Genomic DNA, 56,929 nt, shown 5'->3' on the forward strand with positions numbered 1-56,929 from the left:
ATTTACAGTTCTGAGCACGATGGCCTCGATCCCTTCTACCCAAGGGTTCGAGGCCATCATCGCGTCAAATCACCGCCCGCTCAGCCACCGCCACGCCACGACTTTTTCAGGTCGAAGTAGCTAATCGGCCTGATGTGATCACGTATGTACTCCACGCGGGCGGTGATCGCTGAATCGTGCGATTCTCGCCTCAACCGAAGCTCCCACAGCACGAACACCGGAACAACGAGTAGGACCACCGCGGCGGCGACCCAGCTGCCCGTCCGGTGCCAAGCCCACGCAGCAACCAAGGCCTCGACCGGCGTCAGCATTTGCCAAAGGTCTCTCCTCCCCGCGGCGCGTATCTGCTGCTCAGCGGACAGAAGCATGACGCGTTCTTCGACGTAGAAGGCGAGCATTCGTCGAGCCTCAGAGTCCCCCGGCAACTTCTCCAGCAGGTCGAGGTCGCGTGCGATGCCATCCCGGAGGTCTCGGCGGTCCTTGCGCGCCGCGAGGTAGGCGGCAGCGATCGTCGCGAGACCGGCGATCAGCGCCACGCTGAGAGGGACGACCCACTTCTCCATGGGGCAAGTATCTACGGTTGGGGCGCCAACCTTGGCTAAGCATGGCCGCAACACCTGACGGGGAGAATGCCTGCGCGCGCCCTCTGGGTCGTCGCCTCTGATGGGCATAATGTCTCCAGTACGTGCGTTAGACTGTAACGAGATCGGTGACATCCAGTTGGAAGTGCAGTACGAACACAAGAAGCTTAAGAAGCTGTGCACAGACGAGCGGGAAATGAAGAAGAAGCGCTCTGACATCGCGGGGAAGCTGCGGCTGCGGATCAAAGCGCTGGAGACAGCGAAGTCTGTTGGCGAGCTGTCCACTCACGACCCGCTGGGGGAATGGCACCAGCTCAGCGCTGACCGGGACGGTCAGTGGGCGGGAAAGCTCAGCGGCAACTACCGCCTTGTGATTCGTCCACACGACGCAACTGAGCCGTGGAACTCGGTGACCGTAACCGTGATCGAAATCGACGACTACCACTGAGAGGAGAAGCCATGACTGCGACCAACTACGCCGTTGCTCCAGGTGAATACCTGGAGGAGTGGATAAACGAGCACGGCTTGTCTCAGCAGCGCGTCGCCGAGCAGCTGGGGTGTAGCCGCAAGCAGGTCAACGAGATCGTCAACGGGCGCGCACCGATCACTAGCGATACCGCGGTTCGCTTGGAGCGCGTCGTCGGCATCCCGGCCGACTCATGGCTCCGCTACGAAGCCGCATATCGCGCTGACCTTGCACGGATCGCCGATGAAGAGAACCTAGCGGCGCACGCAGACGAGATCGATCCGGGCGCAGTGACCTACCTTCGAAGTTTGGGCGCGACTAAGGCGACACGGAAGTCACCTGGGTCTCTGGTATCGGATTTCCTGGCCTTCCACCGCTGCGGTACTTGGGATGCCTACATTCATCTGCATGAGACCGCATCCACGGGCGACTATGCGCTCGCCGCTCTGAAGGAGTCCGGCGACGCCAAGATCGACGCGACGGTGCTATCGACGTGGTTACGCGCAGCAGAGCTCGCCGAGCCGTTTGAACGTGGGCGGCGCTACGTCTACGACCCAGACCGGCTGAGAAAGGCGCTTCCACAGCTGCGAGCTCGAGCAGCCGAACCCGGCGCCACGATGCTTCGCGACATCGCGAACATGCTTGCCGATGTCGGAGTCGTCTTCATGGTGGTCGACCCGCCCAAGAAGTTCCCGCTGCATGGCATGACGCGTTGGATCGACAAGCGAGTACCTGTGATTCAACAGACCGGGCGGTGGGGCAAAGATGGCTTCGTCATCTGGGCGTTGTTTCACGAACTCGGCCACGTGCTGAACGACCCCCGCGGAGAGATGCATCTGGAGTACAAGACGGAGAAGAAACGCAACAGCGAAGCGGAGAAATCCGCCAACAAGTTCGCGATGGACGTCTTGTTCGGCGAGACCGGGATCAAGCCGTTCGAGGGACTGACGCGCGATCGCGACATCGAGACCGTTGCGAGACAGCTAGGTGTCTCGCCAGGTGTGGCCGTTCACCAGATGCACCGACGCAGACTGCTCGATTACCGGTTCGGGAACAAACTCTGTGTCGACCTCGCTGGAACCTTCACGGCATAGATAGCGGCTTGGTGCATCGTCACCCGGGACCACGCGGGAATTCGCCCGCAAACTTGGGATGATGCGGCTGTGACTGTTGTCCTCTCGGGCCACGGTTTTGGATACGAATGAATCCACCGAAAAGCACCACCAGCACCGACGCCAACGGGCTGCGGTGGAAGCAGACCCTCGACGGCAAAATCGAGCGGGTGCTATCCACCACCGCGGTGCCCGCACCCCGCACAGCTGACAGCGTGCAACCCTATTCGCAGATTCAGACCATTACCCCGGAGGAAGCCAAAGCCCATCGATTTGGTGGGCCAGACGTTCCCGATTTCGGCGACGAGGAGAGTGGCGATTCTGCTGAGACTGAAACGGCAGCAAGGAACATCGTCAACGACTGGACTCCCGTCAAACGCATCGGCGCCCCGATCGTCGAGCCGCACCACTCCGATCCGAAATTGCTGGCGATCGAAATCGGCTACGCTCCGGACGCGCCCCAACCTTGGTACCAGTACTTCAGGGACGGGCTCCGCGCAGCCGGCATCCGCTCGAACCAGAGTCATTCGCAGGGTCCGTACCAGTCCTCGACCTTCGAAGCTGCGAGATCTGCTCTGCCGCTCGTCATCGAGGGGTTCGATGCAGCCGTCAAGTCCGCGAACGAGCGATTCGAGACGGAGCACTTAGTACGGCTCCGTGAGCGTTTAGCCAAGCTGGATGCGGCGCTGGATGCTGCGAATGCACGGCAGGGCGAGCTCGATAATCTGGCCGAGCACTTCAGAGAACCCGGTCGGTTGCCATGGGATCAGCGCGACTTAACCCACCCGGGCGATGACGACAACCACGAGTAGCCCGTTTGAGGTGTTCGACCTGCGGGGAACTGGGTGTCGCGAGAAGATTTTCAACCGGTCCATCCCTCGCCAACCTCGCGGCTCTTGCCGCGAAACTACTACGCCGTTGTGAAGGTGTTTCCGAACTTCGTCCGTCGATAGCCGACGGATCTTACTGGCGCAGGGGTCGTATTCATTCGGAGTGAATACGCCTTCACGCTGGTCGGCATGTAGCGCCGGGCATTGCCCTGTTCGCTTCTCACCGATCCTGGACCAGCACGTGAGGTGCGTCCTTCATGCCTCCTGCGTTGGTCTGACCACGTCGCGGGGCTGTTGCTTTAGTGGGCCACCAGCTGGCTTCGCGTAGGAGTGTGGCGATGGCGGGCACGGTGAGGGTGCGCACGAGGAAGGTGTCGAGCAGCAGTCCGAAGCCGATGATGAGGCCGGCTTGGACCATGATGGCGACTGAGCCGACCATGAGGCCGAACATGCTGGCGGCGAATATAACCCCGGCGGAGGTGATGACGGCTCCGGTGTTTGCCACGGTGCGCAGGACGCCGACGCGGATGTTGGTCCCGGATTCTTCGCGGAGCCGTGAGACGAGCAGCATGTTGTAGTCGGCGCCGACGGCGACGAGGATGATGAACGCCAGCAGCGGTACGGGCCAGGCGATCTCTTGGCCCAGTACCCATTGGAAGACCACAACGCCGATGCCGAGCGAGGCGAGGTAGTTGAGCAGAACCGTGCCTAACAGGTAGATCGGTGCCAGGAGAGCGCGCAGTAGCAGGACCAGGATGACGCCGACGATAATCGTGGTGGCGATGGCCAATTGTGCGAAATCCGCCCACAGGAATCGTTGGATATCGGAGTTCACAGCGGGGAAGCCGGCGACGGACACGGTCGCGTCGGCGAGTGACGTGTTGGGTCGTGCGGTGTTGGCAATGTCGGTGATGTGGTTGGCGAGGTCCATGGCTTCGACGCTGTAGGGGTCGTTGCTGGTTTCGATCATGAAGCGCGCGGTCTTGCCGTCAGATGAGAGGAACTGTTTGGCGACGTCGGTGAACTGTCGGTTTTCGAATGCGTTGGCGGGCAGGTAGAACCCGCTTGAGGAGTCGGAGTCAGCCGCTGCGCGCGAAGAGTTCTGTAGTTGGGTGGCGATCTGGCTCATGCCGGACAGCATTTCGATGTTGCTGTCGGCGAGGGTGCGGACGCCGGTGGCGAGTGCTTGGGCGCCGGAGGCGAGCTGCCCGATTCCGTCCTGCAGTCGGCGGAGGTTGGTGGCCAGGTCGGCGGGGTTGCCGAGGGCTCCGAATGCCTTGTCCAGTGAGGCGACCGCGTTTTGGACATTCGCGAGGGTGCCACCGACGGTGGCGTTGGTGGCGGGGTCGTAGCGGTCGCCGAGGTCGGCGATCTGGTTGAAGAATCCGCTGTCGCGCAAGGTAACCAGGATCTTCACCTGGTCGCGGATTTGGGCGCATTGTGGGGTGGTGGCACACCACGGTGAGGTGTTGAGGGCGCCGACGAGCGGGTCGAGCAGTGTGATCGCGTTTTGCGCTTGGTCGGCCAGTGGTCGTAGTCCTGGGCCGGATTGGATGGCTTGATCGACGGCGGGGGCTGCGGCGGAAAGTTGCTGCAGTAGAGGGCGGAACTGGTTGACTTGGCTTCCCGCGGATTGGGCTTGGGTGAGGATGCCGGCCAGTGGCGTGAGGGCGGTGCGCACGGTGCTGTCGAGCTGGGCAAGGCCGTCGGCGAGTTGATCGGCGCCATTGGTGAGTTTGGTGAGGTCGTCTCTGCGTGAGTTGCCCTCGGCGACCGCGCCGGCCATTTTGTCGCCGATCTGGCCGTTCTGCCAGGCCAGCTCTGCTTGGTCGAGGCGCTCTCCGGTGGGGCGGGTGACTCCGGAAACTTTGGTGACGCCGGGGATCTGGGAGACGCGGGAGGCCATCTCGTCGAGATCGGCCAGTCCTTTCCCGGTCCGCATGTCGGTGGGGTTTTCCACGACGAGGAACTCGGTGATGACGACGTCTTTGCGGAAGTGGCGGTCGAGAAGTTGGTAGCCCTGGTTGCTGGCTGTGGTGTCTGGTTGTCCCTTGCGGTCGTCGTAGCTGATTTTGATGGTTGTGGCGGCTGCCGATAGGGCGAGCAGGATGACCAGGCTGACGATGAGTAGTGGCACGGGACGGCGGACCACGGCGACGGCGACGCTGTTCCAGTAGCGGCGGGTGCGATCGGGTTTGGGTTCACCGATGCCGCGTTTGGCGGCTAGCGACAGCACGGGTGGCAGCAGGGTGACGGTGGCCAGAAATCCGAACAGCACGGCGATGGCACATGCGGGGCCCAGGGCGGCGAAGACGCTGAGCCGCGCGAAGACCATGGCCAGGAACGCGAGTGCGACGGTGGCGGCGGAGGCGAGGATGACGCGCCCGATGCTGGCGGTGGCGTGGATGATGGCCTGATCGGCGGGTACTTCGGCGCGGCGCTGCTCGTGGTAACGGCTGATCAGAAATACCGTGTAGTCGGTTCCGGCGCCGAGCAGAATCGCCGTCATGAAGGCGACGGTGAACTGGGAGACCGGCATGCCCAACTCGCCGAGGACAGACAGCACACCGCGCCCGACTGCCAGGCTCAACCCGATTACCAGGAGCGGCAACAGCGCGGTGAAAACCGACCGGTAGACGATCAGCAGGATCAGCGCGATCATGCCTGCGGTAGCGATAGAGATCAGCAGCAGGTCGTGCTCGGCGGAGGCGATCATGTCGCTGAAGGTCGCCGGTGGTCCCGTCACTTGGACGGTCGTGGTCGAGCCGGCGAACACCTCCGCTGCGATGTCGCGCACTGCGTTCACGGATTCTGAGGCCGTGGGGTCTCCGAGGGTGCCGGTGACACCGACGGGCAGGTACCAGGCTTTGCGGTCGGCGCTGACTGCCTGGGCTTCGGTAATCGGATCGGACAGTAGGTCCTGCACCAGCAGGACGTGGTTGCCTTCGGCCTGCAACCGGCGCACGAGTTCGCTGTAGCCCTGCCGGGCAGTCGGAGTCAAGCCATTGGGGTCTTCCATGGCGACGAACACCACGGTTTTCGAGCCTTCTTCGCCGAAAGCGGCGCTCATGCGGTCAACCGTCTGCAAGGACGGCGCATCGCGAGGAATGAGGTCCACCGACTGTTGGCGCACCACGGTTTCCAGCTGGGGGAACAGCAGCGCAAGGACCACCGCGGCGCCTAGCCATGCCCCGATGACCAGCGCTTTGTGCCGGAGGGTGAATCGGGCTAGCGCTGCCAACCGTTCGCTGTACTCGCGGGTGTCGGCCGGGTCGGGGGAGGATCCGTTGGCCCGCCGGCCACGGCGCGTGGCCTGGCTTGGGGAATCTGCAGTGCCGTCGGCCACTGGACCTCCACTGGTAGCGAATCGTATCGATACTGTCGGTATCGCTACGCTACCGCATGTAGTGCAAGTTGGTGCGGCCGCTATTCAGTCGGGCCCCGGCCGCCGGTCACAGTCGGCAGAGGAATCGTCGAAACTCAGTTGGCTTCTATAGCCAGGCCGACGTTGTTCAGTCGACGACACTGGCCTTGGCTGCCGTTCAGGGTCTTGCTGTTGCTGGCCCAGGCGTTGGCATCGAGGCACGCACGGCCACATCGTGTAGCGGGCCGCGGGCCGCTACCTGTGGGGTCGGGCTTCGGTCGTGGCCGACTGGCCCGTGTTCTGCAGCAGCACGTAATTGCCGAGGCTGCCCAGGAAACCTGCGCAGTGCTGAACGAGTTCATCGGTGGTGAACTCCAGTTCTCCGTCGAGTCGGCGGCGCAAGACTTCGAATAGCCCTCCCACGCCCAAGGTCGAAGCCAAATGGGCAACCCCCACGGCGGAGTCGGCGATGTCGAGGTGGAGTCTGGCCTCGCGCAAGACGAGGTCGGTGAAACCGGCCATCAGTTCGCTGCGTAGCTCCCGGAGCAGCGGCTCGGTTGCAGATTCCACGAACAGGATCCGACCCAGCCGAGGGTCGTCGTCGATCATGCTGACCAGCCTGCGGATCGGCGCGTACGCCAGCACCTCCGGTGGCTCACCGGCATCGGGGATCGCGTCGACTATCACCTCCTGGAAGGTGGCATAGAGCTGCTGGTAGACAGCTCGCAGGAGTGCGTCTCGGCCGGAGAAGTGCTGGTAGAAGTAGCGTGACGTGACACCCGATTCAGCGCAGATGGCAGTCACAGTGGCGGCGGCAACGCCGCGCGTGCCGATCAACTCCGTTGCGGCCTCGATGAGACGGGTGCGCCGGTTCCGGTGACGCTCCTCGGCGGACATCCCGCTATACACCCGCGCCGAAACCACATGGATAGCTTGCCATCTAATTCTGACAAGGCTTAGAGTCAGATTGCCAGCGTGCCCTTGACGAACGGGAGAACAACATGAGCGACGATTCGTCCACACGGCCCACCACGCGGGTCGTCCCGAAGCCCCGCCGTGTTCGATTCGACATGCCTGCCGGGTCCAGACGGCAGCACTTCGTCGATGGCGACTTGGTGATGAGCCATTTTGTGTCCACCTTGTCGGCCACGTTCCCCGAAGGCGAAGACTTCTTCATCCGGTCAGTCCGCGAGTACTGGGAACACGTCAGCGACGCCGACCTCAGGGAGGCGGTCAAGGGATTCATTGCACAAGAGGCCACCCACCGACACCAGCATCGGCTGCTCAACGATCGGCTCCAAGCGATGGGCTATCCCACCGAGGGTATCGATCGGCATATCAAGAAGTTGGTTGGCCGACTCGAGAAGCGTTTTTCTCCCACGATGCGCCTGGCTGTGACGGCCGCCCTCGAGCACTACACGGCGACATTCGCCGAGATCATTCTCACCAGCGACGAAGCTCAAGAATTGATCGGCGACACCGAAGTGCGGCCTATTCTGCTCTGGCACGCACTGGAAGAGTGCGAGCACAAGGCCGTCGCTTTCGATGTGTACGAGACGGTCGGTGGAAGCGAACGCACCAGGGTCTGGGGGATGCGGATCGCCAGTCTCCTCTTGTTCAGCGAGTTGGTCATCCAGACCACCCGCTCTCTGGCCGGTGACCGTGCCGCCTACAACCCGGTGCGGTTGCTGCGCAGCCTTCGAGCCTTCCGTCATAACCCGCTATTCAGCTCAGCAGCAATTGAGCGCTTTCGTTCCTACACCCGCGCCGGATTTCATCCCGACGACTGGGACAGCGCAGAAATCCTCGAACGCTGGACCAAGGAACTCTTCGACGCCGATGGTGGCCAACAAGCGCGAAGTAACGTCTAGCTCGACCAGAGCCCGTCGCGGTCAGAGTCGGCCTTCAGCGAAGAACAATTCACGGGCTTCGCTCCGCGCGCAGTGAAGTCAAGCCCAGTTCTTGCTACTGGCCTCTCGCTGGTGCTCGATCACGTTGCGACCTACAGGAAGCTCCGGCCGAGGAACTCGGTGACGGCGGCGCCGAAGGCGTCGTTGTCGTCGCCGGCGATCATGTGTCCGGTGCCGAATACGTCGACGGTCTCGGCGTGGGGAACCAGTTGCTTGAACTCGTCGACGGTGGCTTGGGAGACCACGTCGGACAACAGGCCCCTTACGAGAAGTGTTGGGGCGCTGACCCGTCGGGCTCCGTCGATCAGCAGGTGGCTGATTGCGTCGAATTGCTCCGTTCCCGTGGTCGATTCGTCGCGGATGAAGTCGAAGTTGGAGTGAATGAATGCCGGGTCCCACCGCCAGATCCAGCGGCCGTCGTGACGCTGCCGCAGCACCTTGCGCAGGCCGTCGACGTTGGCCGGGCGCGAGCGATGGGGGTTGTACGCGGCGATCACCTCGGCGGCGTCGGAGAGGGTGCCAAAGCCATCGGGATGTGCGGCCATGAACGTCACCACGCGACGAGCGCCCTGGAATTCAAGCCGCGGGGTGACGTCGACCAGGACGACCGCCGCCCACGACGCCCCGGACGTCAACAGATGCGTGCCGAGCACGGTCATGCCCCCAAGGGATGCACCTACGACGGCAGGGGCGGTATCGGCGCTGAAGTGCTCACGCACGGTGAGGAGATCGGTCGCGAGTCGCTCGAGGTCGTACCTGCCGGCTGGGTCCCAGTCGCTGTCGCCGTGACCGCGGGTGTCGTAGGCGACGACTGTGTATCCGCATGCGTGGAGGCGACGCGCTGAAGCGCTCCACGCGTGCCGGTTCTGGCCGCCGCCGTGCAGGAGCAGCACGACGGGACGGGCGTCCCCGTGGTCGTAGCAGTCGGCGGCCAGGGTGATCCCGTCCTGGGTTCGGACCCGATGCTGCACGGCGGAGGTCATGACACCTCCCTGGCGAGATCGGAGTCCGCCCGAAGCGTGCGACCGGCTACAAGCACCTTCATTGTGCGTTGCCCGCGGCGTTCACGATCGTGACCGTGCCCTGGGCTACGCAGACGGCTTTGTCTCCGTTGCTGATGTCGATGCGCGCTACTCCACTGCGCTTGCCCAGTGACACGATGTCGGTGACGGCGACACACACCCCGCTGGACACGGGTCGCAGCAGGTTCAGCTTGAATTCGGTGGTGGCGACCCATGATCCGGCCGGAATGACGGGGTAGAACACGACTCCGAGACAGTGGTCGACCATCGCCGATAGACATCCGCCGTGCAGGGTACCGAAGGGTGTGAGCAGTTCGGCGCGGGTTTCCATCTCTGCCACCAGCCGACCGGCGGCGAGTTCGGTGTGCCGAAAGCTCAGGAACGTCGACAGTCCACCCGCCGTGTTCGCCGATCTGAGCAGCTGGTCGGCGATCTGCTCATCGAAGTGCGCGAATGTCACTGCCACCACCAAGCCCCTTTCTCCTGTCCGGTCATGGGTTCGATCACCGTTCGAGCCTGCGAATCGTTTGAGCATGTCGCCGAATGCGCCGAATCCGCCGACGTCGCCGTGCGCGGCGGAGGGCTCGACCTCGACGGCGATGGACCTGGCCGTCGCGGTGAAGCACACGACGCGTCGTCGAAAAGGGGCACGGGCTAGACCGGTGTGGTCCAAGTGATGGGCAGCGATGTGTAGCCGCGGATCGGCCCGGACCGCAGCCGCCGCGCCGATTCAAGATCGACCTCCCAGTCAGGCACCCTGTCCAACAACGCATCCAGAGCGATGCGGGCCTCCATCCGCGCCAGCGCCGCACCCAGACAGAAGTGAATGCCGCGACCGAAGGCGACCTGGTGCTCACTGGTGCGCTCGATGTCGAACACGTCCGGATCGGGGAAGGCACGCTCGTCGCGGTTGGCCGACCCGAACAACAGCAGCACCTTCTCACCTTGACGCATCGTCGTCTCGTGCAGGGTGACGTCGCAGGTCAGGGTTCGTGAAAGTCCCTGTGCAGGTGAGTCGTAACGCAGCAACTCCTCGACCGCAGGCCCCAACAGTGTTCGATCGGCGGCCAGGCGTCGGCGGGTTTGCCGATGCTGGGCCAGCACGACCGCGGAGTTCCCCAGCAGATTGGTGGTGGTCTCGTAGCCCGCGACGAGCAGCAGCGCGCAGAAGCCGAGGACTTCCTCGTCGGTCAGTCCGATCCCGTCGACTGTGGCGTTGGCCAACGCCGACATCAGGTCCTCGCGGGGGTTCTTGCGGCGGTCGGCGAGAAAGTCGGTGAAGTAGGCGTAGATCGCGGCGGCGGCGGTCAGTGCGTCGGTGGTTTGTCCGTGGTTGACGTCGACCTGGACCAGTTGGCTCGACCACACTCGGAACTGATCACGATCCGTGGCGGGAACGCCGAGCAGATCAGCGATCACCGCGGCAGGCAAGATCGCGGCGAAGTCGGTCACGAAGTCCGCTGACCCCGACCCCTCGTCGAGCCGCTCGAACAACTCCGCGGCCATCTGTGTGATGGCGCCCTGCAGCCCGGCCACCCGCCGGGGAGTGAACGCCCGGCTCACCAGGGCACGCAACTGGTCGTGGCGCGGAGGGTCCATCACGATCATCATCGGCAGGAACGAGCCGATGAAGTCCGATCCCGGCGGGGTGGGGAAGATGCCGTCCACCGAGGAGTACGTGCCGTGATCCAGTGCTGCGGCCTGGACGTCGGCGTGCCGGCTCAACACCCAGGTATGGGATTCCTCGGCGCGGTACACCGGAGCCGCGTCACGCAATAACCGATACGTCGGATAGGGGTCGTTGAGGATCGTGGCGTCGAACGGGTCGTAACGAATCTGCACCGAGACCACAAGACCTCCTACCATCAAAGTAACGACGGTTTAGACTGGCAGTCTAAACCGGCCGAACGGGACAGGTGGGGCAATGCGCAAGATTCCACGTCAGATCTCTGACCGGCTTCCCGCCGCGGCGGACTTGTTCGCCGAGAAGGGGCTCAACGACTCCAAGATCGAAGACGTCGCCGCGGTGACCGGTGTGCCGAAAGCGACGCTGTACTACTACTTCGCCGGCAAAGAGGACATCCTTGCCTTCCTGCTCGAAGACCTCCTCAAGGACATCTCCGATGCCGTGACCACGATCGTGAACACCGACGGCACCGGTGCCGAACGCCTCGAACTCGTCATCCGCGCACAACTGCGGGCAATGGCGCAGCGGCCAGCGGTATGCCGTGCACTCATCGGCGAACTGGGACGAGCGGCCCGCATGCCGGCCATCGCCGAGATGATCAATACCGCCTACCAACAACCCGTCGAAACTCTGCTCGTCGAAGGGGCCCGCGACGGATCCCTCGTCGCTCAGCCCGATGCACGATCGACGTCCATTGCGCTGTTCGGCGCGGTCACCATCAATGCACTCATGTACCTGGTCACCGGTAACCACCTCGACGAGACGGTGGTCGCCGGCACCCTCAGCGCCGTCATGTTCGACGGCCTGCGCCCGCGCACAGGAGACCAGTCATGAGCACCTACGGCCTGTCGGTTCTCGGCGCGGATTTGAAGTCACTGGCCCAGACCGCCCAGGCCGCCGATGCGGCCGGGTTCGACGCCGTATGGGCCTCGGTAGTTCTACTCCCGGTCCGGATCGATCTCCATGGCCGCGATGGCCAACAGCACACAGAACTGCCGGATCGGTTCCTCCATTCTCTACGCCGTCGGCCGAAGCCCCCTGGTGCTGGCCACCGAGGCACGCGATCTCGACGAACTCTCCAACCGACGACTGGTACTCGGCATCGGCAACGGCACCAAACGGATGATGAGCGACTGGCACGGCGTGCCCGACACCTCCGCACCCGCCCTGCGGATGGAAGAACTGGTGATGCTGCTGCGCCGGATATGGAACCTGCATGAAGGCCCGATCCATCACGAGGGCCGTTTCTACAGAATGAATCTCACCCCGACCGGCGACGTGGGACCCTCCAGCCGGCCGATCCCGATCGTCACTGCCGGTGTCCGGCCCCGGATGTGCGAGGCGGCCGGGCGGGTGGCCGACGGCCTGGCCGGACATCCCCTGTTCACCACCACCTACGTCGAGGAGATCGTCCGGCCCGCTATCGCCCGGGGTGCCGCGCACACCGGCCGCGACCCCAATGACGTGGAAATCATTTCCATGGTGATGTGCGCCATCCACGACGACGCCGAGGTTGCCAGGCGCGAACTGGCGCAGCAGATTGCGTTCTACTCCTCGGTCAAATCCTACGAGACGGTACTCGATGTGAACGGATTCGCCAGCGAAGGCCGAACCATCCGGGAAGCATTCGCCCAGCGCGATTTCCCGGCGATGTTCGCCGCGGTGTCCGACGAGATGATCGACACCATGGGCGTCGCCGGGACGGCACACGAAGTCCGTGAACAACTGAGACGCTACGACGGCGTCCTCGACCACATCATGCTGTATTCACCGTCGGTCGGCATCGCTGCGGAACGCGTGCAGCAAAACGTCGACAGCATCATCGGGGAATGCTCGCCCGCCTCGATGTCGCGAGGGCGGTCCGGTCCACGTTCAACCTGATCCACGCATTGCCGCCCACGTCGACCCGTCGCCGCGTCCGCGGCCGCATCAGTGGCTCTGCCGCGCCGACCCCGCCGATGATTGCGTGGCGCTGTTGACGATGTTGACGATGTTGGCGTCGTCGGTGTCGGGGAGGTCATGGCGGACCACGCGAACCCGTCCTTGAGGTAGGCAGGCCATGTAGCCGTGGCGCATGCCGTAGAGTTCCCACGCTGTCTGTTCAGTGTCGGGATCGACATCGATGCGATGTCCGCGCGAGAAGCTCAGGTGTAGTCCTCCATCGTCGCTAGAACAGGCCTGGGTGCACACTGCGCCGGCGAGGTTCAGCAGTGGGCGTTCGTGGGTCGCGATCCTGAGGGGGTCAATGCGCACCGCCTCGATGGGGTAGGTGTCGACGGCCGGAAGGGTCAATAGCAGGGGGCAGGAGATGACGATTTCGTTGTAGTCATCGAAATCCAGAACCAGGCCGCCATGCAGCGAGAGGCGTTGTACGACAAGGTTTTCGATCCATTGGGTGTACATGGCAGTCTCTTTTCGACGCATCGTTGAGCCGTATCCCCAAAGAGTACGCTAAGTAGCGCTGCGATACCAGTAGTATCGTTATCGGTTGGCGGTGGGCCGAGCGGCGTTGGTCACGACGCGCCTGGTGGCTCGGTCAATGCGGTCGCGGGTGTCGGCGGCTGTCGCGCGGTCGCCGCTGAAGGCCACGAGGTTGGCCAACCAGATGTCGGAGATGACCCCAGCGACGTGCAGATCGGCGGGGGTGGGTTCGCCGCCCCTGAGCGTGCGGGCTAGCAGGATCTGGATCTCATCGGCCGCGCGGTCGAGTTCCGCGGCGGCGCGGGTGTCTGCGACGGCGAAGGCCCGTGTCATGGCCGTCGTCAGCCATGGGTCGCGCTGCCAGCGGTCATGCAGATGTGCGGTGAGCCGTTCGAGCCGTTCCAGCGGTGTGCCCTCACCACCCGCCCAGTCGCCGGCCGAGTCGAGTCGACGGAACTCGCGCGTCAGCGCTGCTACCAGCAAGTGGGTTTTCGCCGGGAAATAGCGGTAAAGCGTGCCGACGGCGATGCCGACCCGCTCGGCAACCGTCCGCATCTGAACCGCCTCGTAACCACCCGCCGCGGCCACGGCCAAAGCTGCATCCAGAATCGTTTCCCGGCGCCGTGCGGAGGCGCGTGAACGCGACGCGTTAGCGGCCCGCTTCTCTGTAGCGACCGAGTTCGCTTCCGAAGGCAGGGTTTTCCCGCGGCTGCGCGCCTGAGGGAAAGTCATGACGGCCCCGGGTCCAGACCGCCGCGGCGCGAGAACTGCTCCAGAAGATCGCCGAAAGCGCTGACATCGCCGTGTGCGGCGAAGTGCTCAGGGCTGACGACAATGAACACTGCACTGGCGGTGAAGCGGGCGATCCCGCCCTCACCCGTGCCTGTCGCCGTGACATGCAGCGCCCGCCCTTCACGAGAGACGATGTGGGCAGTAATCCGGTGGGTCTGATGCAGCGGCACCGGCCGCAAATATTCGACCGTCAGGGTGCGGGTCACCGCCGGGGTGCCGGCGATCCACAACGTGAAGCCCAGGACGTCATCACAGGCGGCGGCCACTGCCCCGCCATGAGCCAGGCCCGGGGCCCCCATATGGCGCTCGTCGAACGTCACATCGGTGTACACCGCGTCGCCGCTGCGATGCACCACCAACCGCAGTCCGTGGGGGTTGTCCGGGCCGCAACCCATGCAGGTCGTGGTGTGCGAGGGTAGCCGCTCCGGCGGCAACACGCTTTCGGGCACCATCACCCTCCAATACGAGCGGTTTCGCTGCGCTACCGTTAGTACCACACTGCTAGACTGCAGTGACAGCATCGCGTGAAGATCGGCCGCCGAGGTGAAAGAGTGAGCGACAGCCAGTCAGTGCCAGTCCCTGACGACGACGTGGACCCTCGGCGCATCCGGTCACGCACCCGGCTGCTGGATGCTGCTGCAACGCTACTGAGCACCGGTGGGGTGGAAGCAGTCACTATCGATGCCGTCACCAAAGCATCCAAAGTGGCCCGAACCACGCTGTACCGCCACTTCCACAGTTCGTCGCATTTACTCGCAGCCACGTTCGAACGCCTACTTCCACAAGTGACCACTCCGGCACCGACCAGCGGACCCCTCCGTGAGCAGCTGATCGAACTGCTCAGCCGCCAAGCCGCCCTTTTCAACGACGCACCGCTGCATGTCACGACACTCGCGTGGCTCTCATTGGGGCCCACCGGCTCCAATAACGATGCTGATGACCGCCACACATCGGGCGCGTTACGGGCTCGAGTCGTTGACCAGTACCGTGAACCGTTTGACGCCATACTCACCAGCCCGAGAGCACAAGCCGAACTTGACGGCTTCGACCGGGAACTGGCGCTCTGCCAACTCGTCGGACCACTCGCCTTCGCCCGAATGACTGGGATTCGCACCATCACCCACAATGACTGCGCGAACATCGTCGATGACTTTCTCGCCGCACACCGCAAGACCGACAGCGACGCCAAAGAGTCGAAGATCTCAACCAAGCAGACGGGCCGCCCCGCGCGTCTAGCTCGGTAGGCACAACGAAATCACAACGTCCAGCCGGCTGGTATTCGGGCTCTTTTCGCCTTCTCGCAAATCGCGTCGGCGATGGCATCGAAGGGCCGTTCGGCGCCGTCATCGGCGAGGCCGTGTGCGCAGATTCCATGGGCATCCGCGTGACGATTCGTGCCGGCAAAGTGAGTGCACCACCCCAGTGTTCGGACCGCCGTTTCCCGCGTTGAGAACTCTTCCCCCTACGTCCGTGAGGTGTCTCGCAGGCAACTCCTCCCATCCGCGGTCTCGCACTGCTTGGGGCGCGGGGTGTCCGCGCCGAGGATCTTTACCCGAATATCGTCCGTCGTTGAATGATCGTGCTGGCCCCGGAGTGCAAGAGGTGTGTGCCTGTCTGGCCGTTGCCGCTTGGCCGTGCGTGAAGGCGGCAACACGCCCTCGGAAACGGCACGTCGGGATCACGTGCGGTTGAGTAGCCCTCGGGGAGCCTGTCGTTGGCTCGCTTTACTTTGGGCGAATATGGCTGTGGTGGTGGCCGCCGACAGGAGCGGGGTCCTATCGTTCGGCCGTGGATAGAAAAACGCGTACCGACAATGCCGACGCCGAACGGGAGTTGGCCAATATGGCCGATGGCGTGATCCTCACACGTGCACTGGCTGGCGTTGCCGAGGTGCAAGTGTGGAAGCTCGAGACTCTCTCGGCGGCTGGCGATGACATCGATGACCATGAGCGCGTTGAGGCTTCGGCGGAACTCACCATGTCTCTGTGCACGTACAGCAAGCAGGTGAAGCAGATGGTTGATTCCGGACAATCGTTGGCCGACATCGCCCACCTAACGGGCCTGGAAGTCGATGAGCTTCGGCTGGCTGTGTCGTACGCGCCTTGACCGGTGGCTACATAGGCCTCGGGGCTGTGCCTGTTGGCGAACGCACACGAATCTGGGTTGTAGGCGAATGTGGCTGTGGTGGTGGACTATTTCGTCCGTCGGTTCGTAGGTTGCAGGCATGGGAGCGAACGAGAAGCTGAAGGCCCGGTATCGGGCGGTCGAACTGCAGCGCAAGAAGAATGCTTCGCGGGCTCGGCGGGATCGCGCCAATGCGTCTGATGCCGAGTCGATCCGTGCAATGCTGCACAGAGTCGGTGCTGTTGATTCATGGGAGCGCAAGCGTTTTGACCAGGCGGCGGAGAACATCCGTGCTGATGCCGTAAAGCGCAGGGCCGGTCACTTTCGTGGTCTGCAGGCGCTGGTCGGGCAGATGCGTGGTCGTGGTCTGACCTTCGCGCAGATCGCTGAGCTTGTCGGTGTCGATGTCCGTGAGATTCAGGCACAGCTGCGCCGGGCCGGGGGCGAGGGTGGACATGATTCGGCAATCTCCCCGGCAGCACGTTCGAGAGCTGCTGATGTCGTACCCGAAGGCGCTGCAGTCAACGATGATCCGATCTGTGATGGTGTTGAAAGAAATGAGAGCGAGGGCGGTGCCTACGATCCGACTCGGTGTGTCCGCTGCGATGCGGTGATGCTCGATGAGGACGCCACTCCTAGACGTGGCCGACGCCGGCTGTATTGCTCGGATACGTGTCGTCGGGACGCATCGGCGGCCCGTATCGCCGCACAGCGATACGGGGCGCCGATTCGCGTGATCGAAGTCCCGAAAGCCGCTGCATCGCAGAAGCAATCTGCGGGAACACCCGAGCCGCACCGGCCCGTCGCACCGGTGGATGCCGCCAACAGGGTCCTGGACGATGGCGAGGCTTTACGCGGGTTGCTTACTCGCTTGGCAGAGCAGGCTCGGCTCAAGAAACTTGATCGTGCCACGCTGACGGCTGCCCGTGACCTGTCCAATGCCGTTCATCCGCGCCGTAGTTGGTGAGAAGTCAGCTGATTCGGCGAGGGCCATTTCTATTGGGACGTCGTGCGGCGGGACTGCGCCCGGTCATGCTCGCGACGGTACGGCCAGCGGTGTGCGTAACCGTCTGAGCGAGGTCATCGGCTAGGTACTCGATGCTGGCCTCCAACTCGTAAACGGCGTCCTTTCGTGCTTTGGTGATCATCGTTGATGCGTACTCATGATGAGGCAAGTACCCGTTCTGCCGGCCGAAATCGTCGATCATGACGTCGATGGCGTCGTCGAACCGGGTGGCCAATCGTTGGGCTTCGGTGTCGGCGCGTTCCTCGATGAACTCATCGCGCTCGTCCGGGGTCCAGGATGGCGGGAACCGCAGATGCGTCCGGTATAGGTCGCGGATCGCCGCATCAAGCCGGCCGGAGAATACGATCTCGGGCCAATCGCTGACCGCGGCAGTGGCCAAGTTCTCCAGGTCGTCATCAAGGCTCATCGCAGCTGCTCCCTCTCGGCTGCTCCTGATACTGCCTGCAGGCACCGACAGCTCGTCGAATCTGGACCGCGGGGTGCCGTTATGCGGAGAGGTCGTCGCGGCGCTCGTCGGCGCTAGAAGTGGTCGGGTTCTCTCGGGCGGGCGCTGCGGGGGGACTGGGCCGTAGCAGCGAGGGACGCGAGGGCTGCGAGGCTTGATGGGCAGCCACATCTTTGTGTGGTGGATAGATGGTCCACAGCAGGACGTTGCGGTGGTTGCGGGCTCCGTCGTTCTCGATCGCCCATCCCAGGTTTCGCAGCGCCGGCGCGTGTCTACGGAGCAGGCTTGTCACATCGCGGCCGTTCTTGGGCCATTCCTTGGGGCGTCGCCAGTGATCGCCTGTCGGGGTGAAGAGGGCGAGCAGGTCGACACCGGACTGTCCGCGCAGCGGTTCTAATATGTGGTGGCGCAGCTGTTCGATGAAGAGATCGCCGGACAAGCTGTCCTCCGCGAGCTGATCTGCGCGGGACATGTAGCGGCGTAAGCCATGAGTCGACAAAAGTTCGTCGACGGCCGCCAGCACGCGACCAAAGTCCGCCATGCGTGGCGCATCATCGACCACGATGGTTTCGAGGCGTTGATGAACGGTGGCGGCCAGGTTGAGGAGCCCGCTTAAAATGCCTGGTAGAGCCGTGCGCCACTGTTGTCGCAGAGTGGCCTCAGACTGTCGCGTGTGGCGTTCGATGCGTCGCAGATCAACCATTGCCATGCGTTCGGCGAGGTCGGGACGTATTGCGCCGACGTCGATGCCGTTAACGATGATGCAGCGGCGGAACTTGATCACTGCGAGGTCCGAATCGGTGTAGAGCGCGCGTTTGACGTTGCCGTCGCCTGTCGCAGCTCGACACAGCGAGTCCGACAACCACGGTGGGATCGCGGACAAATTGTCCAGGGCCACTACCCAGGAACCGGAGGCAGCGGTCACCCACGAGTCGGCGTCGCGGGGCGCCTGGCGCACTTCAATAGAGGAGGGGTCGATGAGATCGACCAGCATGCGCGTCGTCGTGGTTTTGGCGCTGCCTTGCTCGGCGAACAGCGCCAACACAGGGTGCGGGACATCGCACTGGACGAGCGCAGCGATGAGCACTGCAAGCAACACGGGTTGGTCCTCGACGGCAACGTTAACGAAGTTCCATAGCTTGTTGACGTCACCGTTGGCGGGTGGGAGAGGCATCTCGGCGGTCAGCGCTGTCCGCAAGAACCGAACCGGACCTGAGTCGGCGACTGTCCATCGACCCTGGCCGATGCGGATGACCTTTCCGTCTTGTCGGCCGGTGTCGATGTAGCTCGTGCCGTGGTAGTCGGCGATGCGCAGGTGCAGTTTCTCCGGGGGCTGGTTGGCGGCCAAGCCTTCGAGGACCAGCGTGGCGTCGGTGAGGGCCTGGCCGCCGGCAACGGTCCCGGTGTCATTGAAGTACCGGGAGGCGAGCTCGGCGCGCAGGCCAGCTTTTCCTGCGCGCAGTAGTATCGCCAGATGGGGCCGGCTGCGTTCGGCGCCGAAGGGCTTGCCGTCTTCGGAAACTCCGAGGAGATAGCGTTCTTGGGCCATAGTGACCAGGCGTGCGGCGACGGATTTCTTGTCATTATCTGCGTTGCTGCTCATAGGCAATCAAGCCTGTGGTGCTTCCGCAGGCCGGCATGACGGGTTAGTCTCATGGGGAACTTCCGTTTTGGGTAATCGGGTGGTTCGAACGAAAGGCCTCGGCTAGACCCCGAGGTCTTTCTCATTCGTCGGCGTCACGCGGCGTCGCCGCCTCCGCGCCGGGTTGTGCTCTCCCGCTGGGAGATCCATCGCAGAACCTCATCGCGTCGATAAACGACCCGGCGGCCCAAGGTGAAGCTCGCTGGACCGATGTCCGAATGACGCCAGTACCTCAGCGTCCCAACCGGGACACCGGTCAGGTCCGAGACTTCCTTGGCTCCTAGCAATTCCATCAGATTCCTCCTGAATTACGGTTGGTTTGGCTGAGCCAACAGTGACTGCGGCTATGGCGCCGTGTCCACCACCACAGCCACATTGACCGAAAAGTATTTCCGGTCATGGTGCTTCGGATTGAGTTGGCCGAAGGTCGAAGAACGATGGATCGCAAAGCGGACGGATGACGCGGGTTACTGCGGTATGTTCGATTCGTGATCACCCGGAACGAGCGAGCGGGTATCGACGACCGCTGGCACAAGCGCGTCAAAGATCCGGACGGAACGATGCGCACCGAGAGATCCGCGGTGTACGGCAAGGTGTCGCGCTGGCGCGTCAGGTGGGTTGATGCCACCGGAGCCGAGCGCACCAAGAGCTTCCAGCGCAAGCCGGATGCACAGGCCTATCTGAACGGTCTCACTGCGGACGTTCAGCGCGGTGAGTATGTCGATCCCCGCAAGAGTGCCGAAACGTTCGGCACGGTCGCCGAGCAGTGGTTCACCACCAAACAGCATCGGAAGCCGAAAACCGTTGCAGGGTATCGCTCGTTGCTCGACACGGTGGTGTTGCCCAAGTGGGAAGACGTCCCGCTGAAACGGCTCGACTACGAGTCGTACTCGACCTGGCTGGGCGCTCTGTCTGTCGATGGTGGGCAACGAGGCGCGGGTCTGTCGGCAAGCCGGATCACCCAGGCGCACCAGCTCGTCGGCGCTGTCCTCAAATACGCGCAACGAACCGGCAAGGTCGCGAAGAACGTCGCTCTGGAGATAAAGCGGGATGAGGATCTTCCCGAACAAGCCGAGCGTGAGCGGCGGTATCTGAGTCATGCCGAGCTGTTGATGCTGGCCAAGGCTGCCGATCGGTTCGAGACGCTGACGCTGGTCCTCGGCTACTGCGGGCTGAGGTTCGGCGAAGCCGTAGCACTGAGGCGCCGGCATGTGGGTGACCGCGTGCTCACGGTGCGATCGTCCGCGACCGCGGTCACCGGTAAGGGCATCGTCGAGTCAACGACCAAGACGAAGCGGGATCGCCACGTGCCGGTACCCGAACCTGTGTGGAAGCGGCTTCACGCTGAATTGCCTACCGATCCGAATGCACTGGTGTTCCCGAGCCGCAAAGGCGGGTTCTTGCCGCTCGGCGAGTACCGGTGGGCGTTCGACAATGCGTGCGCCGAAGTCGGGATCGAGGGGCTGGTACCCCATGGCCTAAGGCACACCACGGCGTCGCTGGCGATCAGCGCAGGCGCTAACGTCAAGGTCGTGCAACGGCTACTTGGACACGCGACGGCGGCGATGACGCTCGACCGCTACGGTCACTTGCTCAACGATGATCTGAGCGGTGTCGCCGATGCGCTGGGCAAGGCCATCGACAGTACTGCGGTATCACTGCGGTACTCGGGACGTCAGAAAAAGGCCGAAACGGCCTGAAGTATGCTCTGAGCTGCAAAGCCCCCATAGCCCAATTGGCAGAGGCAGCGGACTTAAAATCCGCCAAGTGTGAGTTCGAGTCTCACTGGGGGCACACCATAGGTGCGCATCGCCTCGGGCCGCAGTTGCTTACCGGTCGGATAGGAAATCCTCCCCGTCGAGGGGCTAATTCTGGCCCAACGGCGATTACACGGACCCCGTGATCTCAGAAGAATTCCTCCCGTGAAGCGGCGCGACCGCGCCGCCAACTAACCACGAGGAGTAGAGAATGACAACACCCGCCGAACCGCGCGCGTCGCCCGAGCCATCGGCGCCGTTTGCATTGGCCTTTGTATTGCGCTCGCATCAGCCGCCGGCGCCAGCGCCGAGGAAAAGCAGACTGAGGCGGAAATCAAGGCTGGGTGCAAGGAAGCCGCTGGCCGGTACGAAACCAGTTCGGGCCCGAAGGGTCGGGTCTCGACGTGTTCGTACAAAACGATCGACGGTACGACCTGGATCGACGTGTACGTCGACGGCACTTACACAAACACCCTGAACGAAGCCAAGCCGGAAATTCCCACGCCGCCGCAAGTACCCAATTCGGACCTTGCACCGCCGCGGTTTGGTTAGTGGTGACCGGCGTCATTATCCCCGGAATTGCGTTACCGTATCCATTAGCTGTCGTACCGCCCACAAGACCAATTCCGGGCCGGAACCGTAATACCGCGCGGGTAACGGCGGAACTGCGTTACCGCTTCCATGTAGGTGCTGCATTGGCCGGTTGGTCCCCAGCGCGCCGGCTCGAGGCGTGCTGCCTAGGCACCCGAAGTGCGAAAACCATCCATCCTCGTGTGGCCGGGTGCAGCATCGCGTGCATGAGCGATGTGGATGTCTGTGTGGTGGGCGCGGGGTTCGCGGGACTGACTGCGGCGTTGCGACTGAAGCGGTCGGGACATTCCGTGGCGTTACTCGAGGCACGCGACCGGGTCGGTGGGCGCACGTTCACCGTCAGCGGTCCGGACGGTCTCTGGATCGATCGCGGCGGTGCGTGGATTGGACCCGGCCAGGACGCGATCCTTCGCTTGATGCGCGAATTCGACGTGCCCAGTTACAAGCAGTACGTCGACGGCAGGGCGATCATGGTCACAGGCGGCAAGCAGTACCGGTACAAGGGGACGATCCCGTTGACGATGAGTCCGTGGGTCGTCGCCAACATGGGTGCGGTCTTCGCGGAACTCGGCCACATGTCGAAATCGATTCCACTGGAAGCGCCGTGGACCGCGAAGAACGCCGACAAGTGGGACCGCATCACCCTCGCCGACTGGCTCGACCGTCACACCTTGTCCGAGCAGGCGCGGACGCTGCTCGAGGCGGCGATCGCGGGCTGCCACACGTCCGCGGGATCCGAGGTGTCGATGCTATTCGCGTTGTACCAGATGGCATCCGGCGGCGGCCCCGGTTTCCTGCTCGGCGTGGAGAACGGTGCTGAGGACGCCAGGCCCGTCGGCGGCATGGGTGCGATCTCTGGTCCGATGACGACCGAACTCGGTGATGCCGTGCACCTGAACCGGCCGGTGCGACGCATCGTCCAGGACGACGACGGCGTGACGGTGCACGCCAACGGCATCACGATACGAGCCCGCCGTGTGGTGGTCGCGGTCCCGATCGCGATTGCCGGCCAGATCCTGTACGAACCGATGCTTCCGGTCGACCGGTCGTTTCTGCACCAGCGGATGCCCAGCGGCGCGGTCATCAAGACCAACCTGGTCTACCGCACCCCGTTCTGGCGCGACGACGGACTCAGCGGCCAGTCGTTCGCGCCGGGTTCACCGGCCACGCTCACCATCGACGCCTCGACCGACCGGCCGCAACCCGGCGTGCTGTGCGTCATCGATGAGGGGCCGATGGCGCGGCGGCTGACGAAGCTGGGACCGGCCGACCGCCGCCGCGCCGTACTCGCGTCCGTCGCCGAGCGCCTCGGCGAAAAAGTCCGCACGCCAGTCGATTACGTGGAGCAGAACTGGACCGTCGAGCGCTACTCGGGTGGCGGGATGATGAGCCACGCGCCCACTGGTGTGCTCACCGAATTCGGTCCCGCGCTGCGGGAACCGTGCGGTCGCGTCCACTGGGCCGGCACCGAATCGTCAGCCGTGATGTGCGGATGGGTCGACGGCGCGGTGCGCTCAGGGGAGCGGGCTGCGGCGGAGGTGGTGGCGCAACTCGTGTAGGCGAACCCCGATCGCGCGTTTACCCGCCCGGACACGAGCGTCAGCGGAGTCGACCCTCAGCTGATGACGAGGGTGACGGTCGCGACCGCGCTGTCGACGATGCCGTCATTGACCTCGTAGGTGAAGGAATCCTGTCCGGTGAACCCCGTCTTCCTCCGCACCGAACCGGGATCGGTCTGTGCCACACCGGTGCGCGATGGAACTTTGCTCGTTACCATGCTGTGCGTGTGGGGGCGGTGCGCCAGTGGATGAGGAGTTCGGCCGCTATCGGCTGTCCGGGCTGATCGGCAAGGGCGGCATGGGCCAGGTCTATCGAGCCCACGACACCGAGATCGGCCGGGACGTCGCGATCAAGGTATTGCCCGCCGACCTCGTCGGGGAACCGGGCTATCGCGAACGCTTCCGCCGCGAGGCCTACACCGTCGCCCGTTTGAACGAGCCGCACATCATCCCGATCTACGACACCGGCGAGATCGACGGTCGGCTGTATCTGGTGATGCCGATCGTCGAGGGTGTCGACCTGCAGACCCTGCTCGCCCGCGATGAGGCGATGACCCCGGCCCTCGCGGTGAAGGTGATCGAACAGGTGGCCGCCGCGTTGGACGCCGCGCACGCCGCCGGACTGGTGCACCGTGACATCAAGCCGTCGAACGTGCTGATGACGTCCACCGAGTTCGCCTACCTGATCGATTTCGGAATTGCCCACGACACCAAGGAAACCCGGCTCACGCAGACCGGCTCCGTCATCGGCACCCTGGCCTACATGGCACCCGAGCGATTCACCACCGGCTCCGCCGACGCCCGCGCCGACGTCTACGCGCTCGCGTGCGTGCTTCACGAGTGCCTGACGGGGCAGTCGCCCTATCCGGGCAAGAGCATGGAGCAGGTGATGGCCGGGCACCTCACGATGGACCCGCCGCGCCCCGCGGCCCTCAAACCCGGTGTCCCGCCAGGCTTCGATCCGGTCATCGCCCGCGGTATGGCGAAAGACCCCGACCGGCGCTACCAGACCGCAACCGAACTGGCGGTCGCGGCACGGGTGGCGCTGAGCGCCAACGCCGGGCCCACCGCGACGACTCCGGCCCCCGCCGACCCGGCAGACGACGCGACATTCGTGATCGACCGCCCCGAACCCGAGACGGCGGTGATCGCGCCGCCGTCCCCGAAGCCTCCGGCGGACCGGCCGGCCGCCGCCGCGGTGTCGACGCCACGCGTCACCACCCCACAGCAGCCGGCAGCCCCACAGCAGCCGGCAGCCCCACAGCAGCCTGTAGCGCCACAGCAGCCGGCGGCCCCGCCGTCGCCGGCGATCCCGTTCGTCGTCGCCGCCGTGCTGGCCCTGGCCGCTGTCGCGGTCGCCCTCATCGGGCTCGGCGCTCCGCCGGTAGGTGGTGACCTGCCGCCCGGCGCGGTGACCGTCAACGGCATCGACCCGAGCCTCACCGGGGAGGTCAGTGTCGACCTGTCCAAACCGCTGTCTCTGGCTGTCGCCGCGCCGGGGGCGGGCGCGGTCACGTTGGCGCTCAACATCTTCGGTGTGCCGGTGGGACATCGCGAGGCGGCCCTGGCGCCAGGCCCGACGGGCGGCGTCGCCACCCTGCCCTCGCCCGTCAACCGGTTCGTGCTCGCCGGGCGAGTGCCCGCCGAGATCACCGTGCTGCGCGAGGGCGCCCCCGTGGGCACGTACCGCTTCACGCTCAACAGCACTCAGCCCGCCACCGTCACCGTGACCGCGCTCGTGACGCTGGTGCTCTTGCTGCTCGCCGCCGCCTACGTGGAATCGCACCTGCGGGTGCTGCGGCGCGGACGCGAGAGGCCCACGTCGATGGTCGCGGTGCCCGTGTTCTCCGCGGTGTTCGCCGTGGGCGTCGTCGTCGCCGCCTGGGTGCTGCTCGCCAAGCCACCGACCGTCACCACCCTTGCGGTGTCAGCGGGATTGGCCGCGGGGGCGGGTCTGGCCGCCGCCATCGGATCGAGCCGGGCCGGACGTCGCGCCCGCGCGCGACGTCCGGGACGACGCTAACCGCCCGTTTCGGGAATCAGGGTTGTACGGTCGCCCGTCTTATCGAGATCGGCGGTCGCCGCGACGACGGTGTCCTGCTCGTTCAGCGGGCCCGGCTCCGCGTCGTCGGGCTCCAACTCGTCGTCGGGCTCCAGGTCATCGTCGTCGTCGGAGTCGTCCTGCGTCGGCGAGAAGTAGCCGAGCGCGAAGAACACCGCGGCGGTGATGCCCGCGATCAACAACCACGTCCCGGTGCGAGGCACCCACCAGCGTGCAACCGATGCGGTGAACGCCAACACGAGTCCGACGCCGATGCCGGGGGACAGCAGTCGCAATGCTCGCCGGAACCGGTTCATCGAAGTCTTGTGTCGCGCAATGGCAATCGCGGCGTCGATGATCGCCAGCGTCGTGAGCACCAGCAGCGCCAGCCCCAGTACGCCGTAGACCGACAGCAACGAGCCGCGGACGTCGGCGACGGTGTCGACCACCGCAACCACATCGCGGTCGGGATTGCGGACGACCACCTCGGTGTCCATCAGCCCGGTCGCCTGGCTCTTGAGATCGGTGAGGTCGAGGTCGTACTGCACGCTGCTGGTGGCACCGGGAGCGACGGTGAGCTCGACTCCGGTGCTGTAGCTGAAGAACGTCAGCCCCAGCACCTTCCCGACCAGCTGCACCGAACCGATGTCGATCGGGGTCTGCCCGCCGTTGGTCACGTCGACCGTGACGTCGATACTCCTGTCGGGATACAGCGGAATCGGTTCGGCCGTCGCGGCGACGGCCACGTCGCGCCCGTCGACGGTCACCGTCGCCCTGATCGGTTGGTCCTCGGCGGCGGCTGCCGGTGCGCACACCAGCACGGCGGCGATGCCGGCGGCGACTGCGGCGAGCGTCCTACGTGGTGGTCGGTGCATGGTTTCTCCTGCCCACGGTCCAATGCGACGCGATCCGGTGGCCGTAGATCCAGGCCACCACCATCGTGAAGATCAGGATCACGGTGAGCGCCTGTGTGCCCGGCTCCGCGCTGCTGGTGAGGAGCACCTGCGGGGACGCCGGCACCGGCAGCGGCGGGGCCGCCGGAGGCTCGGGAATCATCGGCTGCTCGACCGGCGCGGGCGCGATCGGGACGGCTACGGGAACCGCTACCGGGACCGGCGGTTCGACGATCACGGGCACGTTGACGGGCTCGGGTGCGGGTGCGGGTTCGTACACGGGTGTCACCGGAATGACGACAGGCGGTGGCACGTCGGGAATCTCAGGTCTGCGCACGACCACGGTCTGCCCGGTGACGGTCGACTCCACCACCGGGATCTTGGATTGGGATCCGCCCGGCCCACCGCCGCCACCCTTGCCGTCTGAGTCGGGGTTTCTCGAACTCGGAAAGTTCGGCAGGCCGGGGAAGTTGGGCGTGATGTTGACGTCTCCGTCACCACCGCCGGGCGCTGGCTCGGCGTACGCGACCGTCGGGCCGGCGGCGGTCACCGCGCCGAGGCCGATCACCGCGACGACAAGAGCATCACGGGCAATATCAATCGGTGAACGCATCAGGACTCCCTCCCCAGAGCGACGAACCGTCCCGGAGGACGGACCTCGCGATCTTGATAGCTTGCTGTGAGTTTACGCCGCCTTGAGCGGAACCAAAATAGCCCTTGAGCTGCAGTTTCATGCGCATGGAATGCGTTCGTCCGGTGTTGCCGAAACGTCGCTCACGTAAATAGGCGGGCACACATCCGGCGCGGCACTGCACATTCGGCAAACGCATTCGACCCGTGCCGCTCCGGCCGGGCGGTCGGTGCCGGACGCTCAGCTCCCCGCTCATTCGCGCTCCTCGAAGGGCAGTAAGGCGTACATCGTCTTCTCGAAATTCGACACGACGGATGCGGCTACCGATCCCAAGGTCGACACCCGGACGCGAGCACTCGTCAGGGGGCAGAGCGCACCACGCTCGGCAACCGAAGTGCACGGCAACGGTACGTCTGTTCGACGGCGGGACTTTGGACCCTACTGTGGGCGCATCCTCGGTGATTGTCTTCTTGCTCCATACAGGTTTCGGCGTGTGATCGATGTGTCGACGCGGCGGAGCCGACTTCAAGTAGGGGGCAGTCGTGCTATCGAGACCGCGCTACCCGGGTTCAGGACTTGCACTCGGCTTCGCGTTCGCCGCCATCGTTTCCGCCGCGCCGGCCTCGGCGGATTGCACTAGCGCCGGTGCGGCGACAGTGTGTGCTCAAGGCAGTGTCCGGGGTGGTGGGCCGGACGCCCCCATCGCGGGGCCGGTTTATCCCTCCTATTGCGCAGACCCGTGGTACTGCGACGACGGCTGGGATATGGACGTGATCGTTGATCCGCGCCCGCCCAACATCGACATCGGCCGCCCCGGCCGCCCCGGCGGAGGCGGCGGGATAGGCCCACGCTGAGCGGTGCCACTGTTCGACAACCACTGTCAATCAAGGAGTCATCTCATGTTCTCTCGTAGCCTCATCGGAACCGCTGTCCTCGTCGGCGCAACGCTTGTCGGCACCGCGGCGACCGCTGCCGCTGATCCGCCGAATTGCACGGCCGCCGACCTCGCGGGCGTCATGTCGGGGGTGTCGGCGGGGACATCGGCCTATCTGTTCACCCACCCCGATGTGAACAACTTCTTCACCGGCCTCAAGGGGAAGAGCAGGGATCAGATGCGCGTGGACCTGGAGGCGTACATGGCGGCGAACCCGCAGGTGCGCGACGAGTTGAGGGCGGTCAGGCAGGCCGCCACCGATTTCCGTGAACGCTGTGATGCGCCCCTGCCCGAGGCACCGCTGGGTTGACGGCGCCGGGCGCGATCCCGCCGCAACCCACGGCCGTAGACTCCCCTCGTCGGCGCGAGAGGAGTCCGCCATGCCGCAACCGGAACGCTGCGAGCACGAGATCGACCCCGGTCCCGTGCAGATCCAGCCGCGCAAGGTGCACTTCGACTTCTCCGACAGCCCGCTGCACTGGATTCCGGGGCACCCGGTCGCATCGGCGATGATCGGAATCCTCAACGTGGTGCTGCCGGCCGCCGAGCGCTGGTTCGTCGCCACCTACAACGAGGCACTGCCGCTGGTCGACGATCCCAAACTCGCCGACGACATCCGCGGCTTCATCGGCCAGGAGGCCATCCACGCCGACGTCCACGAACGGGCGTTGCACGAGTTCATGGAGACCCGCGGCGTCGACCCGAAGCCGATGGTCGATCAGGTCGACTACATGTTCGCCCACGTGCTCGGACCGTCGCGGTCGACCAACCCGGAGCGCAGGCACAGCCAGCTGTGCAACCGGCTGTGGTTGATCGCCGCTCTCGAGCACTACACGGCGGTGCTCGGTGACTTCGCGCTGAACAGCACCTGGGACGAGTTCGGCGCCGACCCGACGTTCGTCGACGTCTTCCGGTGGCACGGCGCGGAGGAGGTCGAGCACCGGCACGTAGCGCACGACGTCGCCACCTACTTCGACAACAGCTACTGGAGTCGGATCGGCGCGATGCTGATCGCCGTGTGCCTTCTCGTCTTCGGGTTCCAGCGCTTCCTGTGGTACCTGATCAAGAACGATCCCGACGTCGACTTCGGCTGGCTGGGAATGCAGAAGCGCCGCTACGTGGACTCCAAGCTCGGGCTGCTGCCCACGTACCGAAAACTCGTCGGCACCAACACCCTCACCTACTTCCGGCCGTCGTTCACACCCGACAGCATGGGATCGACGGCGCAGGCCGTCGCGTACCTGGCGAGCTCGCCTGCCGCCAGGGCGGCCCATCTGTGATGGCGGTGTCCCCTCGGCGTTCCGGAGTGCCGCCCAGCGCGTCGGGCAGGACGCGCCACGACCCGCTGCTCGGCGCCGCACACGTTGCGCTCGCGGCCTTTTGGGGACTCACCGCCACCCTGCGCCGTCGCCGCCCCCGTCCCGGAGGCGACCGGACGCAGACGCTCGAGATCGCGGAACGTCGAGTCGTCGCCCGCGATCAGGACGTGGTTGCGCTCACCCTGGTGAACCCGCAGCGCGGGGAGTTGCCGCCGTGGTTTCCCGGTGCCCACATCGACGTTCACCTGCCGAGCGGTCGGGTCCGTCAATACTCGTTGAACGGCGATCCGCGGGTGCGCGACGCGTATCGCATTGCGGTGCGGCGCATCCCGACCGGAGGCGGCGGATCCACCGAGGTGCACGACGCGCTCGTGGTCGGCTCGACGGTCACCACCTCTGGACCCCGCAACGCGTTCCCGCTGTCCGTTCCCGGCTTCGGGTCCCCGGCCCGCCGGTTCCGGTTCCTCGCGGGCGGGATCGGGATCACGCCGATTCTGCCGATGCTGCACGAGGCGGAGCGCCTCGGCGTCGACTGGTCGATGGTCTACACCGGCCGCAGCCGCGACAGCCTGCCCTTCCTCGACGACGTGCTGGCCTTCGGTGACCGGGTCGAGATCCGCACCGACGACGAGGCCGGCCTGCCGACTGCCGACGACCTGCTCGGCGCCTGCCCCGACGGCACCTCCGTCTACGCGTGCGGTCCGGCGGCGATGCTGACCGCGGTGCGAAGCAGATTGGCCGGCCGACGCCACGTCGAACTGCATTTCGAGCGATTCGCCGCGCCGCCGGTGGTGGACGGTCAGCCGTTCTCGGCGTGCATCGCCTCGACCGGCGACGTGGTCGACGTGGGCGCCGACGAGACGCTGCTGGCCGCGCTCCGGCGATCGCGCGTGGCGGTGCCCTACTCCTGTCAGCAGGGATTCTGCGGCACGTGCCGCACCGGGGTGCTCGGCGGAGAAGTCGACCACCGCGACACGCTGCTCACCGACCCCGAGCGTGCGGCCGGCGCGATGCTCGTGTGCGTGTCCCGATCCACGGAGCGGATCACCCTCGACCTCTGAGTGCCGCGGCGAACGTCTCGTTGACGAAGGCGTCGCTGCAATCGTCGAGCGTGATGCGCGTGTGATTGGTCAGGCCGGGGGCGTACATCGCGAGAAGCTTGCCGTTCACGAGCGTCGTGGGGCAGGTGGGGTAGACCACCAGATCGGTCTCGGAGACGGCCCTCAACTCGTCGGCATCCGGTGTCGACACCGTGCGCCACGGATCGGCCGCGATGTGCAGTGACCGTGGCGCACCACGGTCCATCAGATAGGGGAACACGTTGTAGCTGGAGAGCGACCAGATCGTGTCGAACCGCACGCCGGCACGCGCTTCCAAGGCGCGGATGGAGTCGATCGCCTCGTCCACTCCCAGAAGGTAGGACGCGTGGAAGTCCGGGTCGTGGAAGAGCAGGGGGCTGGGAGTGTCCTCGAGGTCGATGAAGTCCTCGTAGAACACCCGGTGTTCCGGATAGAAGGCCGTCATGTGTTCGACCCGAAGGGCGACGTCGGGGCGCAGGGCCACCTGACCGAGGCTCTTCAGGTTGTGGGTGTCCAGCGGAACCGTCACCGCCGAGCCGACGAACACGCGTGCGGCTCGACCGATGACCTCCACCGGGGGCGGCAGCACCGCGGCCGCCACCAGAGCCGCCACCGTCAACCCGACGAGCGGCCGCGCGCGGAAGCGCCGCATCCTGAGGATCACGCGCAGGCACACCGGCCAGATGAAGATGAGCGCTTGGCTACCGAGGTTCTGAGTTTCGAAGAAGAGCCCGGCGAAGAGCACCACCAGCAACCAGCACGCAGGGTGATTTACGGCGGCGGAAAGCCTTGTTGCACTGCGGAATCGGAGAGCGGAACGCATGACGGACCCGAGCGTGCGCCGGTCCGCCCACAGCACCACCAGGGACAGCGCACCGATGGCGGCGAACATGCCGAAGTTGAGCGAGGCCGCCTGCAGGAACCGAGGAAGCAGTAGGGCCCTGTTGATGCCGACCAGTTCGGAGATGTCGCCGACGTAGTCGCCCACCAGTCCCGTCGTCAGTTCCAGTCCGGCCAGCAGCAGTGCGAACGCGGCCACCGCAGCCTGCACATTGCGGACCGTGAGTCGGCCCGCGAGGAAGGCGAAGCCGACGATCATCGCCGCAGTGAGGAATCCGGTGATCTTCACGAAGAACAGGGCGGACAGGGCGAACGTGACGATCATGGTCAGCAGGCGGCGGTTGCGGACGAAGACCAGAGCCGCCACCACGACGTACAGCAGTGAGCACACCTGCCGGTTGTAGATGCCGAACCCGTCCACTCCGGGGAGCGGGTAGTAGTCGATGGTGTTGAACGGGAGCAGCGCGAAGAGCAGGAACGGAATCAGCAGGGCGAATGCCGTTGCACGAGAACGCTTCGCGACGTCGTGCAGGACCACCGCCAGCAGGGGTGCCGTGACGACGAGGATGGACCACTGCGCGAGGAGCACCGGCTGTCCGACCGGGAAGACCGTCAACCCGATCGCGAACAGGTAGTAGCCGAGTGGCCCGACGGGTGTCGCGAAGTCTCGTGCGGGCATCCCACCGTCGAAGATGCGGTTCGCCGCATCGAAGTACTGGTACACGTCGTGGTACATCGCGCCGATCGTGACGACCTGCGGGGTCGTCAGCGCCAAGGCGACGATCAGCATCGTGACCAGCAGCACCGCGTTCGGGGACAGGAGCTCCCGCAGTCGGGACGGGGCCCGTTGGGCGTGCATTACCGCCACGGCCACCCCGCACCCCCTCAATACTGTCGGCGGCGCAATTATGGCCCTGCTGGTGCACTTTTAGCAAACACGTGGCCGGAGCCCGCGGATTACGGATCAGTCGTCAGCCTGCGCGTCCTCGAGCAGTCGGTCGAAATCCGGGCCGGTGAACTCGGCGACCGCGCCGTCGTAACGTTCCATGGCCCATTCCCAGAAGTCGAAGTCCAGCGGACTGGAAGCGCTCTGGATGGCGCCCCACAGCGTCCACCCGTACTTGGAGACGATGCCCTGCAGTCGCGCGCGAGCGATCTTGTGGCGCAGGGTTTTTCCGTAGTACGTGCTGACGAGCTCATCGAGTTGGTCGAGCGACAGTCGGCACTCGCTCCAGATGTTGCCCAACTCGAAGCACGGGTCGTTGTTTCCGGAGTACTCGTAGTCGATGAGCCAGATCTTCTCGCCGTCGTCGACGAAGTTGCCCGCCAGCAGATCGTTGTTACACGGCAGCGTGGACCGATCGGTTGCGGTCAGTACCCGCTCGATCGACGCGAACCGGTCCGCGTACTCGAGGTAGTCCGACGGGATGCGGAAGCCCTTGTCGAGAACCGTCTTCAGGTATTCCGGTTGGCGTTCGAACATGTCGAAGTCGTCGCGGAATCGCGGCCCGGCGTGCAATGCGCGGCAGGCCTGTGCTGCGCGGGTGATCACACCGGGACGCCCGAAGTCCTTGTTCTCCAAAGTGATTCCCTCGAGGTATCCGATCAGCAGGATGCCGAGGTCGGGCCGATAGTCGATGACAGGGGCGCCGACGCCCGCTTCCGCGGCGGCCTTGGTGTTGTGGAACTCGTTGTCGCGGTCGATGCCCAGCAGGTTGTTGCTGGTGTCGGTGCACCTCGCCACGTACGTCGCCGTGGATGTGGTGATCTTGACGTTGTAGTTGGTCAGGCCGCCGGAGAGTTCCTCCAGCTGTCGGGGCTGACCGGCGAGCGCGGGAAGCTGATCGAGGAGCGAGTGCAGCTGGTCATCGCCGAGAAACGCCATTCCCGACTGTCTCACGGGACGGTCGCCCGTGCGGCGCGATCACGCCCGAACGCGTTCACCTTTCGGGTCGTAGAGCGGCCCGTCGAGCAGTCTCGCCGGGTAGCGCCGGGTCATCACCTCGACCTCGAATCCGTCGGCGTCCAGCTCAACCGGCAGCGGCGCCGAGAACGTGGTCAGCCCGACGGTGTGGCCGTAACCGGCGCTGCGCACCGACACCCGCGTGTCGGTTGCGTTGTGCACCAGCATCTCGCCGCCGTGCATGACGACGTCCGCGTCGGTGGTGAACCATCGCAGACGTCGCTCGACCTTCGCCGCCCGCAGCGCCGGTCCCGCCAGCAGGTCGGGCTTGTCCGCGGCGACGCAGAAGCCGAGGCCCACCTCGTACGGGGTGTTGTCCGAACGCATGTCGGTGGCCCAGGCGAGATACTGCTTCTCCAGTCGCAGCGTCTCCACCGCCCGGTAGCCGACATCGCGGATCCCATGGGGCGCGCCGGCTTCGATGATCTTGTCGTACAGGTCGCCCACGTACTCGGTGGGCACGTGGAACTCCCAGCCGAGTTCGCCGACGTAGGTGGCCCGCAGCGCGATGACCGGTGCCCAGCCGAGGTCGGCGCGCTGTGCCGTCATGTACGGGAACGCGGCACCTGCGAAGTCGGTGGTGCTGAGCGCTGCGACGACGTCACGGGACTTCGGTCCGCAGACGTTGAGCACCCCGTAGTGCGACGTGACGTCGGCGATGACGACGCTGCCGTCGGTGGGGGCGTGCTGCAACAGGAACGCGACGTCGTGGCGGCCGAATCCGCTGCCGGTGACCAGATAGAAGTGCTCGGCGGCCAGTCGGGTGACGGTGACGTCGGCCTCGATGCCGCCCCGCTCGTTGAGCAACTGGGTGTAGGTGATCTTGCCGATCGCGGTGTCCATGTCCCCGCCGGCCACGCGCTGCAACAGGGCGAGCGCGCCGCGACCGGTGATGTCGAACTTGGCGAACGACGACTGGTCGATCACGCCGACAGCGGAGCGCACCGCGGCGTGTTCGGCTGCCACGAAAGCCCAGGCGTTGCTGCGACCGAACGTCGGCGTCTCCTCGGTGCCGACGTGTTCGGGATCGAACCAGTTGGCTCGCTCGTAGCCGAACTTGTTGCCGAACACCGCGCCTCGCGCGGTGAGCCGGTCGAAGGTGGCGCTGCGGCGCTGGCCGCGCGGCGGGCGGCTCGCGGCGTTGGGGAACGCGATGTCGTAGTAGTGGCCGTAGGCCTGCACCGACGACATGTCGAGCACCGTCGGCAGGCTGTGCGGGGTGCCGAATCGCCGAACATCGAAGTGCCACAAGTCCATTCCGGGGTCACCGTCGATGATCCAGTTGGCCATCGCAGCTCCCGCGCCGCCGGCCGCCGCGATACCCGCCGAGAAGCCGCAGCAGTGGATGAGGTTGTCGATGTCCTCGGTCCGGCCCATGATCGGCTCGGCGTCGGGGGAGAACGGGATCGGGCCGTTGACCCAGGTGTGAATACCCATGTCCCCGAACGCTGGTAGCCGATGGGCGGCACCCTCGGCCAGCCCTTCGAAGCGATCGTGATTCGGTGCGAACAGCTCGGGGCCGATGTCCCGCGGAATCGTCCGCCAGCACGCCTTGGTGCCCGTCTCCCAGCCGCCGACGACCAGCGCCCCCGCTTCGGGTTTGAGGTAGAACCGCGCGTCGGGGTCGCGGAACGTCGGCAGGTCGGCGGGCAGGTCGTCGGATTTCTCGGTGACGACGTACTGGTGCTCGACGGCGTTGACCGCGACGTCGACACCGGCCAGGCGCGCCGTCTCCGCACCCCACATGCCGGTCGCGTTGACCAGCACGTCGCATTCGATGCGGCCCTGCTCGGTGACGACCGCGCTCACCCGGCGCCCGACGCGTTCGATCGCATCGACGCGGCACTGCTGGACGATGCGCACTCCTGCGGTGCGTGCGCCGGTGGCAAACGAGTGCGTCAGCTGGTTGGGGTCGACGTAACCGTCCGATGGAGTCCAGGTGGCGCCGTGGATTCCGGCCGTGTTCAGCAGCGGGAACAGTTCCGCGGCCTCCCTCGGGCCAACGAGGTGGATGTCGAATCCGAAGCTCTTGCCCTGCGTGTAAACGCGTTGCAGCTCCTCCCAGCGTGCCGGGCTGGATGCCACCCGCAGGCCGCCGACCCCGTGCCAGCCGGTCGGATAGCCGGTGACGTTCTCCAGGGTTCGGTAGGTCTGGACGCTCTTCTGCATCAGTTGGGTCAGGCTGGCGCTGCTTCGCAACTGGCCGACGAGACCCGCGGCGTGCCAGGTGCTTCCCTCGGTCAAGGCCTTGCGCTCGACCAGCGTCACGTCGGTGCGGCCCCGCCGGGCGAGGTGATAGGCGATGCTGACGCCGATGACGCCGCCCCCGATGATCACGATTTCACTGCGAGTGAGGACGCCCATGGTCCTAGGTTGGCACGTCGACCTCCGGTTCGTGGGGCGTCGCCGTGTCGTTCGTCCGTGCAACGAACGATTCGCGGCGGGTCTTCGGATTCGCCGGTGTCGATAGCAAACGCCTCCCTACGATGAGCCCCATTCGCTCCCGTCGGAAGGACGACTCAATTGGTGTCAGCTAGGACGGGTGGGCTCGCCGTCGCCATCGGTATCGGATACGCCGTCGCCTTCGGCGCCGGGGTGGCGTCGGCCGACCCATCGGACGGGTCCAGCAGCGCCGACTCGTCGGCATCGTCATCGTCCTCGTCGGAGGCGGGTCAGTCGTCACCGTCGGCCGAGAAGTCGACTGAACCGTCGTCGTCCGGGTCGGCGCAGTCGACGGCGCCGAAGACCTCGGCGACCGCCGACGCGAAGGCCGACCGCGACGAGGAGAAGCCGGACAAGACGAGTCGCACGAAGCGCGAAGCCCGAACCCAGACCGACACCGAGACCGACACCGACACCGAGACCGAGACCGAGACCGAGACCGAGACCGAGACCGAGACCGAGACCGAGACGCCTGAGGTCGACGCCCCCGCTGTCACCGCGACGGTTACCGACACGGCCGAGGAGAAGCACGCCCCGCAGTCGGTGATGAGCAGTGCACCCACCGAGCTGCCGTCGACACCTGCGGACACGCCGGCGATCTGGACCGTCGCCGCCGCCGCTCGCCGCGAGCTCGCCGGCGCCACACCCGCTGTTGCGCAAGCGAACAGCGTCGCGACGGCCAACGTCACCGCTGCCGTCGCCGCCGCGGCACCGGCTGTCGTGGCGATCGAGCAGCACCCGCCGCTGGAGGTGTTCCAGCACATCCCGGTCCTCGGCCCCGCGTTCATCACCCCGATCGTCGCGCTGATCCACCAGATCCCGATCGCCGGCGACATCCTGCATCCGTTCATCGGCTACCCGGTGCAGTGGGGGCTGTCGCCGGGTGCCCCGCGGCCACGCGACGTCAAGGTGGTCTCGTTCGACGGCACTCAGATCTACGTGCACTTCATGCCTGCGTCCGGACTCGCGCAGGGCGGCACCGCGCCGACCGTGCTGAACGGCCCCGGCCTCGGCGCCACCGGCGCGACGAATCTCGACGGCACGTTCCTCGATCCGATCCTCGCCGACACCGTCGGCATGCTGAGCCCCGGAACCCTGCGTCAAGCGGGCTACAACGTCGTCACCTGGGATCCCCGCGGCGAATGGAACTCGGGCGGCACGCTGGAGCTCAACGCCGCCGAGTTCGAGGGTCGCGACATGTCGGCGATCATCAGCTGGATCGCCACCCAGCCCGAGGTGCTCCTCGACGGTCCCGGTGACCCGCGGCTCGGCATGGTCGGCGTGTCCTACGGTGGCGGAATCCAATTGGTGACCGCGGCCAACGACACCAGGGTCGACGCGATCGTCCCCGCGATCGCGTACAACCGCCTGGACACGTCGCTCTACAAGAGCGGGGCCTTCAAGACGAGCTGGGCCACCCCGCTGACGGCCGTGCTCCAGATCCTGGGCGGTCGCATCAACCCCCGAATCCTGCCCGCCACGATCTACGGCGACCTCACGGGCGACCTGTCGCCGGAGGATCTGGCGCTGTTCCTGTCGCGCAACCCGGACGTCTCGAAGATCACGGTCCCGACGCTGCTGGTCCACGGAACCGTCGACAACCTGTTCTCACTGGCCGAAGCGGACGCCACCGCGCAGACGCTGCTCGCGAATCAGGTTGCCACCAAGGTCATCTGGTTCTGCGGCGGGCACGGAGTCTGCGCCAACAACCTGTTCGATCTGAGCGACGGGGTGCTGATTCGGCAGCGGACGCTCGAGTGGTTGGACAGGTACGTCAAGGAGGACCCCGGTGTGGACACGGGTCCGGAGTTCGAGTGGGTCGACCAACGCGGACAGTGGTATTCATCGGCGAAGTACCCGGTGACGAAGGGTGCCTCCCTCGAGGCGGCCATCGACGGTGCCCGCACGCTGCCGCTGATTCCTTACCTCGGTGGATCGGGGGTGCCCTTCGTGCCGTACGCGCTCGGCGCCGCCAACGCGGTGAACGTGAGGGTTCCGGCGAGTACCGCCACGTCGTATCTGGTGGGGGCTCCATCGCTGACGATGACCTACACGGGCACCGGGACCGCCAGCCACGTCTACGCCCAGCTCGTCGACGACACGACGGGGATGGTGCTGGGAAGTATCGTCACTCCGGTGCCGGTCACGCTGGACGGCGCGACGCACGAGCTCACCATCGATCTCGAACCCGTCTCCCACACGCTGCGTCCCGGTCAGACGGTGACGCTGCAGCTCGTCTCCAGTGCGGGTCTCTACCAGACGATCCTGCCGTCCACGGGAACGCTCACCATCTCGAGCCTGCAGGTGTCGGTGCCCACGGCGGACCCGGGCGCCGTCACACCGTTCTCGGTGGGCGACCTCACCGCGTAGCGCGACGCCCCCGCTCGGTACGGTTGGTGCATGCACGACGACGAGCTGGACGACGCGATCGACGACGAGTTGGCCGAGGACGAGGCCGAATTGAGCGAACAGGACGAGAACGCGTCGATGCTGTCGATTCGCCGCGCGGACGGCACCGAAGTGGTGAGCATCGTCTGCACCTACGACGAATGGAACGTGCAGGTGCAGCCCGGCGGTGCGGTCCGCGGCGCCCACATCGGCTCGCGCTCCGACACGCCGGTCCTGATCGACACAACGCTGGACATCGAGCGCGACGAGGACGGCACGTACGTCATCCGGCTCTAGGTCGTCGCGAACCGCACGCCGACGAGGCGCTCCGACAACTCCCACAACCGTGCGGCGTCGGCCGGATCGCTCGCGGGTGCGTAGACGTCCTGTAGTGCCGGTGCGCCCGTCAGGTGCTGAAAACCCCTCGGGCCGTAAAACTTCCCGCCTTCGGACTCGGGGTGGACGGCGGCGTACAGTGCGGGCAGCAGGCCCCGATCGACGGTCTGGGTCAGGACGCCGAGTCGCGACGTGAACCGGATGACGCGCACCGCGACGGTGTCACTCGACCGGCCCATCTGCGGCTGCGCGGCCAGCAGGTTGGTGGCGGTGACGCCGGGGTGCGCGACATTGCTGGTGATGCCCCAGCCGGCCCGCCTGCTGCGGCGATCCAACTCGAGGCCGAACATCAGGTTGGCGATCTTCGATTGGCTGTAGGCCCGGCCCACGTCGTAGGACTGCTCGAAATCGGTGTCGGCCCAGTTGATCGCATTCGACCTCGCCGCGATGCTCGACTGCGTCGTGACCCGCGCACCGCCCGCCTGCAACAGCGGAAGCAGCTGCGCGGTCAACGCGAAGTGCGCGAGATGGTTGGTGCCCCATTGCAGTTCGAATCCGTCGGCGGTGGTCTGGCGTTGCGGAGGGTTCATCACGCCCGCGTTGTTGATCAGCAGGTGGATCGGCCGTCCCTCGGCGACGAGCTCGCCGGCCAGGTGCGCCACCGACTGGAGCGACGAGAGATCCATCCGACGGGTGCTGACGCGGGCTCCCGGCACGGTGCCGCGGATGGTGTCGACGGCGGCCCGTCCCTTCTCGGCGTTGCGCACCGGCAGCACCACCTCGGCTCCGGCCGCCGCCAGCCGTCGGGCCAACCCCAGGCCGATACCGTCGCTGCCGCCGGTGACGACGGCCAGCCTGCCCGTGAGCTCGGGTACGTCCACTTCTGCGCGAGACATCGTGTTCCCTTTCGTTATGCGGTTGCTCACCAGCGTGGCGGGTTCCGCCGAAGTCATTCAGGGCGCGCGCATCCACTGATCGGCGATCCCCGGATCACTGCGACCTTCTCCAGAAGGCGCGGTGCGACGCACCATCGACACGTGGTCCCCACCCCGCTCGACCTCGACTTCGTGGCGGGTCAACTGCGCGCCCGGCGGCGGATGCTGCAGCCGGAGCACGTGGGGTTGCCGCGTGGCCGACGGCGACGTACGCCGGGACTGCGCAGGGAGGAGGTCGCCGCCCTGTGCGCGATGTCGCCGGCGTACTACGGCCGCCTGGAACGGCACTGCGGCCCGCGGCCGTCGCCGATCACGTTGGCGCGCATCGCCCGCGGTCTGCGGTTCTCCGACGTCGAACGGGACCGGTTGTTCATCGCGGCCGGGTACGACCCGGCCCGGCGGTCGATCGGGCTCACCCACCTGGCACCGCAGTGGATGCACGTGCTCGACCGTCTCGCCGACACTCCGGCGCTGGCGGTCGACGCGGTGGGTGGCGTGCTGCACCAGACGGCTCCGGCGGCCGCACTGTTCGGCGCGGCCATCGACTACGCCGGGTGGGAACGCAGCGCGTACTACCGGTGGTTCACGTCACCGCGCGAGCGCAATCGCCACGACGTAGCGGAGCACTCGACGATCGGCGCGGAGATCGCGGCGGAGTTGCGCAGCGCAGTGCACGGCGAACACGTCGGTCCGGTGGCGGATCTCGTTCACCTGCTGCTGCGTCGCAGCGGCGAGTTCGCCGAACTCTGGCGCAGCCCCGGCCCGGCCGTCGATCCGACCAGGCGCTGCCGGATCGTCCATCGCGAGCTCGGGGTCATCGAGCTCAATCGAGACGTGTTCTGTGAGAGGAACTTTCGGCTGGTGATCTATACGCCCGTGGCCGGGTCGACGATCGCGCTCGAGCTGGCGACGGTGCTAGGTCATCACCGGTTCGATGCGAAGGCGGCGCCGTCGCGGAGGTAGGACTGCGGGTCGGCGCCCAGCAGCGTCAGTTTGGCGTGACTGGCCGTGCCCGGTTCGGCGGTGAAGACCAGCAGCGCGTGCAACTGGACCGGGTCGTAGAGGCTCTGACACTGCACCTCGAGGACGCCGAGCTTCGGATGTGCGATGCGCTTGTCGAGTTCGGGCGGCTGCGTGACGTCGTGGTGTTTCCAGAGTGCGGCGAACTCGTCGCTGCGGCTCAGCAGGTCCTCGACGATCTCCGCCGCGCGGGAGTGGGCTCCGTCGCGGGCGTACGCGACGCGCGCGCCCGCAGTGAACGATCGCCCGACCCTGTCGTGGTCCTCTTCCGGATAGACCAGACGTGCGGCGTCGTCGGTGAACCACCGGTAGACGACACTGCGGGCGTTGCCCCGGTGGATCGTCTCGTCGCCCAGCAGCGCGCGCGCCGCGGGAGTCTGCACCAGGGTCTCGCCCAGTGACGACATCACCTGAGCCGGGGTGTCCTGCAGCCGATCGAGGATCCGCATCGTGGCGGGGCTGACGTGGTCGCCGCCGAGGGTGCGGGCCGGCGCGTTGTGCCCGGCCAGTCGGAAGAGGTGATCGCGCTCGTCGAGTGACAGCCGCAGCGCGCGCGCCAGCGAGGCCAGCACCTCGGGTGACGGTTGGGGTCCGCGCTGCTGCTCCATCCGGCAGTAGTAGTCGGTCGAGATCGAGGCGAGTGCCGCCACCTCCTCGCGGCGCAGGCCGCTGGTGCGTCGCCGGGAGCCCGGCGGCAGACCGACGTCCTCTGGTATCAGCGCTTCGCGTCGGATGCGCAGGAAATCGGCTAACTGCCCCTGGTCCATGAACCCAGTGTCCCCGTCGTCGAGGTGGGGAGGCAGGGATCGGTGGACCCTGGCGCGCTCAGGCGCTGGGCGCACCGCTTCCGCCGGCACCGCCGCTGCCGCCGCTCCCGCCGTTGGCGCCGCTGCCGCTGTTGCCAGCGGCACCGTTGCCGCCGCCGCCGGGGGTCTGACCACTGCTGCCCGCGCCGCCTCCGCCGCCCTGTCCGCCGGTTCCGCCGCTGGCGCCGGTGCCGCCCGCGCCCGTGGAGCCACCGGTTCCGCCGGTGCCACCCTGGCCACCCTTGCCGCCCGCGCCGGTGCCGCTCTCGCCACCGTTGCCGCCGATACCACCGGTGCCGCCTCCGCCGCCGGTGGCGCCCGCACCGGTGCCACCCTGTCCGCCGGTGCCGCCGGTACCACCCGAACCGCCTGCGCCGCCGGTGATTTCGCCTGTTCCACCCTTGCCGCCTGCGCCACCCGTCCCGCCGGTGGTGCCGTCGCCGCCGGCGGTCTCGTCCGCAGTACCGGTACCGCCGGAGCCGCCCGCACCGCCGGTGCCTCCGACGGCTCCCGCGCCGCCGTTGCCGCCCGCGGCGCCGTCACTCGCGGGCTGGCCCGTGTTGTCGACGCCGTTGCCTCCGGCGCCGCCGGTGCCGCCGTTGCCCGTAGCACCGTCTCCGCCCAGGAGTCCGCCGCTGCCACCGGCGCCCGCACTGCCGCCGTCGCCGCCCTTGCCGGGCGCGTCGATGCCGTTGCTGAAGCCGGTGCCTCCGGTACCACCCTGGCCGCCGGTGCCGCCGCTGCCTCCGAACAGACCGCCCGACCCGCCGGCGCCGCCCTGCCCGCCTGCGCCTCCGGCCTCGCCGCCGGCTGCGCCCGCAACGCCGGTTCCGCCCTGTCCACCGGTGCCGCCGTTGCCGAAGAAGAGACCGCCGTTACCGCCGCGCCCACCGACGCCACCCGCGACGCCCTGGCCGCCGGCCCCGCCGTTGCCGAAGTAAAGTCCTCCGGCTCCGCCTCTGCCGCCGTTGGCGCCGGCGCCGCCGTTGCCGAACAGGAGTCCTCCGGCGCCACCGTTGCAGGCGTCGCCCGTGCAGTCCGCCTGCGCACTGAGCCCGTTGCCGATGAGCCAGCCGCCGTCGCCGATCGGCCGGAAGAGGTTGAATCCGTTGGCATCCGAGACCGCGAGCAGCGCGGTGGGTGCGATCGCCGAGGGGGAGAACGACGCGCCGCCGCCGATCAGGCCGCCGCTGGAGCCGTCGCCCACGTACCAGGGGACTGACGGAGGGGCTTCGAACACCGACTCGACGTTCACCAGCTGCACCTCGGGGCTGACATCGGCCGCCACCGGCGATCCCGGAGGGCTGGCGAGCAGGACGCCGACGCCGATCATCGCGGCACCGCCGACTCCGGTGGTCGCGTACTGGCGAGCTGACACCCGTGGGGTCTTGCGGTGCTTGGACATGGTTGAGCCCCCCTGTTGGACATGCCCGGCCCGCCATGGGTCGGTACATGCTGTGACTTTCTCGTGACCGACAGCAAACAACATATGTTTCTAAACGTGAACGGTCAAGGATCATTTAATTGACGTGATAGCAAGTGCAATACGCGCGATGTCACATGTCCGAACAGGCTGATTCGAGTAGGGAGCAAATCGGCAGCGGGGTGCGCGGGTGCGCCACCGCGCCCTCAACGGTGTCGTTCAGAAAACTCTCCCGGCGGCGCTCCGAAGGCTCAGTCGGTCGGCTTCTCCGCGTCCGGGCCGTGCGCCACCATGTTGGGGTGCGTGACCTTCATCCAGTCGTACGGGTGCTCGGGTGACGTCGTGGCGCCGAGGATGAACGTGCGATCGGTGCGGTTGGCGCGGGCGATCGTGGCGAGCCACGACGTCACGGTGCTGGCGCGATTCTGCACGCCGGTCAGGAACGCGATGTGGATGACGCCCCACGCGATCCAGCCGAGGACGCCCGAGAGCTTCACCGGCCCAGCCTGAAGCAGTGCGTGGCCCCGGCTGATGTAGGCGGCGCTGCCGAGATCGCGGTACCGGTAGGGCTTTCGGGGCTTCCCCGCGAGATCGCGCCGCACGCAGGCCGCCACGTGCAGTCCGCCCTGCATGGCGTTCTCGGCGACACCGGGCAGATGGTCTCGACCGACGAGGTCGCCGATGACGAAGACCTCCGGATGTCCCGGCACGGTGAGGTCGGCCTCGACCGCGATTCGTCCCGCCCCATCGGTATTGGCGCCCAACACTTCTGCGGCATGGCGGGCGAACGGCACCGCCTCGACTCCCGCCGTCCACAGCACCGTGCGGGCGGCGTAGGTCTCGGCGGCCCCGCCGGACTTCGGCGTCACGGTGATCCCGTCCGGTCGAACGTCGGTGACGTGCACGCCCATTCGCTGTTCGACGCCGAGCCTCGTCAGGATGTCGGTCGCCTTGTGCGTGAGATCGGGGGCGAAGCTCTTGAGCACGCAGGTGCCGCCGTCGAACAGGATCACTCGGGCGTCTTCGGGGTTGATGCTGTGGAACTCGTTGGCCAGTGCGCGCGTGGCCATTTCGCGGATCTGGCCCGCGAGTTCGACCCCCGTCGGCCCACCGCCGGTCACGGCGAACGTCAGCCACGCATCGCGATCCGGACCGGGCGGCAGCGTCTCCGCCATCTCGAACGCGCCGTACAGCCGGCGCCGGATGCTCAGGGCGTCGTCGAGCGTCTTCATCCCCGGTGCCCACTGCGCGAACTCCTCGTGGCCGAAGTAGGCCTGCCGCATCCCGACGGCGATCACCAGGACGTCGTAGTCGAGGGTGAACGTGGTGTCGTCGGGTCGGCGCGCGGTGAGGCGGCGCGCCTCGGGGTCCAGATCACACGCTTGGCCGAGCAGCGTGGTGACGTTGCGATGCGGTGCGAGTTCCTCGCGCAGCGAGCGGCTGATCTGACCGATGCTGAGCGTGCCGGTCGCGCACTGGTAGAGCAGCGGCTGAAACACGTGACACGCGGCGCGGTCGAGCAGGGTGACCTCCACATCGGCGCCGCCGAGCCTGCGGGCACAGAACAGGCCGCCGAAGCCGCCCCCGAGGATCAGGACGCGTGTCGGGCCGTCGCTCATGCCCCCTGTCTACCTCATCGGGGTGCGAGCAGGATGCGGCTGAGCTCGGTCGTCATGGCGACGCCGTCGTCATAGCCGCCCTCGCCGTTACTTCTCCAGGCGCGCGTCGAGCGCCGACGTCAGGTCCTCGTAGCTTCGCGGCGAGAGCCGCTCGCCGTTGACGAACAACGTCGGCGTTCCCGTGACGCCGAGCGCGCGCCCGTCGGCCATATCCAGCCTGATCCGATCGACGGTGGCGGGATCGTCGTACGCGGCGTCGAACGCCGCCATGTCGAGACCCAGGTCGACGGCGAACCGCCGGAACGTCGCGTCGGCGGGTACCCGCTGCTCACCCCACTGGCCCTGCGTCTCGAACATCGTCGAGTACATCGCCTCGAGTTGATCCTGTTGAGCTGCGGCCTCCACGGCACGTGCCGCGCGTTCACCGTTGAAATGCCCACTCAGCGGGAAGTAGCGGATGACGAAGTTCACCCGATCGCCGTACTCGGAGCGCAGCTGTTCGATGGCGGGGTACATCGCGCGGCAGCCTTCACACTCGAAGTCCAGGAACTCGACGAACGTCACATCGCTGCCCGGCACCGTATTCAGCCGGCGGCTGTTCTCACGCACCAGCTGTCCCGCTTCACCGGCCTCCGTGGCGGGGAGTGCCTCGCGCTCGGGTCCGGAGCGGTTGAGCACGAACAGGACCGTCGCGACAGCGGCGATGAGGATCACCGACACGGTGACGATCAGCCGATTGCGAACGTGCATGGGGGACAGCCTTCCGTTGGATCGCCGACTGGTCAGCGGCGAGTCGGCCGGTCTCCCGATACTATCTAGGTATCTCCTTAGTAGGACCGTAGATGGCATCGGAGGACGCCGTGTTCCGCCCCTGGACCGCCCTCGTGGCGACCCTCGCCGCGCTTGCGCTCGGCGCCTGCAGCGCCCAGCAGCCGGTCGCGCAGCCGCCGCAGCAGACCATCACCGAGAAGGGCACACCGTACGGCGATCTTCTGGTGCCCAGCCTCGAGGCCAGCGTCACAGACGGCGCGGTCGGCGTCCCGGTGAACTCACCCGTCACGGTGAAGGCCGAGCAGGGCGTGCTCAAGAACGTCCGGCTGGTCAACGCCGACGGCCGGGTGGTCGCCGGGAAACTCGACGCCGACGGCGTCGAGTGGGCGACCGCGGAACCGCTCGGCTACAACAGGGAGTACACGCTGACCGCCGAGGCCGTCGGGCTCAGCGGAGCGACGCAGCGAAGCATGAGCTTCGTCACGCACTCGCCGGCCAATCTGACGATGCCCTACGTCATGCCGAACAACGGCGAGGTCGTCGGCGTCGGCCAGCCCATCGCCGTGCGATTCGACGAGAACATCACCGACCGTCTCGCCGCGCAGAAGGCGATCACCGTGACGACCGAACCGCCGGTCGAGGGTGCCTTCTACTGGCTGAGTAACCGCGAAGTGCGTTGGCGCCCAGCGGCTTACTGGAAGCCCGGCACGACGGTGGAGGTGCGGGTCGACACCTACGGCGTCGATCTCGGTGGCGGTCTCTTCGGTCAGGACGACGTGACGACGAAGTTCACCGTCGGCGACGAGGTGATCGCAATCGCCGACGACGCGACGAAGACCCTGACCGTGCGCCGCAACGGAAACGTGGAGCGGACCATCCCGATCTCCATGGGCAAGAACAGCACACCCACCGACAAGGGCACCTACATCGTCGGCGACAAGTACTCGTTCCTGGTGATGGACTCCTCCACCTACGGGGTGCCGGTCAATTCACCCGACGGCTACCGCACCGAGGTGAACTGGGCGACGCAGATGTCCTACAGCGGCATCTACGTGCACGCCGCGCCCTGGTCGGTCGGCAGTCAGGGCAGCGCCAACGTCAGCCACGGCTGCCTCAACGCGAGCACCGAGAACGCGAAATGGTTCTACGACACGGTGAAACGCGGGGACGTCGTCGAGGTGCTGAACACCGTGGGGCCGACGTTGTCGGGAGTCGACGGTCTCGGCGATTGGAACATCCCGTGGGAGCAGTGGCGGGCGGGCAACGCGATCACCTGAGCGCGCTAGGCTGACGGTTCGGACGGGAGGAGCACCGGGTGCGTATACGTGGATTCGGTGAACTCGAGGCCGACGTGATGGACCGGATCTGGAAGCGCGAGGCGTCGGCGGCGACGTCGGTCCGCGACCTCTACGAGGAGATGGCCGCCGAACGAACCATCGCGTACACGACCGTGATGTCGACGATGGACAACCTGCACACCAAGGGCTGGCTGTCCCGCGAACGCGACGGCAAGGCGTACCGCTACCGTCCCACGCTGACCCGCGAGGAGCACAGCGCGCGGCTCATGCGTGAGGCGCTCGACGGCGGTGGGCACCCCGATCTCGTGCTCACCCACTTCATCGAGCAGATCGGTACCGAGGAGTCGGAGAGCATTCGACAAGCGCTGCGCCGGATCTCGCGACGCAAGGGTGCGCGGTGACGCTCGTCGGCGTGCTCGCCGGGTACGCGGTCGCGGTTCTCATCACCGGCCCCGCGCTGCTGACCAGGACCCCGTTGCTGAGCCACGCGCCGAGGTGGGCGGTCGCCGCCGCCTTCGCGGCGATCGGGAGTGCGCTCTTCTCGCTGACGGTGGCGGTCGCTCTCACCGCGGTTGAGATCGGCGGGCACTGGGCGCTGGCGAACGCCGAGGTCGTGTCGTGCCTGGTGCTCACGGTCGGCCTCCTCGGCGTCGCGTCGGCGGTCGTCGGCAGGCTCGGCATCAGGCTGGCGGCGTCGATGCGCCGCATGCGCGACAGCGCCGACGAGCACTCCACGGGCGTGCGGCTCGTCGGCAGGCGCATCGACGGTGACGTCGTGGTGGTGGATTCCCCTGAGCCGGTGGCGTATTGCGTCGCGGGCCGCGCGCCGACGATCGTCGTCACGTCGGCGGCGATCGAGGCGCTGACCGACGACGAACTCGCCGCCGTGCTGGCGCACGAGCGCGCTCACCTACGCGGTCGGCACGCGTTCGTGATCGCCGTGGTGCGCGGGCTCGCGACCGTGTTGCCGGCGGTGGGTCTGGTGAAGGCGGCGGCCGCGCGGATTCCGACGCTGCTCGAGATGTCCGCCGACGATGTGGCGGCGCGCAGGCACGGCCGCGCCACGCTGCTGTCCGGCCTGCTCGCGCTTTCTCGGGTGAACGTGCACGAGGGGCACCGGTTGGCGGCCGCGGAGTTGGCGGTCGTCGCGCGCGCGGAACGTCTGGCGGCACCGCGGTCCCAGCTGACCGCCGCTGGTTCCAGCGCGGTGCTGAGCGGCACCGTCGCGATGATGCTCGCCGGCCCGCTGGCTGTGGCGGTGATCGCCACCGCGGGCGCGCTGTGGTGTGTGCGCTGACGCCTCAGTCGATCTCGTCGTCATCGGAACGGCGGTCGCGCCGTGCGATGAACACGACGACGGCGACGACGAGCAGCGCGGGTAGGAACGCGGGCAACGCCATCCACACGCCCACATCACTGGCGAGGTAGGACACGGCCGCAGTCTATCGGCCGGCCGCACTAGAACGGGTCGTCGTCGGAAGGCTTGAGGAGGAGTCGTTCGGGGTGGTGCAGGTTGTTGACCCGCGGTTGGCCGGTGGTGGGGTCGATCCACGCGAAGCGGCCGTCGGGGCGGCGGCGGGTGGTCCAGTCGGTGTCTTCGATCATCTGGTTGCCGGGTCCGCAGGCCAGGGTGAGGTCGTCCACGTTGGTCTGCCCGTCGCGTGTCCAGCCGGCGACGCCGTGGTGGGCTTGGGTGCGGTAGAACTCGACGGTGCAGCCGGGGCAGGTGCATCGTGTGACGGGGTGTCGACGTCGGCGGCCAGCAGCGCGTCCACCCCGGCGGTGAACGCGGCGAGCGCGTCGTCGATCAGCATGCTTCGAACAGACATTCGACTACCGACAGATCCGGCCGCGATGTGACAGCTGAAACCGAAGTGACAGAGGCGTTTTGGAGAATTCTCGACTCGGAATCTCACGACGCGAAACCCGCCTCAAGCGTCGCCGGATTCCATCTCGTGGCGACCGTCACGGCCTTGGCGGCGCTGCGAAACTTAGTCAGCCTTGTTATAGTGACAGCATCTATGCCCTTTAGTGCACACTTATGGGGGTCAGTGATGGGTCGGTTCTTGCTTTCACTCACGATGGCGATCGCGGGGTTATGGCTCGCAACGCCCATCGCTTCGGCGGACGACTGCCCTAATGTCGACGTCGTCTTCGCGCGGGGGACATTCGAGCCCGCAGGCCCCGGCGCCACCGGACAGGCGTTCATCGACGCGTTGCAAGCGCGGCTGGGGGACAAGACGGTGAACTCGGCCCCCGTCGATTACCCTGCCTCACTGGACTTTCCGCGAGCAGTCGACGGTGTCGCGAACGCGAGCTCGCAGATCCGCGACATCGTCAGCCGCTGCCCGAACACGCGGATCGTGCTCGGTGGCTACTCCCAGGGCGCGGCGGTGGCGGCCTACACCACGGCGAACGCGGTGCCCGCCGGCTACGCGCTGCCGTCGGACATCTCCGGACCGATGGCGCCGGAGACGGCGAAGCACGTCGCAGCGGTGGTGCTCTTCGCGAAGCCGACCAACGGCTTCGTCAACTTCCTCGACCGCACCGCACCGCCCATCGAGATCGGCCCCGCCTACGCGCCGAAGACGCTCGAGATCTGCGTTCCCGAGGATCCGGTGTGCTCGCCCACCGGCGGCGATCACAAAGCCCACGGGTCGTACGTGAGCAACGGATCGATCGACCAGGCAGCGGATTTCGTGGCGTCGAAGGTGTAGGTCGCGGCGCCAGTCTTGAGTGTGACCCTACGTCCGGGTGTTGCATGGAGTCGTGACCGAGAACGTGACGCTGACCGATTCCGACTACGCGCGCGCCGAGCAGATGCTCGCCCCGTACCGGGCGCGCAAGGTGCCGGGCAGTGCGCTGGCACCGCAGTGGCTGTCGGACGGCGAGCGATTCTGGTACCAGGTGGGTACGCGCTACGTCGTGGTGAATCCCACTGAGGGCAGCCGTCGGGCCGCGTTCGACCACGACCAGCTTGCCGCCGCGCTGTCCGCGGCGTCCGGGCACGCGGCGACCGGGGCCGACCTGCCGATCAGCGCGGTCGAGATCCGCGACGACGACACCGTGCGGTTCACGGCGTTCGAGGCGCGGTGGACGTGGGCGGACGGAATCTGTGCGCCCCTGGACGAGGCGCAACCGCTGCCGGGTGAGGTGCCGTCACCGGACGGGCAGTGGGTGGCGTTCCCACGCGACGGGAACATCTGGGTGCGGTCCGCCGACCGCACGGAGGAATTCGCGCTGACCGACGACGCCGAACCGTACTTCGACTACGGCGGTCTGCCCGACACCACCGGGGCGCGGGCGCTGATGCGCCTCCTGGGGTTGCCCCCGCTGAGCTTCTTCCACTGGTCGCCGAACTCCTCGCGAATCCTGGTGCAGCGCATCGATCAACGCGACCTGCCCGAACTCGTGCTCGTCGAATCCGCGCCCGCCGACGGTGGCCGCCCCGTCGAGCACCGCACCCGCTACACGATGCCCGGTGACAAGCAGGTGGCGACGATGACGTGGAACGTCCTCTCGCTCGCTGAGCGCACCGTGACGCGGCAGCAGGACGAGCCGTGGCCGATCATGCACAACACCGCCCTGGTCTACGCGTGGTGGACGGGCGAAGACGAGATCCACTTCCTGCACCACTCCCGTGATGCGCGAACGCTGGAGTTGCGCAGGCTCGATCCGGACACCGGAGCGACAACCACGCTCATCACCGAGGTCGGCGAAACCCGTGTCGATCCCGCGGTCCAACTCGGGGATCCGCACATGGTGCACGTGCTGAAATCCGGCGAGATCGTGTGGTGGTCGCAGCGGGACGGCTGGGGGCACCTTTACCTCTACTCGGCCGATGGTCAGTCGGTCACCCGGATCACGCAGGGACAGTGGCTGGTTCGCTCGCTGCTCAGAGTCGACGAGGACCGCAGGCAGCTGTGGTTCGTCGCCGGTGGCCTCGTTGCGGCCGATCCGTACCTGCGTCAGATCTGCCGCATCAACCTCGACGGCTCCGGATTCACTCGGCTCACCGACGACGACTTCGACCACGACGCGATGAGCCCACCCGAGGGCGACTACATCGTCGACCGCGCGTCCTCGTCGAGCCGGCCGCCGCGGTCGGTCGTGCTCGACGGCGACGGACAGCACGTCGTCGAGCTCGAAGCACCCGGTACCGAGGCCCTGGAGGCTGTCGGCTGGAGCCCACCCGAGCGCTTCCGCACGACCGCAGCTGACGGGAAGACGCCGATCTACGGATTGCTCTGGCGGCCACACGACTTCGACCCGGACCGGCGCTACCCGATCATCGAGCACATCTATCCGGGGCCGCAGAACTTCCGCGCCGGTCCGTCGTTCGATCCGCCCCACCAGGGCGAGCCGGAGGCGTTCGCCGCCTTGGGCTTCGCCGTCGTCGCCATCGACGGCAGGGGTACCGCGGCGCGCGGCAAGGCGTTTCACGACCACTCCTACGGGGATCTCGGCAACGCCGGTGCCCTCGACGACCACGTCGCCGCGATCCGCGAGCTCGGGCACCGGTACCCGTGGCTCGACACCGACCGGGTCGGGATCACCGGCCAGTCCGCGGGCGCCTACGCCGCCGCCCGCGCGCTGCTGAGGTACCCCGACGACTATCACGTGGCGGTGGCCACCTCCGGTAATCACGACAACGCCGTTAACCTGGCGATGTGGGCCGAGCACTACCACGGTGACGTCAGCGAGGACGGCCTGCGCGCCATCTCGAACGCGACGCTCGCCGCCAACCTGACGGGCAAGCTGCTGCTCATCCACGGTGAGCTCGACGACAACGCCCACCCCTACATGACGATGCGGCTCGTCGACGCACTCATCAAGGCCGACAAGGACTTCGACCTCATCCTGATCCCCGGTGTCGAGCACGCGCTGATCGGCCGTCAGCACTACTTCCTGCGCCGCACCTGGGACTACTTCGTCAGGCATCTGCACGGCAGCGAGCCGCCGCGTTATCGGCTCGCGCCGCTGCCGCTCCCCGGCCTCGGGGCGTGATCGTCGCGATGGAGCGTCATGCCGTCGCCACCGGCACCGTGGTGATGCAGCGGCTGCAGGCGGGTCGCTTCGTCGAGGTGTGCGAGTTGTTCGCCCCCGAACTTCGCGAGTTGATCTCGGCCGATGCCCTGCGTCAGCCATGGGAGGAGTTGCTCGAGGCGCATGGACCGATCGCGCTCGTCGGGTCGCCGTCCAGTGCGCAGGCCGGTCCGAACGCGATCGTCGTGACGTTTCCGGTGAGATGTGACCGCGGCGGGTTCGCGGTCGTCGCGGCTATCAACGACACGGGCAACCTGACCGGTCTGCAGTTCGCGCCCGAAGAGGCCGCCGAGAGTGTGGCGAACTGGGAGCCGCCGCCCTACGCGGACCCGGCGGCTTTCACCGAACACGACGTCACCGTGGCCGACGGGGCACAGGCGACACCCGGCACGCTGAGCCTGCCGACATCGCCGCGACGCGTCCCCGCGGTCGTCCTGCTGGCCGGCTCCGGACCCGCCGACCGGGACGCGACGATGGGCGGGAACAAGATCTTCAAGGACATCGCGTGGGGCCTGGCCAGCCGAGGCATTGCGGTGCTGCGGTTCGACAAGGTCACCTACACCCACGGCGACTCGCTCGATGTCACCGATTTCACCGTGGTCGACGAGTACGTGCGGCCCGCGGTCACGGCGGTCCGGCTGCTGCGCGAACATCCGGGGGTCGACGCCTCGCGGGTGTTCGTGCTCGGCCACAGCGAGGGCGGCACCGTGGCTCCGCGTGTCGCTGCCGCGGCACCGGTGATCGCGGGGCTGATCGTGCTGGCCGGTGCCACACAGCCGATGCATCACGCGATCGTGCGCCAATTCCGTTACCTTGCAACACTTCGCAACCCCGACGCCGACCTGGCCGCAGACCCGGCCCTTCAGACGGTCACCCGGCAGTGCGCGCTCATCGACAGTCCCGACTTCTCCCCGGCGACACCGGCTCACCTGCTGCCGTTCGGCGTCCCCGCCCCGTACTGGCTCGATCTACTCGACTACGACCCGGTGGCGACGGCCGCGCGGCTGGACGCACCGATGTTGATCCTGCAGGGCGGCCGCGACTACCAGGTCACCGTGGCCGACGACCTCGTCGGGTGGCGGACCGGCCTGGCGCACCACCCCGACGTCACCATCCGCGTCTACGATGCCGACAACCACCTGTTCTTCCCCGGCAGTGGACCGTCGACACCCGCCGAATACCAACCGGCGCAACACGTCGACGCAGAGGTCGTCGCCGACATCGTCCACTGGGTGAACGCCCGGCCTCAGCGCTAGTCGGCTGAATCGCGGACGATCTTCCCCGCTCGACTCAGCACGTCCAGCTGCGCCGGGTTGTAGAGGTCGAGCATGGCGGCGCCGATCGCCTTGTCGGCGAAACGTTTTCCGCGTGGAGCGTCGGCGCTGGACTCGTCGAGTCCCGGATGTGCTTCCCGCACCGACCGGATGTAGGGGGCGATGCGCTCCGCGAGGTCCCGACGTGTCGCCTCGTCGGCATCGGCGGGCAGGTTGTCCAGCTCGTCGGCCGCGGGATCCTCTGGTGTCTCCCGCATCATGTCCGCGTAGACCTGCCTGCCCTGCGGCCCCAGCACCCGGCTCAGCACGACGACGAGCTTGCGATCGGCCTCGGTCATCTTCGCCGCGGCGTCCGGTGCGACGAAATCGGGCGGCAGATCGGTCGGCGCGGCCTTCTCCAGGAGCATGCGGAGCTCGTCGCGGGCGTTCTGCAACCGCTTGATCGTCTCGCCGAGCTCGGCATCGAGTTCGCGCAGCGCCTGCTCGGGGTGATCGTCGGATTCCCCCATTGCGGCGATCTGCGCAAGTGAGAACCCGAGATCGACCAGCCGCTTGATGCGCACCAGGCGGACGAGATGCTCGACGCCGTACTGTTTGTAGCCGTTGGATCGGCGCTCGGGTTCGTCGAGCAGACCGACCTGGTGGTAGTGCCGCACCGCTCTCAGGCTGGTGCCCGCCAGGTCCGCGAGTTCACGAGTGCTCCACGCCACGAGTCCATCTTCGCCCACCAGTCGACTTGACTGTGCCGCTACGTCCGGGTGTGCGATGGAGTCATGACCGAACCCGCACTGATCTCCGTCGACGACTTGTTCAAGCCGCCCACCAAGGCCGGGGCTTCGATCTCACCGGACGGCACCCGTGTCGCGTACCTCGCGCCGTGGCGGGACCGCCTGAACATCTGGGTGCAGAGCCTGGAGGGTGACGACACCCCGCAGCGCGTCACCGCCGACGACACCCGCAGCATCCTGCACTTCTCCTGGACGGACGACCCGCGCTGGCTGCTGTACCTGCAGGACACCGGCGGCGACGAGAACTGGCACGTGCTGCGCGTCGACCTCGACCACCCGGATAGCGAAGCGGTCGACCTGACGCCGTTCCCCGGCGTCATGTCCGCCTACGAGCCGCTTCCCGACAAGCCGGGCAAGGCGCTCGTGTACTCGAACAAGCGCGGCCCGCAGAGCATGGACGCCTACGAGCTCGACATCGCGTCGGGCGAGCTGACGATGCTGGCGGAGAACCCGGGCGACGTGATCGCCTGGCTCGCGAGCCGTCGCGGCGACCTGTTCGCGACGAAGCTGAACGCGCGCGGCGATCTCGAAGTCCTGCAGTGGGACGAGCGGACCGATTCGCTGCGCTCGATCGCGCGATACGACGGCACGGACTACACCATGGGGATGTATCCGATGGTCGTCACGCCGGATGGGAGCGGCATCTGGATGGGGTCCAACGAGGGCACCGACCGCACCCGGTTGGTGCGCCTCGACGTGGCCGACGGCAAGCAGTACGGCGTCGACAGTCACCCGGTGTTCGACATCGACACGCGCGCCCAGGTGTGGGCGGGCCTGCCGGAGCCGCTGATTCAGAGCCGAGCCACCGGAGAACTGCTCGGCGTGCGGTATCTCGGTGAGCGCCAGGTCATCCACGCCCTGAATGCGGAGTTCGCCGACGTGCTCTCGGGTCTGGAGAAGCTCTCGGACGGTGACATCGGGGCGTTGTCCTCCGATGTCAAGGGGCGCAAGTGGGTGGTGAGTTTCACCCACGACCGCGATCCGAATGCGACCTACTTCTACGACCACGACACCGGCGAGAGTCGACTGCTGTTCCGTCCCTACCCTCACCTCGACCCGGAGCAACTCGCGCCGCTGCTCCCCGTGACCATTCCCTCGCGAGACGGGCTGGATCTGCACTCGTACCTGATGCTGCCGCTCGGGTGGGAGGGGCAGGCGCCGCTCCCGCTGGTCCTCGTGGTGCACGGCGGGCCGTGGGCGCGCGACGGATGGATGTACGCGCCCGCCCTACAACTGCTCGCCAACCGCGGATACGCGGTGCTGCAGGTCAACTTCCGCGGATCCTCGGGGTACGGCAAGGCCTTCCAGAAGGCCGCGATCGGCGAGTTCGCGGGCAAGATGCACGACGATCTGATCGACGGCGTCGAGTGGGCGATCGCCCGGGGCTACGCCGACCGCGACCGGGTCGCGATCTTCGGCGGCTCGTACGGCGGTTACGCCACCCTGGTCGGCGTCACGTTCACGCCGGACGTGTTCGCGGCGGCGATCGACTACGTCGGCATCTCCAGTCTGGAGAACTTCATGAGGACGCTGCCGGAGGTCGCGCGGCCGCACCTGGCCAACAACTGGCACCGGTTCGTCGGCAATCCCGACGATCCGGAACAGCGTGCGGACATGCTCGCTCGCTCGCCGATCACGAAGGTCGACGAGATCCGCACGCCGCTGCTGGTCATCCAGGGCGCCAACGACGTTCGCGTCGTGCAGGCCGAATCGGACAACCTCGTCGAGGCGCTGCGGGCCAGGGGCGTGGAGGTGGAGTACATGATCAAGGACGACGAGGGACACGGATTCGTCAACCACGAGAACACGATCGACATGTGGAACGCCGTCGATCGGTTTCTGGGCGAGCACCTCGGCGGACGCCGATGACGCCGCTCGAGCGGATGGGCGGAGTGTCCGGACTGATCCACGCCAGCATCCCCACCGTCGCCTACGTCATCGTCAACTCGATCGCCGGACTGAACGCTGCCGTCGTGGTGGCGGTCGGCGCGAGCGCCGGCCTGATCGCGCTTCGGTTGCTGCGCAAGGAGCCGCTGCAGCCTGCGATCTCCGGACTGCTCGGCGTCGCCATCGCGGCGCTGATCGCGTACTACACCGGGTCCGCCGAGAACTACTTCCTGCCGGGTATCTGGATCAGCCTGATCATGGCCGTCGTGTTCGCGGCCTCCGTCCTGGTGCGCCGCCCGCTGGTCGGAGTGCTGTGGAACCTGCTGCGCAGTGCAGGGCCCGATTCGGCGTGGCGCGACGACAGGGCCGTGCTGCGCGCGTTCGACCTCGCGACGTGTGTGTTCGTGGCGCTGTTTGCCGCGAGATTCGCTGTCCAGCACTGGCTTTACGACAGCGGCTTCACCGGCTGGCTGGCGTTCGCCCGCATCGGGATGGGCTACCCGCTACTCGGGTTGGCGCTGCTGGTGGTGTACTGGGCGGTGCGCCGGGCGAACCGGCGGCCCAACGTGTCCGACGTATCGGACGAATCGAAGGAGCGGATGATCGAGGTGCGGAGCTGATTCACCACGAGATCGACACCGGCCTGCTGCGCGGACTCGCCGAGCTCGAGCGCACCGACCTCGGGTGGCTGCCGCATCGACTGCCGTGGTCGGCCCGTGCGCAGTGCGACGACCCGCAGTTGCTCGGCGCCGAGGCGCAGCCGGCCGGGGTGCGGTTCGCGTTCCGGACGGCCGCAACGGTTATCGAGCTCGACACGGTGCGCACGCGGGTGGTGCTGACCGGGGTGCCGGAGCGTCCGGACGGCACCGTCGACCTGGTCCTCGACGGTCGGCTGAGCCGGCAGGCGGTGACCAGCGGAGGCAACGTGGTCCGCGTGGATCCGGCCACCGGCGCAAGCGATGTCGACACGGGGCCGGCGGCGACGATCCGCTTCGACGGGCTCGCCGCCGGTGACAAGGACGTCGAGATCTGGCTGCCGTATCACGAGCGCACCGAGGTGGCCGCGCTGCGCACCGACGCGCCGATAACCGTCGTGCCCGAGGGCCGTCGGCGCTGGGTGCATCACGGCAGTTCGATCAGCCAGGGGTCGAACGCTGCGAGCCCGAGCACCACGTGGCCCGCACTCGCCGCCGCGCAGGCCGGCGTCGATCTGGTCAATCTCGGCTTCTCGGGTAGCGCACTGCTCGACCCGTTCACCGCACGAGCGATCCGCGACCAGCGGGCCGACGTCATCAGCGTCAAGCTGGGCATCAACCTGGTCAACGCGGACCTGCTGCGGCAGCGCGCCTTCGGGCCCGCGGTGCACGGCTTCCTGGACACGATCCGGGACGGACACCCCGACGTCCCGCTCGTCGTCATCGGACCGCTGTACTGCCCGATCCACGAAACCACACCGGGGCCCGGTGCTTTCGACGTCGAAGCGCTCGCCCGCGGTGAGGTGCGGTTCGCGGCGACCGGCGACCCGGCGGATGCTGCTCGGCCGGGCGGGCTCGGACGGCTGACGCTCGGCTGGATCCGGGATCAGTTGGCCGCCATCGTCGCGCGACGGCAACCCGATGACAGCCGGATCTCCTACGTCGACGGGCTGACGCTCTACGGGCCCGCCGATGCGGGCGCCCATCCGCTGCCCGACCGACTGCATCCCGATGCCGCGACGCACCGAGTGATCGCGCAGCGATTCGCGCCGGCACTCACCTGACGACGCCGGTCGGCGTCGACTACTCACCCGTCGTAGTCGACGCTCGTCATCATGCCCGCCGCTTGGTGATAGGTGTTGTGGCAGTGCAGCATCCAGGTGCCGGGGTT

54 protein-coding genes, 1 tRNA gene and 1 pseudogene (1 of these 56 cut by a window edge) are annotated in these 56,929 nt (G+C 66.6%); 29 read left to right on the top strand and 27 right to left on the bottom strand.

Annotated elements, in window-relative coordinates:
• Window positions 1–80 precede the first annotated feature (80 nt).
• Window positions 81–563: a hypothetical protein gene (locus NM203_RS00005; RefSeq protein WP_255057552.1), complete on the bottom strand. Its 483-nt coding sequence runs from the start codon at window positions 561–563 to the stop codon at window positions 81–83.
• A gap of 109 nt (window positions 564–672) precedes the next feature.
• Here NM203_RS00005 and NM203_RS00010 point away from each other — a divergent pair, with 109 nt between their 5' ends.
• The 3 genes from NM203_RS00010 (at window position 673) to NM203_RS00020 (ending at window position 2,971) form a co-directional block, all read left to right on the top strand.
• Window positions 673–1,029, top strand: coding sequence for a type II toxin-antitoxin system RelE/ParE family toxin (locus NM203_RS00010; protein ID WP_255057553.1), 357 nt, complete (start codon window positions 673–675; stop codon window positions 1,027–1,029).
• A gap of 11 nt (window positions 1,030–1,040) precedes the next feature.
• Window positions 1,041–2,141: a HigA family addiction module antitoxin gene (locus NM203_RS00015; RefSeq protein WP_013470986.1), complete on the top strand. Its 1,101-nt coding sequence runs from the start codon at window positions 1,041–1,043 to the stop codon at window positions 2,139–2,141.
• Window positions 2,142–2,248: 107 nt separating this feature from the next.
• Window positions 2,249–2,971 (top strand): hypothetical protein, encoded by a 723-nt coding sequence (locus NM203_RS00020; protein ID WP_104864096.1) that lies wholly within the window; start codon window positions 2,249–2,251, stop codon window positions 2,969–2,971.
• Window positions 2,972–3,209: 238 nt separating this feature from the next.
• Here NM203_RS00020 and NM203_RS00025 read toward each other — a convergent pair whose 3' ends face one another.
• Both NM203_RS00025 and NM203_RS00030 read right to left on the bottom strand, forming a co-directional pair.
• Window positions 3,210–6,335: an MMPL/RND family transporter gene (locus tag NM203_RS00025; protein ID WP_255057554.1), complete on the bottom strand. Its 3,126-nt coding sequence runs from the start codon at window positions 6,333–6,335 to the stop codon at window positions 3,210–3,212.
• Between the two features lie 273 nt (window positions 6,336–6,608).
• Entirely contained in the window at window positions 6,609–7,250 is a 642-nt protein-coding gene (locus NM203_RS00030) for a TetR/AcrR family transcriptional regulator (protein WP_067773629.1), read from the bottom strand.
• A gap of 104 nt (window positions 7,251–7,354) precedes the next feature.
• Here NM203_RS00030 and NM203_RS00035 point away from each other — a divergent pair, with 104 nt between their 5' ends.
• Window positions 7,355–8,224, top strand: a complete 870-nt coding sequence (locus NM203_RS00035) for a metal-dependent hydrolase (protein ID WP_255057555.1) — start codon at window positions 7,355–7,357, stop codon at window positions 8,222–8,224.
• Window positions 8,225–8,355: 131 nt separating this feature from the next.
• Here NM203_RS00035 and NM203_RS00040 read toward each other — a convergent pair whose 3' ends face one another.
• From NM203_RS00040 to NM203_RS00050, 3 genes are all read right to left on the bottom strand, one after another.
• Window positions 8,356–9,246, bottom strand: a complete 891-nt coding sequence (locus NM203_RS00040) for an alpha/beta fold hydrolase (RefSeq protein ID WP_255057556.1) — start codon at window positions 9,244–9,246, stop codon at window positions 8,356–8,358.
• A gap of 58 nt (window positions 9,247–9,304) precedes the next feature.
• Window positions 9,305–9,757, bottom strand: coding sequence for a PaaI family thioesterase (locus NM203_RS00045; protein WP_082957820.1), 453 nt, complete (start codon window positions 9,755–9,757; stop codon window positions 9,305–9,307).
• Window positions 9,758–9,939: 182 nt separating this feature from the next.
• Window positions 9,940–11,136, bottom strand: coding sequence for a cytochrome P450 (locus NM203_RS00050; RefSeq protein ID WP_067773639.1), 1,197 nt, complete (start codon window positions 11,134–11,136; stop codon window positions 9,940–9,942).
• A gap of 73 nt (window positions 11,137–11,209) precedes the next feature.
• On the opposite strand from NM203_RS00050, the gene NM203_RS00055 reads away from it, so the two are divergent.
• Window positions 11,210–11,806 carry a TetR/AcrR family transcriptional regulator gene (locus tag NM203_RS00055; protein WP_067773641.1) on the top strand — a complete coding sequence of 199 codons (597 nt, stop codon included), beginning with the start codon at window positions 11,210–11,212 and terminating at the stop codon, window positions 11,804–11,806.
• A pseudogene (locus NM203_RS00060) lies at window positions 11,803–12,853 on the top strand (LLM class flavin-dependent oxidoreductase). The gene NM203_RS00055 and the pseudogene NM203_RS00060 overlap by 4 nt, the downstream one beginning before the upstream one ends.
• A gap of 48 nt (window positions 12,854–12,901) precedes the next feature.
• On the opposite strand, the gene NM203_RS00065 reads toward NM203_RS00060, so the two are convergent.
• The 3 genes from NM203_RS00065 to NM203_RS00075 all read right to left on the bottom strand — a co-directional run bounded on the left by NM203_RS00065 (window position 12,902) and on the right by NM203_RS00075 (window position 14,634).
• Complete coding sequence (locus tag NM203_RS00065) at window positions 12,902–13,375, bottom strand: DUF6188 family protein (protein WP_067773643.1); 474 nt, start codon at window positions 13,373–13,375, stop codon at window positions 12,902–12,904.
• A 78-nt stretch (window positions 13,376–13,453) separates the two neighbouring features.
• Window positions 13,454–14,125, bottom strand: a complete 672-nt coding sequence (locus NM203_RS00070; RefSeq protein WP_067773645.1) for a TetR family transcriptional regulator — start codon at window positions 14,123–14,125, stop codon at window positions 13,454–13,456.
• Window positions 14,122–14,634 (bottom strand): PaaI family thioesterase, encoded by a 513-nt coding sequence (locus tag NM203_RS00075; protein WP_067773704.1) that lies wholly within the window; start codon window positions 14,632–14,634, stop codon window positions 14,122–14,124. The genes NM203_RS00070 and NM203_RS00075 overlap by 4 nt, the downstream gene beginning before the upstream one ends.
• 102 nt (window positions 14,635–14,736) lie before the next feature.
• Between NM203_RS00075 and NM203_RS00080 the strand changes: the two genes are divergently transcribed.
• From NM203_RS00080 to NM203_RS00090, 3 genes are all read left to right on the top strand, one after another.
• Complete coding sequence (locus NM203_RS00080) at window positions 14,737–15,429, top strand: TetR/AcrR family transcriptional regulator (protein WP_067773648.1); 693 nt, start codon at window positions 14,737–14,739, stop codon at window positions 15,427–15,429.
• Between the two features lie 544 nt (window positions 15,430–15,973).
• The gene (locus NM203_RS00085) at window positions 15,974–16,291 is read left to right on the top strand and encodes a hypothetical protein (RefSeq protein ID WP_013471002.1); all 318 of its coding nucleotides are present in this window, start codon (window positions 15,974–15,976) and stop codon (window positions 16,289–16,291) included.
• A 118-nt stretch (window positions 16,292–16,409) separates the two neighbouring features.
• Window positions 16,410–17,276 (top strand): hypothetical protein, encoded by an 867-nt coding sequence (locus NM203_RS00090; protein ID WP_013471003.1) that lies wholly within the window; start codon window positions 16,410–16,412, stop codon window positions 17,274–17,276.
• Between the two features lie 4 nt (window positions 17,277–17,280).
• On the opposite strand, the gene NM203_RS00095 is transcribed toward NM203_RS00090, so the two are convergent.
• The 3 genes from NM203_RS00095 to NM203_RS00105 form a co-directional block, all read right to left on the bottom strand.
• Window positions 17,281–17,742, bottom strand: coding sequence for a transposase (locus NM203_RS00095; RefSeq protein ID WP_067773651.1), 462 nt, complete (start codon window positions 17,740–17,742; stop codon window positions 17,281–17,283).
• A gap of 79 nt (window positions 17,743–17,821) precedes the next feature.
• A complete protein-coding gene (locus tag NM203_RS00100; protein ID WP_255057557.1) occupies window positions 17,822–19,384 on the bottom strand; it encodes an AICE element replication initiation protein in 1,563 nt (520 codons plus the stop codon).
• A 134-nt stretch (window positions 19,385–19,518) separates the two neighbouring features.
• Window positions 19,519–19,716, bottom strand: coding sequence for a helix-turn-helix transcriptional regulator (locus tag NM203_RS00105; RefSeq protein WP_013471006.1), 198 nt, complete (start codon window positions 19,714–19,716; stop codon window positions 19,519–19,521).
• 195 nt (window positions 19,717–19,911) lie between these two features.
• Between NM203_RS00105 and NM203_RS00110 the strand changes: the two genes are divergently transcribed.
• The 3 genes from NM203_RS00110 to NM203_RS00120 all read left to right on the top strand — a co-directional run bounded on the left by NM203_RS00110 (window position 19,912) and on the right by NM203_RS00120 (window position 23,330).
• Window positions 19,912–21,123: a tyrosine-type recombinase/integrase gene (locus tag NM203_RS00110; RefSeq protein ID WP_013471007.1), complete on the top strand. Its 1,212-nt coding sequence runs from the start codon at window positions 19,912–19,914 to the stop codon at window positions 21,121–21,123.
• Between the two features lie 20 nt (window positions 21,124–21,143).
• Window positions 21,144–21,217: transfer RNA gene (locus NM203_RS00115), tRNA-Leu, on the top strand.
• Between the two features lie 760 nt (window positions 21,218–21,977).
• Complete coding sequence (locus NM203_RS00120; RefSeq protein ID WP_255057558.1) at window positions 21,978–23,330, top strand: flavin monoamine oxidase family protein; 1,353 nt, start codon at window positions 21,978–21,980, stop codon at window positions 23,328–23,330.
• A 56-nt stretch (window positions 23,331–23,386) separates the two neighbouring features.
• Here NM203_RS00120 and NM203_RS00125 read toward each other — a convergent pair whose 3' ends face one another.
• Window positions 23,387–23,515, bottom strand: coding sequence for an Ig-like domain-containing protein (locus NM203_RS00125; RefSeq protein WP_255057559.1), 129 nt, complete (start codon window positions 23,513–23,515; stop codon window positions 23,387–23,389).
• 59 nt (window positions 23,516–23,574) lie between these two features.
• Here NM203_RS00125 and NM203_RS00130 point away from each other — a divergent pair, with 59 nt between their 5' ends.
• Entirely contained in the window at window positions 23,575–25,353 is a 1,779-nt protein-coding gene (locus NM203_RS00130) for a serine/threonine-protein kinase (protein WP_255057560.1), read from the top strand.
• Here NM203_RS00130 and NM203_RS00135 read toward each other — a convergent pair.
• Complete coding sequence (locus NM203_RS00135; protein ID WP_255057561.1) at window positions 25,350–26,246, bottom strand: hypothetical protein; 897 nt, start codon at window positions 26,244–26,246, stop codon at window positions 25,350–25,352. The two genes, NM203_RS00130 and NM203_RS00135, sit on opposite strands and share 4 nt — an antisense overlap.
• Entirely contained in the window at window positions 26,227–26,877 is a 651-nt protein-coding gene (locus tag NM203_RS00140) for a hypothetical protein (protein ID WP_255057562.1), read from the bottom strand. The genes NM203_RS00135 and NM203_RS00140 overlap by 20 nt, the downstream gene beginning before the upstream one ends.
• Window positions 26,878–27,437: 560 nt before the next feature.
• Between NM203_RS00140 and NM203_RS00145 the strand changes: the two genes are divergently transcribed.
• From NM203_RS00145 to NM203_RS00160, 4 genes are all read left to right on the top strand, one after another.
• Window positions 27,438–27,749, top strand: a complete 312-nt coding sequence (locus tag NM203_RS00145; protein WP_255057563.1) for a hypothetical protein — start codon at window positions 27,438–27,440, stop codon at window positions 27,747–27,749.
• A gap of 45 nt (window positions 27,750–27,794) precedes the next feature.
• A complete protein-coding gene (locus NM203_RS00150) occupies window positions 27,795–28,139 on the top strand; it encodes a heme-binding protein (protein ID WP_255057564.1) in 345 nt (114 codons plus the stop codon).
• 70 nt (window positions 28,140–28,209) lie between these two features.
• On the top strand, window positions 28,210–29,109 hold the full coding sequence (locus NM203_RS00155; RefSeq protein ID WP_255057565.1) for a metal-dependent hydrolase: 900 nt from the start codon (window positions 28,210–28,212) through the stop codon (window positions 29,107–29,109).
• Complete coding sequence (locus NM203_RS00160) at window positions 29,109–30,209, top strand: PDR/VanB family oxidoreductase (RefSeq protein ID WP_255057566.1); 1,101 nt, start codon at window positions 29,109–29,111, stop codon at window positions 30,207–30,209. The genes NM203_RS00155 and NM203_RS00160 overlap by 1 nt, the downstream gene beginning before the upstream one ends.
• Here NM203_RS00160 and NM203_RS00165 read toward each other — a convergent pair.
• The 3 genes from NM203_RS00165 to NM203_RS00175 form a co-directional block, all read right to left on the bottom strand.
• Window positions 30,193–31,941 carry a hypothetical protein gene (locus tag NM203_RS00165; RefSeq protein WP_255057567.1) on the bottom strand — a complete coding sequence of 583 codons (1,749 nt, stop codon included), beginning with the start codon at window positions 31,939–31,941 and terminating at the stop codon, window positions 30,193–30,195. The two genes, NM203_RS00160 and NM203_RS00165, sit on opposite strands and share 17 nt — an antisense overlap.
• 90 nt (window positions 31,942–32,031) lie before the next feature.
• Entirely contained in the window at window positions 32,032–32,967 is a 936-nt protein-coding gene (locus tag NM203_RS00170; protein ID WP_308212794.1) for a phosphotransferase, read from the bottom strand.
• Between the two features lie 24 nt (window positions 32,968–32,991).
• Window positions 32,992–35,394 carry an FAD-dependent oxidoreductase gene (locus NM203_RS00175; RefSeq protein ID WP_255057569.1) on the bottom strand — a complete coding sequence of 801 codons (2,403 nt, stop codon included), beginning with the start codon at window positions 35,392–35,394 and terminating at the stop codon, window positions 32,992–32,994.
• A gap of 162 nt (window positions 35,395–35,556) precedes the next feature.
• On the opposite strand from NM203_RS00175, the gene NM203_RS33275 reads away from it, so the two are divergent.
• Window positions 35,557–37,842, top strand: coding sequence for a CocE/NonD family hydrolase (locus NM203_RS33275; protein WP_255057570.1), 2,286 nt, complete (start codon window positions 35,557–35,559; stop codon window positions 37,840–37,842).
• Between the two features lie 30 nt (window positions 37,843–37,872).
• Complete coding sequence (locus NM203_RS00185) at window positions 37,873–38,157, top strand: hypothetical protein (protein ID WP_255057571.1); 285 nt, start codon at window positions 37,873–37,875, stop codon at window positions 38,155–38,157.
• On the opposite strand, the gene NM203_RS00190 is transcribed toward NM203_RS00185, so the two are convergent.
• Window positions 38,154–39,092 (bottom strand): SDR family oxidoreductase, encoded by a 939-nt coding sequence (locus NM203_RS00190; protein WP_255057572.1) that lies wholly within the window; start codon window positions 39,090–39,092, stop codon window positions 38,154–38,156. The genes NM203_RS00185 and NM203_RS00190 overlap by 4 nt on opposite strands.
• A 141-nt stretch (window positions 39,093–39,233) precedes the next feature.
• Between NM203_RS00190 and NM203_RS00195 the strand changes: the two genes are divergently transcribed.
• Window positions 39,234–40,094 carry a helix-turn-helix transcriptional regulator gene (locus NM203_RS00195; protein WP_255057573.1) on the top strand — a complete coding sequence of 287 codons (861 nt, stop codon included), beginning with the start codon at window positions 39,234–39,236 and terminating at the stop codon, window positions 40,092–40,094.
• Here NM203_RS00195 and NM203_RS00200 read toward each other — a convergent pair.
• The 4 genes from NM203_RS00200 to NM203_RS00215 all read right to left on the bottom strand — a co-directional run bounded on the left by NM203_RS00200 (window position 40,055) and on the right by NM203_RS00215 (window position 44,749).
• Entirely contained in the window at window positions 40,055–40,918 is an 864-nt protein-coding gene (locus NM203_RS00200) for a helix-turn-helix transcriptional regulator (protein ID WP_255057574.1), read from the bottom strand. The two genes, NM203_RS00195 and NM203_RS00200, sit on opposite strands and share 40 nt — an antisense overlap.
• Window positions 40,919–40,976: 58 nt before the next feature.
• The gene (locus tag NM203_RS00205) at window positions 40,977–42,362 is read right to left on the bottom strand and encodes a hypothetical protein (protein WP_255057575.1); all 1,386 of its coding nucleotides are present in this window, start codon (window positions 42,360–42,362) and stop codon (window positions 40,977–40,979) included.
• A 269-nt stretch (window positions 42,363–42,631) separates the two neighbouring features.
• Window positions 42,632–43,999, bottom strand: a complete 1,368-nt coding sequence (locus tag NM203_RS00210) for an NAD(P)/FAD-dependent oxidoreductase (protein WP_255057576.1) — start codon at window positions 43,997–43,999, stop codon at window positions 42,632–42,634.
• An 87-nt stretch (window positions 44,000–44,086) separates the two neighbouring features.
• Window positions 44,087–44,749 (bottom strand): DsbA family protein, encoded by a 663-nt coding sequence (locus tag NM203_RS00215; protein WP_255057577.1) that lies wholly within the window; start codon window positions 44,747–44,749, stop codon window positions 44,087–44,089.
• 92 nt (window positions 44,750–44,841) lie between these two features.
• On the opposite strand from NM203_RS00215, the gene NM203_RS00220 reads away from it, so the two are divergent.
• Genes NM203_RS00220 through NM203_RS00230 form a run of 3 tightly spaced genes read left to right on the top strand, consistent with a single transcriptional unit; the run spans window position 44,842 to window position 47,365 of the window.
• Window positions 44,842–46,047 carry a L,D-transpeptidase gene (locus NM203_RS00220; RefSeq protein WP_255057578.1) on the top strand — a complete coding sequence of 402 codons (1,206 nt, stop codon included), beginning with the start codon at window positions 44,842–44,844 and terminating at the stop codon, window positions 46,045–46,047.
• 38 nt (window positions 46,048–46,085) lie between these two features.
• Window positions 46,086–46,469, top strand: coding sequence for a BlaI/MecI/CopY family transcriptional regulator (locus NM203_RS00225; RefSeq protein WP_255057579.1), 384 nt, complete (start codon window positions 46,086–46,088; stop codon window positions 46,467–46,469).
• Window positions 46,466–47,365 carry a M56 family metallopeptidase gene (locus NM203_RS00230; protein WP_255057580.1) on the top strand — a complete coding sequence of 300 codons (900 nt, stop codon included), beginning with the start codon at window positions 46,466–46,468 and terminating at the stop codon, window positions 47,363–47,365. The genes NM203_RS00225 and NM203_RS00230 overlap by 4 nt, the downstream gene beginning before the upstream one ends.
• A 4-nt stretch (window positions 47,366–47,369) precedes the next feature.
• Here NM203_RS00230 and NM203_RS00235 read toward each other — a convergent pair whose 3' ends face one another.
• Together NM203_RS00235 and NM203_RS00240 are read right to left on the bottom strand one after the other, a co-directional pair.
• Window positions 47,370–47,501, bottom strand: coding sequence for a hypothetical protein (locus NM203_RS00235; RefSeq protein WP_255057581.1), 132 nt, complete (start codon window positions 47,499–47,501; stop codon window positions 47,370–47,372).
• Between the two features lie 25 nt (window positions 47,502–47,526).
• Complete coding sequence (locus NM203_RS00240; protein ID WP_255057582.1) at window positions 47,527–47,712, bottom strand: hypothetical protein; 186 nt, start codon at window positions 47,710–47,712, stop codon at window positions 47,527–47,529.
• A gap of 410 nt (window positions 47,713–48,122) precedes the next feature.
• Between NM203_RS00240 and NM203_RS00245 the strand changes: the two genes are divergently transcribed.
• From NM203_RS00245 to NM203_RS00255, 3 genes are all read left to right on the top strand, one after another.
• A complete protein-coding gene (locus NM203_RS00245; protein WP_408633275.1) occupies window positions 48,123–48,785 on the top strand; it encodes a cutinase family protein in 663 nt (220 codons plus the stop codon).
• A gap of 103 nt (window positions 48,786–48,888) precedes the next feature.
• Window positions 48,889–51,075 carry a S9 family peptidase gene (locus NM203_RS00250; protein WP_255058257.1) on the top strand — a complete coding sequence of 729 codons (2,187 nt, stop codon included), beginning with the start codon at window positions 48,889–48,891 and terminating at the stop codon, window positions 51,073–51,075.
• Between the two features lie 8 nt (window positions 51,076–51,083).
• Window positions 51,084–52,370, top strand: a complete 1,287-nt coding sequence (locus tag NM203_RS00255; protein ID WP_255057583.1) for an alpha/beta hydrolase — start codon at window positions 51,084–51,086, stop codon at window positions 52,368–52,370.
• Here the strand turns inward: NM203_RS00255 and NM203_RS00260 are convergent.
• Window positions 52,367–53,098: a helix-turn-helix domain-containing protein gene (locus tag NM203_RS00260; protein ID WP_255057584.1), complete on the bottom strand. Its 732-nt coding sequence runs from the start codon at window positions 53,096–53,098 to the stop codon at window positions 52,367–52,369. The two genes, NM203_RS00255 and NM203_RS00260, sit on opposite strands and share 4 nt — an antisense overlap.
• 63 nt (window positions 53,099–53,161) lie before the next feature.
• Between NM203_RS00260 and NM203_RS00265 the strand changes: the two genes are divergently transcribed.
• From NM203_RS00265 to NM203_RS00275, 3 genes are read left to right on the top strand one after another with little or no spacing between them, the layout of a single operon-like run.
• On the top strand, window positions 53,162–55,045 hold the full coding sequence (locus NM203_RS00265) for a S9 family peptidase (protein ID WP_255057585.1): 1,884 nt from the start codon (window positions 53,162–53,164) through the stop codon (window positions 55,043–55,045).
• Window positions 55,042–55,683 carry a DUF3159 domain-containing protein gene (locus NM203_RS00270; RefSeq protein ID WP_255057586.1) on the top strand — a complete coding sequence of 214 codons (642 nt, stop codon included), beginning with the start codon at window positions 55,042–55,044 and terminating at the stop codon, window positions 55,681–55,683. The genes NM203_RS00265 and NM203_RS00270 overlap by 4 nt, the downstream gene beginning before the upstream one ends.
• A complete protein-coding gene (locus NM203_RS00275; RefSeq protein WP_303624033.1) occupies window positions 55,680–56,822 on the top strand; it encodes an SGNH/GDSL hydrolase family protein in 1,143 nt (380 codons plus the stop codon). The genes NM203_RS00270 and NM203_RS00275 overlap by 4 nt, the downstream gene beginning before the upstream one ends.
• Before the next feature lie 23 nt (window positions 56,823–56,845).
• On the opposite strand, the gene NM203_RS33280 is transcribed toward NM203_RS00275, so the two are convergent.
• Window positions 56,846–56,929, bottom strand: partial view of a multicopper oxidase domain-containing protein gene (locus tag NM203_RS33280; RefSeq protein WP_308212800.1) — the end only. Its footprint extends 393 nt past the window's final position; only the last 84 of its 477 coding nucleotides appear in the window; the start codon falls outside the window, past its right edge; it ends in the stop codon at window positions 56,846–56,848.

Source organism: Mycolicibacterium arenosum (assembly GCF_024320865.1).
Taxonomy (GTDB): domain Bacteria; phylum Actinomycetota; class Actinomycetes; order Mycobacteriales; family Mycobacteriaceae; genus Mycobacterium; species Mycobacterium arenosum.

Coding starts and splice junctions, on each gene's coding strand:
- NM203_RS00005 (WP_255057552.1), bottom strand. CDS start 563: ATGGAGAAGTGGGTCGTCCCTCTCAGCGTGGCGCTGATCGCCGGTCTC.
- NM203_RS00010 (WP_255057553.1), top strand. CDS start 673: ATGTCTCCAGTACGTGCGTTAGACTGTAACGAGATCGGTGACATCCAG.
- NM203_RS00015 (WP_013470986.1), top strand. CDS start 1,041: ATGACTGCGACCAACTACGCCGTTGCTCCAGGTGAATACCTGGAGGAG.
- NM203_RS00020 (WP_104864096.1), top strand. CDS start 2,249: ATGAATCCACCGAAAAGCACCACCAGCACCGACGCCAACGGGCTGCGG.
- NM203_RS00030 (WP_067773629.1), bottom strand. CDS start 7,250: ATGTCCGCCGAGGAGCGTCACCGGAACCGGCGCACCCGTCTCATCGAG.
- NM203_RS00035 (WP_255057555.1), top strand. CDS start 7,355: ATGAGCGACGATTCGTCCACACGGCCCACCACGCGGGTCGTCCCGAAG.
- NM203_RS00040 (WP_255057556.1), bottom strand. CDS start 9,246: ATGACCTCCGCCGTGCAGCATCGGGTCCGAACCCAGGACGGGATCACC.
- NM203_RS00055 (WP_067773641.1), top strand. CDS start 11,210: ATGCGCAAGATTCCACGTCAGATCTCTGACCGGCTTCCCGCCGCGGCG.
- NM203_RS00065 (WP_067773643.1), bottom strand. CDS start 13,375: ATGTACACCCAATGGATCGAAAACCTTGTCGTACAACGCCTCTCGCTG.
- NM203_RS00070 (WP_067773645.1), bottom strand. CDS start 14,125: ATGACTTTCCCTCAGGCGCGCAGCCGCGGGAAAACCCTGCCTTCGGAA.
- NM203_RS00090 (WP_013471003.1), top strand. CDS start 16,410: ATGGGAGCGAACGAGAAGCTGAAGGCCCGGTATCGGGCGGTCGAACTG.
- NM203_RS00095 (WP_067773651.1), bottom strand. CDS start 17,742: ATGAGCCTTGATGACGACCTGGAGAACTTGGCCACTGCCGCGGTCAGC.
- NM203_RS00100 (WP_255057557.1), bottom strand. CDS start 19,384: ATGAGCAGCAACGCAGATAATGACAAGAAATCCGTCGCCGCACGCCTG.
- NM203_RS00105 (WP_013471006.1), bottom strand. CDS start 19,716: ATGGAATTGCTAGGAGCCAAGGAAGTCTCGGACCTGACCGGTGTCCCG.
- NM203_RS00120 (WP_255057558.1), top strand. CDS start 21,978: ATGAGCGATGTGGATGTCTGTGTGGTGGGCGCGGGGTTCGCGGGACTG.
- NM203_RS00135 (WP_255057561.1), bottom strand. CDS start 26,246: ATGCACCGACCACCACGTAGGACGCTCGCCGCAGTCGCCGCCGGCATC.
- NM203_RS00140 (WP_255057562.1), bottom strand. CDS start 26,877: ATGCGTTCACCGATTGATATTGCCCGTGATGCTCTTGTCGTCGCGGTG.
- NM203_RS00150 (WP_255057564.1), top strand. CDS start 27,795: ATGTTCTCTCGTAGCCTCATCGGAACCGCTGTCCTCGTCGGCGCAACG.
- NM203_RS00155 (WP_255057565.1), top strand. CDS start 28,210: ATGCCGCAACCGGAACGCTGCGAGCACGAGATCGACCCCGGTCCCGTG.
- NM203_RS00160 (WP_255057566.1), top strand. CDS start 29,109: ATGGCGGTGTCCCCTCGGCGTTCCGGAGTGCCGCCCAGCGCGTCGGGC.
- NM203_RS00175 (WP_255057569.1), bottom strand. CDS start 35,394: ATGGGCGTCCTCACTCGCAGTGAAATCGTGATCATCGGGGGCGGCGTC.
- NM203_RS00185 (WP_255057571.1), top strand. CDS start 37,873: ATGCACGACGACGAGCTGGACGACGCGATCGACGACGAGTTGGCCGAG.
- NM203_RS00190 (WP_255057572.1), bottom strand. CDS start 39,092: ATGTCTCGCGCAGAAGTGGACGTACCCGAGCTCACGGGCAGGCTGGCC.
- NM203_RS00200 (WP_255057574.1), bottom strand. CDS start 40,918: ATGGACCAGGGGCAGTTAGCCGATTTCCTGCGCATCCGACGCGAAGCG.
- NM203_RS00205 (WP_255057575.1), bottom strand. CDS start 42,362: ATGTCCAAGCACCGCAAGACCCCACGGGTGTCAGCTCGCCAGTACGCG.
- NM203_RS00210 (WP_255057576.1), bottom strand. CDS start 43,999: ATGAGCGACGGCCCGACACGCGTCCTGATCCTCGGGGGCGGCTTCGGC.
- NM203_RS00215 (WP_255057577.1), bottom strand. CDS start 44,749: ATGCACGTTCGCAATCGGCTGATCGTCACCGTGTCGGTGATCCTCATC.
- NM203_RS00220 (WP_255057578.1), top strand. CDS start 44,842: ATGGCATCGGAGGACGCCGTGTTCCGCCCCTGGACCGCCCTCGTGGCG.
- NM203_RS00245 (WP_408633275.1), top strand. CDS start 48,123: ATGGGTCGGTTCTTGCTTTCACTCACGATGGCGATCGCGGGGTTATGG.
- NM203_RS00250 (WP_255058257.1), top strand. CDS start 48,889: ATGCTCGCCCCGTACCGGGCGCGCAAGGTGCCGGGCAGTGCGCTGGCA.
- NM203_RS00255 (WP_255057583.1), top strand. CDS start 51,084: ATGGAGCGTCATGCCGTCGCCACCGGCACCGTGGTGATGCAGCGGCTG.
- NM203_RS00265 (WP_255057585.1), top strand. CDS start 53,162: ATGACCGAACCCGCACTGATCTCCGTCGACGACTTGTTCAAGCCGCCC.
- NM203_RS00270 (WP_255057586.1), top strand. CDS start 55,042: ATGACGCCGCTCGAGCGGATGGGCGGAGTGTCCGGACTGATCCACGCC.